General features: G+C 69.6%; 42 protein-coding genes and 3 pseudogenes (2 of these 45 cut by a window edge). 13 read left to right on the top strand and 32 right to left on the bottom strand.

The genetic code is table 11. The features are described from left to right. Nucleotides 1-467, bottom strand: partial view of a M16 family metallopeptidase gene (locus ACIP6N_RS00455; protein ID WP_401812578.1) — the start only. 904 nt of this gene lie to the left of the window's left edge; the window shows 467 of its 1,371 coding nt (coding positions 1-467); it begins with the start codon at nucleotides 465-467; its stop codon lies beyond the left edge, outside the window. Nucleotides 468-657: 190 nt separating this feature from the next. Between ACIP6N_RS00455 and ACIP6N_RS00450 the strand changes: the two genes are divergently transcribed. From ACIP6N_RS00450 to ACIP6N_RS00430, 5 genes are all read left to right on the top strand, one after another. Continuing rightward, entirely contained in the window at nucleotides 658-3,108 is a 2,451-nt protein-coding gene (locus ACIP6N_RS00450; RefSeq protein WP_401811665.1) for a DNA topoisomerase (ATP-hydrolyzing) subunit A, read from the top strand. Between the two features lie 451 nt (nucleotides 3,109-3,559). Further along, a complete protein-coding gene (locus ACIP6N_RS00445) occupies nucleotides 3,560-4,561 on the top strand; it encodes a Gfo/Idh/MocA family protein (protein ID WP_401811664.1) in 1,002 nt (333 codons plus the stop codon). Between the two features lie 10 nt (nucleotides 4,562-4,571). Next, nucleotides 4,572-5,192 (top strand): dTDP-4-dehydrorhamnose 3,5-epimerase family protein, encoded by a 621-nt coding sequence (locus ACIP6N_RS00440; protein ID WP_401811663.1) that lies wholly within the window; start codon nucleotides 4,572-4,574, stop codon nucleotides 5,190-5,192. Nucleotides 5,193-5,274: 82 nt separating this feature from the next. Continuing rightward, nucleotides 5,275-6,459 carry a nucleotide disphospho-sugar-binding domain-containing protein gene (locus ACIP6N_RS00435; protein ID WP_401811662.1) on the top strand — a complete coding sequence of 395 codons (1,185 nt, stop codon included), beginning with the start codon at nucleotides 5,275-5,277 and terminating at the stop codon, nucleotides 6,457-6,459. Beyond that, complete coding sequence (locus ACIP6N_RS00430; protein ID WP_401811660.1) at nucleotides 6,456-7,826, top strand: NDP-hexose 2,3-dehydratase family protein; 1,371 nt, start codon at nucleotides 6,456-6,458, stop codon at nucleotides 7,824-7,826. The genes ACIP6N_RS00435 and ACIP6N_RS00430 overlap by 4 nt, the downstream gene beginning before the upstream one ends. 20 nt (nucleotides 7,827-7,846) lie before the next feature. On the opposite strand, the pseudogene ACIP6N_RS00425 reads toward ACIP6N_RS00430, so the two are convergent. Continuing rightward, nucleotides 7,847-8,191: pseudogene (locus ACIP6N_RS00425) on the bottom strand (citrate/2-methylcitrate synthase); the annotation flags it as partial. Nucleotide 8,192: 1 nt separating this feature from the next. Between ACIP6N_RS00425 and ACIP6N_RS00420 the strand changes: the two are divergent. Continuing rightward, nucleotides 8,193-8,990: pseudogene (locus ACIP6N_RS00420) on the top strand (citrate/2-methylcitrate synthase); the annotation flags it as partial. Nucleotides 8,991-9,024: 34 nt separating this feature from the next. Here the strand turns inward: ACIP6N_RS00420 and ACIP6N_RS00415 are convergent. The 6 genes from ACIP6N_RS00415 to ACIP6N_RS00390 all read right to left on the bottom strand — a co-directional run bounded on the left by ACIP6N_RS00415 (nucleotide 9,025) and on the right by ACIP6N_RS00390 (nucleotide 20,070). Beyond that, a complete protein-coding gene (locus ACIP6N_RS00415; protein ID WP_401811658.1) occupies nucleotides 9,025-10,632 on the bottom strand; it encodes a glycoside hydrolase family 13 protein in 1,608 nt (535 codons plus the stop codon). A gap of 183 nt (nucleotides 10,633-10,815) precedes the next feature. Then, entirely contained in the window at nucleotides 10,816-11,766 is a 951-nt protein-coding gene (locus tag ACIP6N_RS00410; protein WP_401811657.1) for a carbohydrate ABC transporter permease, read from the bottom strand. A 15-nt stretch (nucleotides 11,767-11,781) separates the two neighbouring features. Continuing rightward, complete coding sequence (locus ACIP6N_RS00405) at nucleotides 11,782-12,741, bottom strand: carbohydrate ABC transporter permease (RefSeq protein ID WP_401811656.1); 960 nt, start codon at nucleotides 12,739-12,741, stop codon at nucleotides 11,782-11,784. A 7-nt stretch (nucleotides 12,742-12,748) separates the two neighbouring features. Next, the gene (locus ACIP6N_RS00400) at nucleotides 12,749-14,098 is read right to left on the bottom strand and encodes an ABC transporter substrate-binding protein (protein ID WP_401811655.1); all 1,350 of its coding nucleotides are present in this window, start codon (nucleotides 14,096-14,098) and stop codon (nucleotides 12,749-12,751) included. A 587-nt stretch (nucleotides 14,099-14,685) separates the two neighbouring features. Further along, nucleotides 14,686-15,726, bottom strand: a complete 1,041-nt coding sequence (locus tag ACIP6N_RS00395) for a LacI family DNA-binding transcriptional regulator (protein WP_401811653.1) — start codon at nucleotides 15,724-15,726, stop codon at nucleotides 14,686-14,688. Nucleotides 15,727-15,846: 120 nt separating this feature from the next. Next, the gene (locus tag ACIP6N_RS00390) at nucleotides 15,847-20,070 is read right to left on the bottom strand and encodes a discoidin domain-containing protein (RefSeq protein ID WP_401811652.1); all 4,224 of its coding nucleotides are present in this window, start codon (nucleotides 20,068-20,070) and stop codon (nucleotides 15,847-15,849) included. 388 nt (nucleotides 20,071-20,458) lie between these two features. Between ACIP6N_RS00390 and ACIP6N_RS00385 the strand changes: the two genes are divergently transcribed. Further along, a complete protein-coding gene (locus ACIP6N_RS00385) occupies nucleotides 20,459-22,144 on the top strand; it encodes an ATP-binding protein (RefSeq protein WP_401811650.1) in 1,686 nt (561 codons plus the stop codon). A gap of 81 nt (nucleotides 22,145-22,225) precedes the next feature. Next, a pseudogene (locus tag ACIP6N_RS00380) lies at nucleotides 22,226-22,508 on the top strand (helix-turn-helix domain-containing protein); the annotation flags it as partial. A gap of 60 nt (nucleotides 22,509-22,568) precedes the next feature. Here ACIP6N_RS00380 and ACIP6N_RS00375 read toward each other — a convergent pair. The 6 genes from ACIP6N_RS00375 to ACIP6N_RS00350 form a co-directional block, all read right to left on the bottom strand. Next, nucleotides 22,569-24,161, bottom strand: a complete 1,593-nt coding sequence (locus ACIP6N_RS00375; protein WP_401811649.1) for a cation acetate symporter — start codon at nucleotides 24,159-24,161, stop codon at nucleotides 22,569-22,571. Beyond that, nucleotides 24,158-24,673, bottom strand: coding sequence for a DUF485 domain-containing protein (locus ACIP6N_RS00370; RefSeq protein ID WP_401811647.1), 516 nt, complete (start codon nucleotides 24,671-24,673; stop codon nucleotides 24,158-24,160). The genes ACIP6N_RS00375 and ACIP6N_RS00370 overlap by 4 nt, the downstream gene beginning before the upstream one ends. A gap of 57 nt (nucleotides 24,674-24,730) precedes the next feature. Next, nucleotides 24,731-25,399, bottom strand: coding sequence for a response regulator (locus tag ACIP6N_RS00365; protein WP_401811646.1), 669 nt, complete (start codon nucleotides 25,397-25,399; stop codon nucleotides 24,731-24,733). After that, nucleotides 25,396-26,511: a sensor histidine kinase gene (locus ACIP6N_RS00360; protein ID WP_401811644.1), complete on the bottom strand. Its 1,116-nt coding sequence runs from the start codon at nucleotides 26,509-26,511 to the stop codon at nucleotides 25,396-25,398. Before ACIP6N_RS00360 ends, ACIP6N_RS00365 begins: the two co-directional genes overlap by 4 nt. Nucleotides 26,512-26,591: 80 nt before the next feature. Next, a complete protein-coding gene (locus ACIP6N_RS00355; protein ID WP_401811643.1) occupies nucleotides 26,592-27,125 on the bottom strand; it encodes a DUF1453 domain-containing protein in 534 nt (177 codons plus the stop codon). A gap of 154 nt (nucleotides 27,126-27,279) precedes the next feature. Further along, nucleotides 27,280-29,406 (bottom strand): type IIA DNA topoisomerase subunit B, encoded by a 2,127-nt coding sequence (locus ACIP6N_RS00350; RefSeq protein WP_401811642.1) that lies wholly within the window; start codon nucleotides 29,404-29,406, stop codon nucleotides 27,280-27,282. Nucleotides 29,407-29,874: 468 nt separating this feature from the next. On the opposite strand from ACIP6N_RS00350, the gene ACIP6N_RS00345 reads away from it, so the two are divergent. Further along, nucleotides 29,875-30,105 carry a hypothetical protein gene (locus ACIP6N_RS00345; RefSeq protein WP_040025353.1) on the top strand — a complete coding sequence of 77 codons (231 nt, stop codon included), beginning with the start codon at nucleotides 29,875-29,877 and terminating at the stop codon, nucleotides 30,103-30,105. A gap of 115 nt (nucleotides 30,106-30,220) precedes the next feature. Here the strand turns inward: ACIP6N_RS00345 and ACIP6N_RS00340 are convergent, their stop codons facing one another. The 7 genes from ACIP6N_RS00340 to ACIP6N_RS00310 form a co-directional block, all read right to left on the bottom strand. Then, nucleotides 30,221-31,069, bottom strand: coding sequence for a S1 family peptidase (locus tag ACIP6N_RS00340; RefSeq protein WP_401811641.1), 849 nt, complete (start codon nucleotides 31,067-31,069; stop codon nucleotides 30,221-30,223). A gap of 129 nt (nucleotides 31,070-31,198) precedes the next feature. Then, complete coding sequence (locus ACIP6N_RS00335; RefSeq protein ID WP_401811640.1) at nucleotides 31,199-32,746, bottom strand: RNA polymerase sigma factor; 1,548 nt, start codon at nucleotides 32,744-32,746, stop codon at nucleotides 31,199-31,201. A gap of 351 nt (nucleotides 32,747-33,097) precedes the next feature. Beyond that, nucleotides 33,098-33,985, bottom strand: a complete 888-nt coding sequence (locus ACIP6N_RS00330) for a FadR/GntR family transcriptional regulator (protein ID WP_401811638.1) — start codon at nucleotides 33,983-33,985, stop codon at nucleotides 33,098-33,100. Between the two features lie 169 nt (nucleotides 33,986-34,154). Next, nucleotides 34,155-35,996 (bottom strand): ATP-binding cassette domain-containing protein, encoded by a 1,842-nt coding sequence (locus ACIP6N_RS00325; protein ID WP_401811637.1) that lies wholly within the window; start codon nucleotides 35,994-35,996, stop codon nucleotides 34,155-34,157. Between the two features lie 133 nt (nucleotides 35,997-36,129). Next, entirely contained in the window at nucleotides 36,130-36,894 is a 765-nt protein-coding gene (locus ACIP6N_RS00320; protein WP_401811635.1) for an NUDIX hydrolase, read from the bottom strand. Nucleotides 36,895-36,965: 71 nt separating this feature from the next. Further along, nucleotides 36,966-38,894 (bottom strand): glycogen debranching N-terminal domain-containing protein, encoded by a 1,929-nt coding sequence (locus ACIP6N_RS00315; protein WP_401811634.1) that lies wholly within the window; start codon nucleotides 38,892-38,894, stop codon nucleotides 36,966-36,968. A 230-nt stretch (nucleotides 38,895-39,124) separates the two neighbouring features. Further along, nucleotides 39,125-40,468 carry a DUF4192 domain-containing protein gene (locus tag ACIP6N_RS00310; RefSeq protein ID WP_401811632.1) on the bottom strand — a complete coding sequence of 448 codons (1,344 nt, stop codon included), beginning with the start codon at nucleotides 40,466-40,468 and terminating at the stop codon, nucleotides 39,125-39,127. A 111-nt stretch (nucleotides 40,469-40,579) separates the two neighbouring features. On the opposite strand from ACIP6N_RS00310, the gene ACIP6N_RS00305 reads away from it, so the two are divergent. Together ACIP6N_RS00305 and ACIP6N_RS00300 are read left to right on the top strand one after the other, a co-directional pair. Further along, on the top strand, nucleotides 40,580-42,751 hold the full coding sequence (locus ACIP6N_RS00305; RefSeq protein ID WP_401811631.1) for a RecQ family ATP-dependent DNA helicase: 2,172 nt from the start codon (nucleotides 40,580-40,582) through the stop codon (nucleotides 42,749-42,751). A gap of 211 nt (nucleotides 42,752-42,962) precedes the next feature. Further along, the gene (locus ACIP6N_RS00300) at nucleotides 42,963-43,595 is read left to right on the top strand and encodes a hypothetical protein (RefSeq protein WP_401811629.1); all 633 of its coding nucleotides are present in this window, start codon (nucleotides 42,963-42,965) and stop codon (nucleotides 43,593-43,595) included. A gap of 133 nt (nucleotides 43,596-43,728) precedes the next feature. Here ACIP6N_RS00300 and ACIP6N_RS00295 read toward each other — a convergent pair whose 3' ends face one another. The 7 genes from ACIP6N_RS00295 to ACIP6N_RS00265 all read right to left on the bottom strand — a co-directional run bounded on the left by ACIP6N_RS00295 (nucleotide 43,729) and on the right by ACIP6N_RS00265 (nucleotide 48,934). Continuing rightward, nucleotides 43,729-44,379: a hypothetical protein gene (locus ACIP6N_RS00295; protein WP_401811628.1), complete on the bottom strand. Its 651-nt coding sequence runs from the start codon at nucleotides 44,377-44,379 to the stop codon at nucleotides 43,729-43,731. A gap of 115 nt (nucleotides 44,380-44,494) precedes the next feature. Further along, on the bottom strand, nucleotides 44,495-45,205 hold the full coding sequence (locus tag ACIP6N_RS00290; RefSeq protein WP_401811627.1) for a ribonuclease HII: 711 nt from the start codon (nucleotides 45,203-45,205) through the stop codon (nucleotides 44,495-44,497). A gap of 300 nt (nucleotides 45,206-45,505) precedes the next feature. Beyond that, nucleotides 45,506-45,874: a hypothetical protein gene (locus tag ACIP6N_RS00285; protein WP_401811625.1), complete on the bottom strand. Its 369-nt coding sequence runs from the start codon at nucleotides 45,872-45,874 to the stop codon at nucleotides 45,506-45,508. Between the two features lie 86 nt (nucleotides 45,875-45,960). After that, nucleotides 45,961-46,173: a hypothetical protein gene (locus ACIP6N_RS00280; RefSeq protein ID WP_401811624.1), complete on the bottom strand. Its 213-nt coding sequence runs from the start codon at nucleotides 46,171-46,173 to the stop codon at nucleotides 45,961-45,963. Between the two features lie 318 nt (nucleotides 46,174-46,491). Next, nucleotides 46,492-47,421 (bottom strand): ADP-ribosylglycohydrolase family protein, encoded by a 930-nt coding sequence (locus tag ACIP6N_RS00275; protein WP_401812576.1) that lies wholly within the window; start codon nucleotides 47,419-47,421, stop codon nucleotides 46,492-46,494. Nucleotides 47,422-47,493: 72 nt separating this feature from the next. Beyond that, entirely contained in the window at nucleotides 47,494-48,153 is a 660-nt protein-coding gene (locus tag ACIP6N_RS00270; protein WP_401811622.1) for a histidine phosphatase family protein, read from the bottom strand. 175 nt (nucleotides 48,154-48,328) lie between these two features. Beyond that, nucleotides 48,329-48,934 carry a YdbC family protein gene (locus ACIP6N_RS00265; protein WP_401811621.1) on the bottom strand — a complete coding sequence of 202 codons (606 nt, stop codon included), beginning with the start codon at nucleotides 48,932-48,934 and terminating at the stop codon, nucleotides 48,329-48,331. A 203-nt stretch (nucleotides 48,935-49,137) separates the two neighbouring features. Here ACIP6N_RS00265 and ACIP6N_RS00260 point away from each other — a divergent pair, with 203 nt between their 5' ends. Continuing rightward, nucleotides 49,138-49,662: a TerD family protein gene (locus tag ACIP6N_RS00260; RefSeq protein WP_401811620.1), complete on the top strand. Its 525-nt coding sequence runs from the start codon at nucleotides 49,138-49,140 to the stop codon at nucleotides 49,660-49,662. Between the two features lie 195 nt (nucleotides 49,663-49,857). On the opposite strand, the gene ACIP6N_RS00255 is transcribed toward ACIP6N_RS00260, so the two are convergent. Together ACIP6N_RS00255 and nrdR are read right to left on the bottom strand one after the other, a co-directional pair. Continuing rightward, complete coding sequence (locus ACIP6N_RS00255; RefSeq protein WP_401811619.1) at nucleotides 49,858-52,749, bottom strand: vitamin B12-dependent ribonucleotide reductase; 2,892 nt, start codon at nucleotides 52,747-52,749, stop codon at nucleotides 49,858-49,860. A 144-nt stretch (nucleotides 52,750-52,893) separates the two neighbouring features. After that, nucleotides 52,894-53,406, bottom strand: a complete 513-nt coding sequence (nrdR, locus tag ACIP6N_RS00250) for a transcriptional regulator NrdR (RefSeq protein ID WP_401811617.1) — start codon at nucleotides 53,404-53,406, stop codon at nucleotides 52,894-52,896. Nucleotides 53,407-53,828: 422 nt separating this feature from the next. On the opposite strand from nrdR, the gene lexA reads away from it, so the two are divergent. After that, the gene (lexA, locus tag ACIP6N_RS00245) at nucleotides 53,829-54,614 is read left to right on the top strand and encodes a transcriptional repressor LexA (RefSeq protein WP_401811615.1); all 786 of its coding nucleotides are present in this window, start codon (nucleotides 53,829-53,831) and stop codon (nucleotides 54,612-54,614) included. 141 nt (nucleotides 54,615-54,755) lie between these two features. Here the strand turns inward: lexA and ACIP6N_RS00240 are convergent, their stop codons facing one another. Further along, nucleotides 54,756-56,726, bottom strand: a complete 1,971-nt coding sequence (locus ACIP6N_RS00240) for an ATP-dependent DNA helicase (RefSeq protein ID WP_401811613.1) — start codon at nucleotides 56,724-56,726, stop codon at nucleotides 54,756-54,758. 198 nt (nucleotides 56,727-56,924) lie between these two features. Beyond that, on the bottom strand, nucleotides 56,925-57,671 hold the 3' portion of the coding sequence (locus ACIP6N_RS00235; protein WP_401811612.1) for a GNAT family N-acetyltransferase. It continues 48 nt past the right edge of the window; the window shows 747 of its 795 coding nt (coding positions 49-795); its start codon lies off the right edge, out of view — the gene reads right to left on this strand; it ends in the stop codon at nucleotides 56,925-56,927.

Raw genomic sequence — 57,671 nt, 5'->3', positions numbered from 1 at the left:
GTACCGTATGGCACATTGTCGTACCGCTGACGGCGCTCGTTCTTGACGACGTCCCGCTGGTTCTCCATGGACTCTTCGTCGAGCGCGGCCAGCAGCGAACCCATCCGGTCCGCCTCCAGCCAGAGCGCCAGCTCCAGCTGATGGGCGGGCATCGTCTCGAAGTAGTTGGTCCGCTCGAAGCTGGTGGTGCCGTTCAGGGAACCGCCCGCTCCCTGGACGAACTCGAAGTGCCCGTTCCCGTGCACCTGTGCCGAGCCCTGGAACATCAGGTGCTCGAAAAGGTGGGCAAGGCCCGTACGGCCCTTGACTTCGTGGCGCGAGCCTACGTCGTACCAGAGGCAGACCGCGGCGACCGGAGTCAGGTGGTCCTCGGAGAGCACCAGGCGCAGGCCGTTGGCCAGCCGGTGCTCAGTCGCTGTCAGGCCGCCGGAACCGGCCTGCGCTGTGGCCGTGTGACCCATGGGCATGTACGTCCCTTCGATCGCGATATGGAGAAGTCCTGCCACTGTATGCAAGCGTGCTGACACCTGGCGAAGTTCCCGTGCCGGGCACCCTCAACGACGGGTCGAGGTCGGCGTTGTCAGTGGCGCGGTCCACAATGGTCCGCGTCAGTTCCAGAAGTTGCCGTACAGAACCTGTGAAGGAGCCGCAGCAGCGATGGCCCGCCGCAGCACGAAGACCCCGCCGCCGGAGGACTTCGAGGAGAAGATCCTCGACATCGACGTGGTCGATGAAATGCAGGGCTCCTTCCTCGAGTACGCGTATTCGGTGATCTACTCCCGGGCCCTGCCGGACGCCCGCGACGGTTTGAAGCCGGTACACCGCCGCATCGTGTACCAGATGAATGAGATGGGCCTGCGCCCCGACCGCGGGTACGTCAAGTGCGCCCGCGTCGTGGGCGAGGTCATGGGTAAATTGCACCCGCACGGAGACGCGTCGATCTACGACGCGCTCGTGCGCATGGCGCAGCCGTTCTCCATGCGGCTGCCCCTGGTCGACGGACACGGCAACTTCGGCTCGCTCGGCAACGACGACCCGCCGGCCGCGATGCGTTACACCGAGTGCCGGATGGCCGACGCCACGTCACTGATGACGGAGTCGATCGACGAGGACACGGTCGATTTCCAGCCCAATTACGACGGCCAGGAGCGAGAACCGGTCACGCTCCCCGCCGCGTATCCGAACCTCCTGGTGAACGGTGCCTCCGGGATCGCCGTCGGTATGGCGACGAACATGCCGCCGCACAACCTGGGTGAGGTCGTGGCGGCAGCCCGCCACCTGATCAGGCACCCGGCCGCGGACCTGGAGACGCTGATGCGTTTCGTGCCGGGTCCCGACCTGCCGACCGGCGGCCGGATCGTCGGTCTGACCGGCATCAAGGACGCCTACGAGAAGGGCCGCGGCACCTTCAAGATCAGGGCCACGGTCGCGATCGAGGACGTCACCGCGCGCCGCAAGGGCCTGGTCGTGACCGAACTGCCGTTCTCGGTCGGCCCCGAGAAGGTGATCGCGAAGATCAAGGATCTGGTCTCCGCCAAGAAGCTCATGGGCATCGCCGATGTGAAGGACCTCACGGACCGCGCGCACGGCCTGCGTCTGGTCATCGAGGTCAAGAACGGCTTCGTGCCCGAGGCAGTCCTCGAGCAGCTGTACAAGCTGACACCGATGGAGGAGTCCTTCGGCATCAACAATGTCGCGCTGGTCGACGGCCAGCCGCTGACGCTCGGGCTCAAGGAACTGCTCGAGGTCTATCTGGACCACCGCTTCGACGTGGTCCGCAGGCGCAGCGAGTTCCGGCGCACCAAGCGGCGTGACCGGCTGCACCTGGTCGAGGGGCTGCTCGTCGCGCTCATCGACATCGACGAGGTCATCCGGCTGATCCGGTCCAGCGACAATTCGGCGCAGGCCAAGGAGCGGCTGATCGAGCACTTCTCGCTGAGCGACATCCAGACGCAGTACATCCTGGACACGCCGCTGCGCAGGCTCACCCGCTTCGACCGCATCGAGCTGGAGAGCGAGCGCGACCGGCTCAACGGCGAGATCGACGAGCTGACCGGGATCCTGGACTCCGACGCCGAGCTGCGCAAGCTCGTCTCGGCCGAACTGGCCGCGGTGGCGAAGAAGTTCGGCACCCCCCGGCGTACGGTGCTGCTGGAGTCCGGCGCGTCAGCCGTGGCCGCCGTACCGCTGGAGGTCGCGGACGACCCGTGCCGGGTGCTGTTCTCCTCGACCGGTCTGCTGGCCCGTACGGTCAACGGTGAACCGCTGGAGGGAAGCGACGGCGGCCGTGTCAAGCACGATGTGATCATCTCGGCCGTACCGGCGACGGCGCGCGGCGATGTCGGCGCGGTGACGTCCGCGGGACGGCTGCTGAGGATCTCGGTGATCGATCTGCCGCAGCTGCCCGACACCGCGGCCGCGCCGAATCTCTCGGGCGGAGCGCCGATCGCGGAATTCCTCACGCTGGAGCCGGACGAACAGGTCATCTGTCTCACCACGCTCGACGAGTCCTCCCCCGGACTCGCCCTGGGCACGCTCCAGGGCGTGGTCAAGCGTGTCGTGCCCGATTTCCCCGCCAACAAGGAAGAGCTGGAGGTCATCACCCTCAAGGAGGGTGACCGGATCGTCGGCGGCGCCGAGCTGCGGACCGGCGAGGAGGACCTGGTCTTCATCACCTCGGACGCCCAACTGCTGCGCTACCAGGCCGCGCAGGTGCGGCCCCAGGGCCGGCCGGCCGGAGGCATGGCCGGCATCAAGCTGGGCGAGGGCGCGGAGGTGATCTCCTTCACGGCCGTGGACCCGGCGGCGGACGCTGCGGTCTTCACCGTCACCGGTTCGCAGCACACCCTGGACGATTCGATCCAGACGGTGAAGCTCACACCGTTCGACCAGTACCCCCGCAAGGGCAGGGCGACGGGCGGGGTGCGCTGTCACCGCTTCCTCAGGGGCGAGGACCTGCTGGTGCTCGCCTGGGCGGGTGCGGGTCCCGCCCGCGCCGCGGACAAGAACGGCGCACCGGTGTCCCTCCCGGAGCCCGACCCCCGCAGGGACGGTTCCGGTACGCCGCTGACGACGGCGGTCTCCGCGCTCGCGGGCCCCGCCCACTGACGGCTCGTCCCCGTCTCCCCGTCCGCGTCCGGACCTCCGGGTCCGGGCGCGGACGCGCGCTCGCCACGACGGCGGGTGCCGGTGCGTCCCGGCGCCTCGCGCGCGTCGTCCGCACGCGTTCCCGCGACTCCACCCGACCGCCCGCACGGCGGCGGCTTCAGTGACGGTGACAGGCGAACCGGGCTGTCACACCGTGGTTATGGCACCGCTTGTCACTCCCGGCGGGACCGAAACCGTTCGCAATCACCCTGGCACTGGGTGTCACTGCTCGCCCGGTTCCGAAGATACTCCCCGGTCAGCGGCCCAGGATCGGGCGAAAACTAGGTAATTCCTCAGTGCTGTTCCTGTGAACTGGCACAGGCTGGCGAACCGGGCAGCCCCATGGCCCGAACGGTCCGAGCAGGACCATCGCTCGGGCGGTTTGCATGGCCTCGCACGGAAGGAATTCCTCGTGACCCGAGCCTCACCCACCTCCGCTCCACTTCGTTTCGGAGTGCTCGGCTGCGCCGACATCGCCTGGCGTCGTACGCTTCCGGCGCTCCAGGCCTGTCCGGACGCAAGGCTTGTGGCGACCGCCAGCCGCTCGCCGGACAAGGCACAGCGCTTCTCGGACCGCTTCGGGGGTGCGGCACTGGGCGGCTACGAAGACCTCCTGGACCACCCCGACGTGGACGCCGTCTACATACCGCTGCCCGCGATGCTCCAGGCAGAGTGGATCGAGCGAGCACTCGAAGCCGGCAAGCACGTCTTCGCCGAGAAGCCCGTCTCGGCCCTCCCCTCCGATACGGAACGCCTGTTCCGTATCGCGCGGGAGCGAAAGCTGGTGCTGCGGGAGAACGCCATGTTCCTCCACCACTCCCAGCACAGCGCCGTCTCCCGCCTCGTGGCCGAGGGCGCCATCGGTGAACTGCGCGGATTCGCCGGTGCGTTCACCATTCCGCCCAAGCCCCCCGAGGACATCCGCAACCGGGCGGACCTCGGTGGCGGCGCCCTGCTCGACATGGCGTTCTATCCGGTCCTCGCCGCGCTGCACTTCCTCGGGCACGACCTCGAACTGGTCGGCGCGACGCTCCGCGAGCAGAAGGACGGGGTCGTCAGGTCGGGCAGCATCCTGCTGGTCTCTCCGACCGGCATACCCGCGCAGCTGACCTTCGGCATGGAGCATTCCTACCGGTCCGACTACGCGCTGTCCGGCAGCAGCGGTTCGCTCCGTCTCGACCGGGCCTTCACCCCGCCCCCGGCCTGGCAGCCGGTGGTCCAAGTCGACCGGCAGAACCACCAGGAGCACATCACGCTCCCTCCCGACGACCAGTTCGCGAATGTCGTCGAATCGTTTGTCAGGTCGGTCGGCGTGGATTCCGCGTCCGACAACACGGCCGCAGAGGCGAATTCCATCCGGGTCGCCGGATTGATCGGTGAAGTGGCCGCAGCAGCGGTCCGCACCGATGTGTGAAGGGAAACCCGTGAGTTTCGCGGAACAAGGCAAAGTCACCGAATTGGGAATATCCGGTGCTTTCCGTATTGAACCAGGACACATTCCTGACCGGCGCGGCAAGTTTTACGAGGCATTCAGGGCCGATGTACTGAGCGAGATACTCGGCCGCCCTTTCCGGGTCGGTCAGGCGAATTACTCGGTGTCAAAGAAAGGCACCCTGCGCGGAATTCACACGACCGCTCTTCCACCCGGCCAGGAGAAGCTGGTCACCTGCGTCCGGGGCAGCGCCCTCGACGTGGCGGTGGATCTGCGGGTGGGCTCGCCGACGTTCGGGCAGTACGAGATCACCCAGCAGGACGAGGCCTCGGGTGTCTCCGTCCTGATGTCAGAGGGTATCGGTCACGCCTTTCTCGCACTGAGCGACGAAGTATGCATGAACTACATCTGCTCGACCGAATACGTACACGGCACGATGGTCGACGTGAACGCCCTCGATCCAGTCATCGGCATTCCGTGGGACCTGACTTCCGAGCCCCTGATGTCCGACAAGGACAAGGCCGCGCCGAGTCTCACGGAAGCGGTGGCTGCCGGACTTCTTCCGACGTACACCGATTGCCTGGCGCACTACGAGAAAATACGCCAATCGTGAATACCTGCACACAGGATTCCAAGGAAATAGCAGAACGCCGACGCCTGACCGGCCGTCTTTTCGATAGAAGCCTGGAGCACCCGTGCGCGTCCTGATGATCACCAGCCCCTCCGCCACCCATTTCCTCCCCATGGTGCCGCTCGCCTGGGCCATACGCGCCGCCGGCCACGAGATCCTGGTCGCCGCGCAGCCGGACGCACTGGGCGCGGTGGAGCGGGCCGGCCTGAACGCCGTGAGCGTCGGCGATCCCGCCGGTATCAACGACGCGCTCCAGGCACTGGTGGAGGTGCGTCCCGGACAGCGGCCGCTGGAATGGGTCGGCCGCTGGACCACCGAGACGTTCAGCGTCTTCCCGCCCGTGTGGCTCAAGCACAGCCAGAACGTCCTGCCCGGATACCTGGAGCTGGCCAAGGAGTACCGGCCCGATCTGATTCTCGCGGACGTCATGGAGTGCAACGCCCTGATGGTCGGAGAGGCGCTCGGCATCCCCGTCGCGCATCACCGCTACGGAGTCGACCCGGTGTCCGAGCCGATCAAGGTGGGCGCCCGGACCGCGCTCCGGGAGCAGTTCGAGAGTCTCGGGCTGACCGAACTGCCGGAGCCCACGGTGGTCATCGACCCCTGCCCCGCCGAACTGCAACTCCCCGGCCTGCCCGCGGGCATACGGATGCGCTACGTTCCGTTCAACGGCAGTGGCACGATGCCCGCCTGGCTCAGGGACGAACGGCGCGCGAAAACGGCGAGGCGCCGGGTCGCCGTCTCGCTGGGCTCGCACACGCTGAGCATGAGCGGCGTGCCCCTGCTGAGGAACGTCCTGCGGGCCTTCGAGGCACAGGACGTGGAGATCGTCGCGACCGTGGAGGAGCGATACCGGGAGGAACTGGGCCCGGTCTCCTCCTCCGTCCGGCTGGTGGAGCCTCTCCCGCTGCATCTACTGCTGAGCAGCTGCGACGCGGTCGTGCATCACGGAGGCAACGGCACCGGTATGACCAGCACCAGCTTCGGCCTGCCGCAGATCGCCCTGCCCCAGATCGCCGACTCCTTCGGGTACGGGGACCAGCTCGCGGCCTCCGGAGCCGGTATCACGATCGACAACGCCCCCCAGCAGGACGATCCGGTGCACCTGCGCAAGGCCGCGGAATCGCTGCTGGAGGACCCCTCCTACGCGCAGTCGGCCAGGAAACTGGGGCAGGCCGTCGCCGACCTGCCGTCGCCCGCCGAGACCGTCACGGAACTCGTCCGGGTCGCCGAAGGGGTGTCCGCATGAAGCTCGCCGAGCGCACCGACACGCTGACCGCCCCCCGGATAGTCCGGTCGATCATGGACCGGCGGGGCACCATGCTGTCCACCGAGGATGTCGAGGACTGGCTCGCCGAGCGGCGCGCCGCCCACCGGTTCCGGGTGGACCGGATTCCGTTCGACGAACTGCGCGGCTGGTCCTTCGCGCAGGACACCGGGAATCTGCGACACGAGAGCGGGCGCTTCTTCACGGTCGAGGGACTGCATGTCACGGCCGAGGAAGAACAGATCACGGAGTGGGAACAGCCGATCATCCGGCAGCCCGAGGTCGGCATTCTCGGCATCCTCGTCAAGGAGTTCGACGGTGTCCCGCACTTCCTGATGCAGGCCAAGATGGAGCCGGGCAACCCCAATCTGCTCCAGCTCTCACCCACCGTGCAGGCGACGCGCAGCAATTACACCGGCGCTCACCGGGGTTCGCGCGTCAAGTACATCGACTACTTCACACATCCGGCGCGTGGCAGCGTGCTCGCCGATGTCATCCAGTCGGAGCATGGTTCGTGGTTCTTCCAGAAGGGGAACCGCAACATGATCGTCGAGGCCAAGGGGGATGTCCCGGCGGACGACGACTTCCGCTGGCTGACCCTCGGCCAGCTCGGCGAACTGATGCACCGTGACAACCTTCTCAACATGGACTCCAGGACTGTCCTGTCCTGCGCGCCCTTCGGCGGGAACGAGCCCCAGGCGCTCCACTCCGACTCCGAGGTCGTGTCGTGGATCACCTCGCAGCGGGCCACCCGGCAGCTGCGCGTCGACCGCATTCCGCTGAAGAACGTCCGCAACTGGACCAGGAACAGCATGTCCATCGAACACGAGGCGGACAGGTTCTTCCGGGTCGTGGCCGTCTCCGTGCAGGCGGAAAGCCGTGAGGTCGGCAGCTGGACGCAGCCGTTGTTCGAGCCGGTGGGCCGTGGTGTCACGGCCTTCCTGACGCGGCGGATCGGCGGTGTGACGCACATGCTGGCCCATGCCAAGGCGGAGGGCGGCATCATCCAGTCGATGGAGCTGGGCCCCACCATCCACTGTGTCCCCGCCAACTACGACCACCTGCCCAGGGAGCGGCGGCCGCTCTTCCTCGACCTTGTGCTGGAGGCCGACGCGTCCCGGATCCGCTACGAGACCATCCACAGCGAGGAGGGCGGACGGTTCCTCAACGCGGAGAGCCGCTACATGTTCGTCGAGGCGACCGAGGAGGAGGCGCCGACGAACCCGCCGCCGGGTTACCGCTGGGTCACCGCCGGCCAGCTCACCGCCCTGACACAGCACGGCAACTACGTGAACGTGCAGGCCCGCACGCTGCTGGCCTGCCATCGATTCGCCCTCCAGAACGTATAGCGCATCGTTACGGCGGCGGTTCAGGCGACCGCTCCGGGGACCGGCCGCGGCGCGGCCGGTCCCACATAGCGGGCCGCCGGGCGAATGATCTTGGAATCCTCCGCCTGCTCCAGGATGTTGGCGCTCCAGCCGATCACCCGGGCGGCCGCGAAGGTCGGCGTGAACATTTCACGCGGCAGCCCGCACAGCTCCATGACGACCCCGGCGTAGAACTCGACGTTGGTGTGCAGCTCACGGCCGGGCTTGAGCTCGGCGAGTATCGCCTCGACACGTTCCTCGACCTGAACGGCGAACTCCACCAGGGGACCACCGAACCCCTCGGCGATCGTGCGCAGCATGCGCGAGCGCGGGTCCTCGGTGCGGTACCGGCTGCGGGCCGCCGCGATCGCGGCGGCCGTCGCCGACCCACTGCGCTTCGACCTCTCCCCGGACGCGGTGCTCTCCACGGCCCGCGCCCTGATCCCCACGCTGGTCGACGCGCTCCCGGTGGTGGGACCACCCGGGGACGCCGCCGACAGCCTGGCCCGGCGGTTGTGGGCCCGGCTGACCGCGCGGCCCGCCGAGGAACCGGGGCTGCGGGCCCTGGACATGGCCCTGTCACTGCTGATCGACCACGATCTGGCGGCCTCGACGCTCGCCGTCCGGGTGGCCGCGTCCGCGCGGGCGCATCCGTACGCCGTCGTGTCGGCCGGGCTGGGCGCGCTGGACGGTCCGCTGCACGGCGCCGCGAGCGGCCTGGCCCACCGGATGCTCACCGAGGTCCTGGAGCGCGGCAGCGCGGCGGCCGTGGTCGCCGATCATCTGCGGGCGGGACGGCGGGTCCCCGGGCTCGGCCACCGGCTCTATCAGGGCACCGATCCGCGCGCCGAGGCGCTGTTCGCCGTACTCCGCGAGCTTCCCGGCGCCGGGGCCGCGCTGGCGGCGGCGCGTGAGGTGGAGGCGACCACGGCCCGCCATGTGCCGCTGCACGCCAATGTCGATCTGGCCCTCGCCGTACTCTCCGTGTCCATGGAGATGGCCGCGGAGGCGGGCGAGACGGTCTTCGCGGTGGCCCGAACGGCCGGCTGGATCGCACACGCGCTGGAGGAGTACGGCGAAAGCCCGCTGCGGATGCGCCCGAGCGGCCAGTACGACGGGCCCCGGCCGCCCAGGGAACTGCCCTGAGCGTACGAGGCCCCGGTCCGGACAGGGCGAACCGTCAGATCCGCAGCCAGGCCGCCGTGTCCTGCGGGAGCCGGCCGGCGTCGTCCAGCGGACCGCTGGTGAGCAGGACGCGGGAGTGGCCGGGAAGCGGCGCGGGTTCTCCGGCGAAATTGACGACGCAGACCAGACCGCCGGTGCGGCTGAAGGCCAGCACGCCGGGAGCCGCGTCGAGCCAGCTCAGCCGCCCGTCGCCGAAGCCGGACTCCGTACGGCGCAGCCGCAGCCCCTCGCGGTAGAGGGTGAGCATGGAGTCCGGGTCGCCCGACTGGAGATCGGCGGCGTACGAGGACCAGGAGGCCGGCTGCGGGAGCCAGGGCTCCACGTCGGAGCCGAAACCCGCGTACGGCGCGTCCGAGGTCCAGGGCATCGGCACACGGCAGCCGTCCCTGCCCGGGTCGACACCGCCGGAGCGCAGGTGCATCGGGTCCTGGATGCGGTCGCGGGCGATCTCCACTTCGGGGAGGCCCAGTTCCTCGCCCTGGTAGACGTAGAGGGCGCCGGGCAGGGCGAGCGAGAGCAGCGCGCCGGCCCGCGCGCGGCGGGTGCCGAGTGCCAGGTCGGTGGGGGTGCCGAAGGCTTTGGCCGCGAAGTCGAAGCCGGATTCGGCCCGTCCGTACCGGGTGACCGTCCGGGTCACGTCGTGGTTGCAGAGCACCCAGGTGGCGGGAGCGCCGACCGGCGCGTGCTCGGCGAGCGTCCGGTCGATCGCGGTGCGCAGCAGGTCCGCGTCCCAGGGGCAGGTCAGGAAGTTGAAGTTGAAGGCGGTGTGCAGTTCGTCGGGGCGCAGGTAGCGGACGAAGCGCTCGGTGTCGGGCAGCCACACCTCGCCGACGAAGACGGCGTCGTACTCGTCGGCGATGGAGCGCCAGGAGCGGTAGATGTCGTGCAGGTCGTCCAGGTCGATGTATGGGTGCGGATCCTGTCCCGCGGTGAAGTCCGGCAGGGCCGGGTCCTTGGCGAGCAGCGCGGCGGAGTCGATCCGTACGCCGGCGACCCCGCGTTCGAACCAGAAGCGCAGGACGTCCTCGTGCTCCTGACGGACCGCCGGGTGCTCCCAGTTGAGGTCGGGCTGCTCGGGCGCGAAGAGGTGGAGGTACCACTCGCCGTCGTCGAGCCGGGTCCAGGGGACGCCGCCGAACTCGCCGACCCAGTCGTTCGGCGGGATCTCGCCGTGTGCGCCGCGTCCCGTCCTGAAGTGGAAGAGAGCACGCTCCGGACTGCCCGGACCGGCCGCGAGCGCCGCCCTGAACCAGACGTGCTGGTCCGAGACGTGGTTGGGCACGATGTCGACGATGCTGCGGATGCCCAGCTCACGCGCCTCGGCGATGAGCTTCTCGGCCTCGGCCAGCGAGCCGAACGCCGGGTCGATGGTGCGGTAGTCCGCCACGTCGTAACCGCCGTCGGCGAGGGGCGAGAGGTACCACGGGGTGAACCAGAGGGCGTCGACGCCCAGTTCCACGAGGTACGGCAGCCGGGACCGTACACCCGCGAGATCGCCGGTGCCGTCTCCGTCACCGTCGGCGAAGCTGCGTACGTAGACCTGGTAGATGGCGGCGTTGCGCCACCAGTCCCGGTCGGCGGACTCCAGAGGGCTGCCTTCCATGCGGCGTTCCTTTCGGCCTTGTGCGGTGGCCCTCACGGTGGGGGTGGCTTCCGTGACGAGGCGGGGGTGGTCCATGGGCTGCGCACCGCCGCCCCACAGCGGGACGGAGATGGCCGGCGGCGGTGCGCAGGATGTGCGGCGGGACAGGGAGGCCGGCTCGGCTCGGGCTGTCCGCCCTGCCCGTCAGCCCTTGGTCCCGCCGGCGCTGATACCGGCGATGATGTTGCGCTGGAACACCAGGAACATCAGGACCATCGGAATGCTGGCGATGACCATGGCGGCGATCAGCACCGACAGGGGGATGTTCTGCGACAGCTGGACGAGCGCGACGCTGATGGGCTGTTTGTCGGTGTCGGAGAAGACCATCAGCGGCCAGAGGAAGTCCTGCCAGACGGCGACCAGCGCGAAGATCGACACGACGCCCAGCACCGGCCTGGACATGGGCAGCAGGATCGACCAGAGCGTCCGCAGCTGTCCGGCGCCGTCGATCTCGGCTGCTTCCAGGACGTCGCGCGGTATCTGGTCGAAGAACCGCTTGAGCAGATAGAGGTTGAAGGCGTTGGCCACGGCCGGCAGCCAGATGCCCAGCGGGTCGTTGAGCAGGCTGGTGTGGATCAGCGGCAGGTCGGCGATGGTGAGGTACTTGGGCACGACGAGTGCCTGGGCCGGGACCATCAGGGTGGCGAGGATGCCGCCCAGGATCACCTTCCCGAACGCCGGCCTGAGCTTCGACAGGGCGTAGGCCGCCGCTGTACAGAAGACGAGCTGGAGGATCCAGGCTCCCGCGGCCTGCACCACCGTGTTCCACAGGTGCGTGGGCAGGTCCATCAGGTCCCACGCGTCGGCGTACGCGTCGATGTGCCAGCTCTTGGGAATCAGCGTCGGCGGGGTCTGCACCAGCTCGTCCGGCGTCTTCATGGCCCCCGAGACCATCCAGTACACGGGGAACAGGAAGGCCACGGCGAACGCGAACACGACCAGGGTGAAGACGATCCAGTAGAGGGCCTTCCCCCGGCTGCTCGCGAGCGTGAGCGGAGAGACGAGGGTGCGTACGGCGGCGGAGTCGGGGCGTCGTCCGGTTGCCTCGGCGGACGCCGGGGGTGCCTGCCGGGGAGGCGGCGCGATCTGGGTCATGGCGCTGCGCTCCTCTCAGTCGTCGGTGCGGGTGAACCGCAGATAGAGAGCGGAGAAGAGACTGAGCACGACCAGCAGCATCACGCTCAGGGCGCAGGCCCCGCCGAAGTTGTTGTAGAGGAAGGCGTACTTGTAGATCAGGTAGAGGATCGTGACCGTGGAACTCTCCGGTCCGCCTCCGGTGATCACGAACGGCTCGGTGAACACCTGCATCGTGGCGATGATCTGAAGGAGCATCAGCATCAGCATGATGAAGCGCGTCTGCGGGATCGTCACGTGCCGCACGCGCTGGAGGATGTTCGCGCCGTCCAGCTCCGCGGCCTCGTACAGCTCGCCGGGGATGCCCTGGAGCGCCGCGAGGTAGATCAGGGCGGTGCCGCCCATGTTCGCCCAGGTGGCGACGATGACCAGGGAGATCAGCGCGGTGTCGGCGCCGTTCGACCAGTTCGAGGTGGGCAGGTGCAGGCTGCTCAGCACTTCGTTGGCGAGGCCCGCGCCCGGATCGTAGAACCACTTCCACAGCAGGGCGCTGACCACCGGCGGGATCATCACCGGGAGGTAGACGACCACGCGGAAGAACGACTTGGCGTGGCGCAGTTCGTTGAGGACGAGGGCCATCAGGAACGGCACCGCGAAACCGATGACCAGGGCGATGCCGGTGAAGACGAGAGTGTTGCGCCAGGCCGTACCGAACTCCGGGTCCTGGAAGACCGCGGTGAAGTTGTCGGTCCCCACCCATTCCGGAGCCGAGCCTGGGGTGTACTTCTGGAAGGCGATGATCACCGCGCGGATCGCCGGATACCAGGAGAACAGCGCGAAGCAGAGCAGGCCGCCGATCAGGAAGCCGTAGGCACGGACCTGGTGGGAGAGCCTGCGGCGGAAGGGGCTGTGGGAGCCGCCTCCGCGGCCCGCCGGGCGCTTCCCCGCGGTGGGGGAAGGCACGGCGGGCCGCTGAGGAGCCCGGGCAGTCGTCATCGCTGTGTCAGCCTCGCGCCAGGATTCCGTCGATCTTGGCCTGCGCGTCCTTCAGAAGGCCGTCGATGTCGGCATCCTTCTTGGTGAGGACGGCGGAGACGGCCGCGTCGAGGACCGAGTAGATCTGCTGGGCGTTCGCCGGCTCCAGCTTGAGGGTGAGCTGCTGGCTGCCGCTGAGGAAGGGCTGGTAGTTCTCGACCGGGACGTTGGCGTACTGCTTCTTCAGCGCCAGGTCCTTGGCGTCGGTGGCGCCGGTCCACAGGCGCGGCTCGGGCAGTCCGACCGGGGCCTTGTTCTCCGAGGCGCGCTTCCAGTCGTTGAGACCGTGGCCCGGGGTGTTGGTCTCGTACTCCAGGAACTTCAGGCCGGCCTTGATCTGGGCCGGGGTGTCCTTCTTGTTGAACATGTAGCCGTCGCCGCCGGCGAGCGTGCCCTTGCCGCCCGGCATCGGCGCGAGCGCGAGGTCCTCGTACTTGCCGCCCTTCTCCTTGACCAGGATCGGGATGTTGTCCGGGGCGGAGATGTACATGCCGAGCTTGCCCGAACCCATCATCTGCTGGACGTCGTTGAGGATGAGCAGCTGCTTGGTGCCCATCGAGTCGTCGGTCCAGCGCATGTCCTTCAGGTTCTGCAGGACGGCCTTGCCCTCGGGAGTGTCGACGCTCCCCTTCTTGCCGTCGGGGGTGACGACGTCACCGCCCTGCGAGTACATCTCGGCGGTGAAGTGCCAGCCGCCCTGGTTCTGCGCGCTGTAGTCGGCGTAACCCACGTAGCCCTTGCCGAGCGCCGCGATCTTCTTGGCGGCGGCGCGGACCTCTTCCCAGGTGGCCGGGGGCTTGTCGGGGTCGAGACCGGCCTGCGCGAAGAGCTTCTTGTTGTAGAGAAGCCCCATCGAGTAGTTGGTGCGCGGAACGCCGTAGACCTTGCCGTCCACGGAGTAGACGTCGCGCAGCGACTGCTGGATGTCGCTGTAGCCCTTCATGTCCTTCACGTACGACGTGATGTCCGCGGCCTGGTTGATGTCGACCACGTGCTTGGCGTCGGTGAAGTACGTGTAGAACACGTTCTCCATCTGACCGCCGGCGAGCTTCGCGTCGAAGGTCTTGGGGTCCTGGCAGGGGAAACCGTCACGGGCGACGATGTCGATCTTCGGATTCGCCTTCTCGAAGGCCGTGATGTCGTCCTCGAAGCTCTTGCGGTCGATCTTCGCGCTCTTGGGCGGCTCGCAGTTCACAGTGATCTGCGTCTTGCCGTTCGCGGAACCATCACTGCCCGAGTCGCATGCGGCCAGCCCGGTCAGGGCCAGCGCGGAGGCTATGGCGGCGGTACACGTACGGCGGAACCCGGGACTGGTCATCGGTGGACCCCTCTTAGGGCAGGAGCGTGGGAATCCAACAGCTGCTCGCTGTGTGGCGGCGCTCACTCAACCACTAACTACGGATGTCCGCAATATGTCGCTCCGATTTCGCAAATACTTGACAGACGCGTGCATCCACTGGGGCTGGATCACCCTCCGTGGGCCTATGCTTTCAGTTGTCGGGGGATGCTCGCCACTTATCTCAGCACGCCCTCACCACGCCCTCACCGCTCATCTCGCCCCGCGCCCGACAAGCAGGCCTTCAGGGGGTGTTGGTCTGTCGCGCCACGCGCGCGGAGGATGGGATTCCGTCTCTCGCGCGACACCGCGGACCGTGGTCGGGGGTGCCGCCGGATGCGTCGCGGCGGCTCGGCCGGAATATGTCGCGCGCGGATCACGCACGTATGGGGCCGCAATAATTACGCGCGTCATGCAAGCCACTTGCCCACCGGAGCCGGCCGGGCCACGTACGCGCGGCGGCCGGCGGGCGCTCAACGGCGGCGACGGCGGGTGCCCGGGGCGAAAACCAGGGCACCCGAGGAGAGATTACCGAAATATTTCGTGTGCCTTACGGAAATGTGCGACAGTCAGTCGCGCGCACCGGCCCCGGCCCGCGGCGCGGGCCTGGGCGCCTGCGCCGTGGAGCCGCGTACGACCAGCTCGGGCTCGAACAGCAGCTCGCCTGGCGGTACGGCGCCGCCCTGGATCTGGGCCGTCAGCAGCTCGACGGCGGCCCGCCCCATGGCCTCGATGGGCTGGCGGACGGTGGTCAGCGGCGGCTCGGTGCAATTCATGAACGCGGAGTCGTCGAAGCCCACGACCGACACCTCGCGCGGCACGTCCAGGCCGCGCCTGCGGGCCGCCCGTACGGCCCCCAGGGCCAGCGGGTCGCTCGCGCAGATGATGCCCGTGACACCGCGGTCCAGCAGCCGTGAGGCGGCCGCCTGGCCGCCCTCCAGAGAGAACATCGACCGCTCGACGCATTCCTCGGGGAGCTTCGCCCCGGCCGCCTTCGCGGTCGCCAGCGCCGCCGCGAGCTTCCGTCGCGAGGGCACGTGGTCGGACGGGCCGAGCACCAGACCGATGCGCTCGTGGCCGAGCGATGCCAGGTGACGCCAGGCCTGCTCGACCGCGACGGCGTCGTCGCAGGAGATGCAGGGGAAGTCCAGATTCTCGATCGGCGCGTTGATCAGCACCACCGGGATCTTCCGCTCCGCGAGCTGCCTGTAGTGGTCGTGCGGCGCGTCCGCCTGCGCGAACAGCCCGCCCGCGAAGACCACTCCGGACACCTGCTGCTGGAGCAGCAGCTCCACGTAGTCCGCCTCGGAGACCCCGCCCTTGGTCTGCGTACAGAGCACGGGAGTCAGGCCCTGCTGGGCCAGCGCGCCACCGATCACCTCGGCGAACGCCGGGAAGATGGGATTCTGCAGCTCCGGCAGCACCAGGCCCACGAGCCGGGCACGCTCCCCGCGGAGCTGGGTGGGCCGCTCGTAGCCGAGTACGTCCAGCGCGGTCAGCACGGACTGCCTGGTGGCCTGCGAGACCCCTGGCTTGCCGTTGAGCACCCGGCTGACCGTGGCCTCGCTGACCCCAACCTTCTTAGCCACTTGAGCAAGTCGTCGCGTCATACACGCAAGACTATCGCAAGCGATGCAAGCTACTTGCTCAGCCGCGTAACAACCGCGACGGGTGCGGTACCGGCCGGATCCCTCCGGTCGGTACCGCACCCCGGCGCCGCCGGGCGGCTGCTACGGGTTGATGTTGATCTTCATGGTGGAGGTGGTGTTCTTCACGTCCTGAGCGTTGTTGCTGAGCTTCAGACCGTTGAAGGTGACCTCACCGACCGCGGGACCCTGCCCCGCCTCCGGCAGTTCGTTCGCCCAGAGCCCGAAGCCGGACTTGGCGTCGTACGCGTCGCCGCTCTTCTTGGCGCCGGAGATCGAGATGTTGGTCAGGATCGTGTCCTTGATCGGGAACTGCGGCTGGCCTCCTACGTAGTTGGTCTGGAACATGATCCCGCTGTAGGTCGGATCGACGATGTCGACGTTGTTGATCCGGATCCCCTGGAACACCTTGGAGGCGGAGAACAGCCAGATGCCCGGGAAGGTCTGCGAGCCCCAGAAGTGGCCGCCGGCTCTGACGACCGACGCGTTCTCGATCGTCGTCGGATCCGTGCCGAAGCCGTTCATCGCGTATCCGAAGTCCAGCGAGCTGACCGTGATGCCCGCGTAGACCAGGGTGTCCGCGACCAGGAGGTTGCGGAAGGTGTTCTTGTAACCGCCGTATACGGCGATGCCCGCGGCACGCCAGGTCAGCGTCGCCGTCAGGTTCTCGTAGACGTTGTTGTACATGTCCGCGCCGCCGGCGTCGATCGCCGAGAACAGCGCGAAGCTGTCGTCACCGGTGGCCCGCGCGTCGTTGTTGACGACGTGGTTGTCCGTGGAGCCGTTGGTCATGTTGATGCCGTCGGCGAACGTGTCACGGATCCGCGAGTTGCTGATCGTGATGCGGTCGGCGTTGGCGCCCCAGTAGAGGCAGACCGTGTGCTCGTTCCAGATGTTGTCGATCGTGATGTCGGTGACGTTCGACAGGTCGAAGACCTTGCCGGGGCCGTCGATGCGCGACGTGTAGTTGCCGAAGTACGAGAAGTTCGTGAAGGACGAACCCGCCGCCGCGGCTTCCACCCGGAAGCCCACATCGGTGTTCTCCTGCGTGTCCGGTGCGTGGAACCTGGTGAACCAGGGGCCCGCGCCGACGACCTTCACAGCCTTTCCGTACACCTGGAACTTGCTGGACGTCTGGTAGTCGCCGGCCGGCAGGTAGACACCGACCAGCTTGCCCGTCGTGTCCATCCGGACCTTGTCGATGGCGTTCTGCACGTCCTGCTGCGCGAATCCGGCCGGCACCGCGTAGGTGGCCGCGTCCGGGTTGGGCACCTGCGTGGCCAGCTCCGTGTTGATGAAGTCGATCGCGTACGTGGAGGTGTTGGCCGCGTCCTTCTGGAGCCTGATCTTGCTGCCCGCCGGGACGGTCTTGCCCAGCATGACGTTGGCCTCGTCGTAGATGTGACGGGGACCGCCGGAGCCGGGTGAGTTGCCGGGCCCTGTCTCGTCGCCGTACAGCCACGCGTACTTCGACGTGAGGTCGATCGCCTTGAGGAAGGTGCCGTCGACGTAGATGTTCAGGTTCGAGGTCGTGCCGCCGCCGCCCGCGGAGTCCGGGATGGAGAACCGGGTCACCAGCGTGTTGGTGCTGGCGCGGGTGGTGAACTCGACATAGTTGCCCGTGTCGTTGAGCGTGACGGCCTTGCGGCCCGACGCCTCGCCCGCGAGGTCGCCCACGGTCCTGTTCGGACCGATCACCTTCGCGCCGCCGCCCGTCACGCCGTCCTCGGCCTCGTACATGTCGTACGGCATGTTGGCGCCACGGCCGACGAAGAGGGGCTGCGTGGAGGTGTTGTTCGCGCGCTTGACCGGTACCTCGTTGGCGTCGTCAGCGAGGACCACCTTGACGGTGTACGAGCCGTTGACGGCGGTCCAGGTGCCGAGCCCCACGGTCCCCGAGGTGGCACCCGCGGCGATGGCGCCGTTGTAGGTACCCGTGAGGGTCTTGACCGTGGCGCCGTTGCCGTCCAGCAGCGTCAGCGTGATGCCGTGGGCTCCGGAGGCCGAGGCGACCGTGCCCTGGTTCTTGATCGCCACCGAGAAGGTGACGGTGTTACCGGCCGAGGGAGAGGACGGCGATGTGGCGACACTGGCCGCGACCAGGTCCGAGCTGGAGACCGGCTTCACCACCAGGGCGGTGGAGCTGACGAAGGTGTTGTTGGTCTCGTTCTGCTCGATGACCGTGTTGGCCGGGTCGGCGACTGCGCTGAGTTCGTACGTACCGGCGTCGTGCGCGCCGATATTGGCGGTGACGGTCGTGGAGGCTCCGGCGGCCAGGGCGCCCACGTTCGCGGTGCCCACCTTGGTGCCCGCGAGACGGAATTCGACCGTGCTGGCGGGGGCGGCTGCCGAACCGCCGTTGCGTACGGTCGCCGACAGGGTGATCGAGTCGGACTCGACGGGCGCGGCCGGGGACGCGCTCACGGCGGTGACCTGGAGGTCCGGGTTGGGAGCCGCGTTCCCGAGTACCTGGAACTCCGCGACCTGGCCCGCGCCGGAACCGGTGTTGGAGTTGAACTTCAGCTGGACGTCGGCGACGCGCGCGCTGACCGGAATGGTCACCGAGTTGCCGGTGGCCGGGCTGAAGGCGTAGTCCTTGGCCGCGACGAGGGACGTGAAACCGGTGGCACTCTGCTCGCGGCCGAGCACCTGGATGTTCTGGGTGCGGGCCCCCCAGCTGCTGTCCGGGTTGAGCTTGACCACCACGCTGTCGGTGTCGGCGTTGGCGCCGAGCTTCACCGTGAGGGTGTTGGGGTAGCTGCCGCCCGCGCCCTCCCAGTAGGTGGCCGTGTTGTTGTCGACGGCGTTCTCCGCGACGAAGGTGAAGACCGAGGAGGACGCGGTGACCGGCTTGCCGACGGCCAGATTGGACGACGATCCCGAACTGCCGTTTCTGGTCACCGTGTTGCTGTTGCCCGAGACGTTGCCCGCCGCGTCCTTGGCCCGTACGTAGTACGAGACGGTGGTGCCCGCGGACTGGGTGTCCGTGTACGTCAGTACGGTGCCCGCGACGCTGCCGCGCAGCACGTTGTTGGCGTAGATGTCGTAGCCCGTGACGCCCTTGTTGTCCGTGGACGCGCTCCAGGTCAGCTTGATCTGACCGGAGGTGGGCTCGGTGTAGGCGAGGTTCCCGGGGACGGTGGGCGCGGTGGTGTCACCGGTGTCGCCGGTGCGCGTGACGCTGTTGCTGTTGCCCGAGACGTTGCCCGCCGCGTCCTTGGCCCGTACGTAGTACGTGACGGTGGCGCTGGTCGGCTGGGTGTCGGTGAAGCTGGTGACATTGCCGGCGACGCTGCTGCGCAGCACGTTGTTGGCGTAGATGTCGTAGCCCGTGACGCCTGTGTCGTCGGTCGAGGGCCGCCAGGCCAGCGCTATCTGACCGGTGACGGGTTCCGTGTAGGTCAGCTGGGTCGGAGCGGTCGGTGCCTGGGTGTCACCGGTCGTGGGTCCGTAGATCTCGAACTCGGAGAGCTGCGCGCCCGGCTGGCCGGTGTTGGCCGTGACCAGCGCGCGTACGTACCGCGTGGTGGTGTTGTTGAAGGTGATGGTCACCGTGTTGCCCGAGGCGGGGTCGAAGGTGTACGCCTTCGACGCCGTCACATCGGTGAAGGTGGAGTTGTTCGTGGACCCCTGGATCTTCAGGGTCTGGTCCCTGGCGCCCCAGCCGTCGGGGAGCTTCAGCACGACGCTGTTGACGGCCACGGACGAGCCGAGGTCGGCCTGGATCCACTGCGGGAAGGCGTTGTTGTTGCTCTCCCAGTAGGTGGCCTTGTTGCCGTCGTTGGCCTTGGAGGCCGGGTACACGTCGGTGAAGCTGCTCGACGTGAGCGTCCTGCCGAGCGCGAGGTTGACCGAGGCCGCGGCGGCGGTGCGCACCTCCAGCTCGGACAGCTGGGCCTTCTTGCCCGCCGAGTTGGCCGTGAAGTCGGCCCGCACGTAGCGCGCCTTGGTGGCCGGGAAGGCGATGGTGACCTTGTTGCCCGCGCCTTCGCTGAAGGTGTACGTGGCGGAGGACTTCAGCGTCTCGAAACTCGTGCCGTCGGCGCTGCCCTGCAGGGACAGGGTCTGCTTCCTGCTCTTCCATCCCGCGGGGAGCTTCAGCGTCACCTGGTCGACGCGCTTGCTCGCGCCGAGGTCCGACTGGACCCACTGCCCCGACTTCTTGCCGTTGCCCTCCCAGTAGGTCGACTGGTTCCCGTCAGTGACCTTCCTGGCGTCGGCTGCGTGGGCGTTCGTCGCCGCGGTCCGCCCCGCTGCGACGTTGGGACCGCCGGCCGCGGCCGCGGTGAGCGACGGCACGCCGATCATCAAAAGACTGGTGGTAGTGACGGCCGCGAGGGCCCGCCATCTCCAGCGTAGCGATCTCATGGATCCCCGATCTTCGGCCTCGGCGCTGAGGCGGCGAGGGCGCGGCTCTGAGTGCATGCCGGTGCGGCATACGTTTGTGCACTGAGGAGCGGAGTCTTTTGCGTTTTGCGGTCAGAGAGTTGCAGAGAAATGCGAAGCCGTCCACAACTCTGACAGAAACGGATCGACCGGATCATCGTCGACCCGTCAGCAGCCCACGCTCAACAGGTCTGTGTCAGAAGGTTTCTGGTCGACACGTCGAAGCCGCAAGCAGTTCGCATATCCCGCAAAATATTTGCGCGATTTTGAAAATTCCGGAAACCCGACCCAGCCTCTACCGTTCGTACGCATGAGTGCTGGAGCTCCCTCCGACGCGGCTGTACGCAGACGGTTCGGCCGGCCACGGCGTGTGTTCTCGCAGGTGTTGCTGACGCAGCTGGCCGTCGCGACCGGCGTCACGGTGCTCGCCACCGGCCTTTTCCTGGCGCCTCTCAGCGCACAGCTCGACAACGAGGCGATGCACCGCGCGCTGGCGATCGCCGAGACCGCCGCCTCCCCCGAGGTGGCCGGCGCCCTCGTCGGCTCGCGGCCGGTGCGCGAAGGCCCGGTGCAGGCCGAGGCCGAACGCATCCGACGGGCCACCGGGGCCGAATATGTGGTGGTCATGGACAGACGCGGGGTCCGCTGGTCCCACACCGACACCGCGGAGATCGGCCGGATCGTCTCGACCGACCCCAGAGAGGCCCTCGCGGGCGAGCACGTCATGGAAATAGACAGCGGCACGCTCGGCCGCTCGGCCCGCGGCAAAGTCCCGCTGCGGGACCGTACGGGCGCCGTCGTCGGCGCCGTATCGGTGGGCATCGCGTACGACAGCGTGCACGAACGGCTGCTCGCGGCGATCCCCGGGCTGCTCGCCTACGCGGGCGGCGCGCTGGCCGCCGGGGCACTCGCCGCGTATCTGATCTCCAGACGGCTCCAGCGGCAGACCCACGACCTGGCGTTCTCCGACATCTCCGCGCTGCTCGCGGAGCGTGAGGCCATGCTGCACAGCCTGCGTGAAGGCGTCGTCGCCCTGGACGCGGACGGCCGGATACGGCTGATGAACGACGAGGCCCAACGGCTGCTCGGGCTCGGCCCCGAAGCCTCCGGGCTGCCGCTCGACCGGGTCCTCGGCGCCGGACGTACGACCGATGTGCTCGCGGGCCGGGTGGCCGGCGAGGACCTGCTGACCGTACGGGGCAGCCGGGTGCTGGTCGCCAACCGGATGCCGACCGAGGACGGCGGCGCCGTCGCCACCCTCCGCGACCGCACGGAGCTGGAGCGGCTGGGACGGGAGCTGGACGCCACCCGCGGGCTGATCGACGCGCTGCGCGCCCAGGACCACGAACACGCCAACCGGCTGCACACGTTGCTGGGACTGCTGGAGCTGGAGATGCACGAGGAGGCGGTGGAGTTCGTCACCGAGGTCGTCGGGGTGCACCGGGCCACCGCCGAGCAGATCACCGACCGTGTCCACGATCCGCTGCCCGCCGCGCTGCTGGTCGGCAAGGCCACGGTCGCGGCGGAGCGCGGCGTCGCCCTGCGGCTCTCGCCCGACAGCCTGCTGCCCGACAGGCTGGCGGATCCGCAGGGCCTGGTCACCATCGTCGGCAATCTCGTCGACAACGCGCTGGACGCTGCGGCGGGTTCGGCGGATCCGCGCATCGAGGTGGAGCTGCGCGCCGAGGGACGCACGGTCGTCCTGCGGATCTCCGACAGCGGGCCCGGCGTTCCGGTGGACCGGCGTGAACTGGTCTTCTCGGAGGGCTGGTCGACCAAGAAGCCGCCCGCACACGGCCGACGCGGGCTCGGACTCGCTCTGGTCCGCAGACTCGCGGAGCGGCAGGGTGGCAGCGTACGGGTCGGCGCGTCGGCGGAGGGCGGCGCGGAATTCACCGTCGTGCTGCCGGAGGCGCTGTCAGAGGCGGCGCCGGGAGAACTCGCTCAGGCAGGCCCTTCTGCGGCAGGTCACGCCGCGGCAGGAGAGGCACGATGATCGACGTACTGGTCGTGGACGACGACGTCAGGGGCGCCCGGATCAATACGGCCCATGTGCCGAAAGCAGCGGGCTTCCGGGTACCTGGTCGACCCGTTCGGCCTCGCCGGTCCGCAGACCAGGCTGGCGGCGTACGCGACACTGCGCCGCACCCTGGAGGACGGTGGTGAGGCAGGTGCTGCTCAGTGCCGAAGGACCGCTGTCCGCACGGGAGATCGCGGAGCCGGCGGGGATGAGCAGGCAGACCGCGAGGCGCTGTACCAAACCGCTCGAACGCACCGGGCGGGTACGGCTCAGCCTCCGGTACAGCGGGACGATACGCCCGGAACACCGCTACGCGTGGACGGCGAGCGGGCGCCCCTGAACCGGCCGAACCTGACCGGCAGCCGGTCGAACCGGCCACCGGTTGCCCGCTCCCGGCCGCTCAGGCCGCCCCCGCGCCGGTCAGCGAGCGGACTTCGATCTCCGCGTGCTTGGCCGCGTCCGGTGGCTCGGGCGAGAGGACCGTACCGATCCAGCCGGCCAGGAAGCCCAGGGGGATCGAGACGACTCCCGGGTTCTGGAGCGGGAAGACCTGGAAGTCGGCCCCGGGGAACATCGCGTCGGGGGCACCGGAGACGACGGGCGAGAGCGCGACCAGCACGATGGCCGGAACCAGCCCCCCGTACACGGACCAGACCGCGCCTCGGGTGGTGAAGTTCCGCCAGAAGAGCGAGTACAGGAGCACCGGCAGATTCGCGGACGCGGCGACCGCGAACGCGAGGCCGACCAGGAACGCGACATTCAGCTCCTGGGCCAGCAGGCTGAGCCCGATGGCGACCACGCCGATCCCGGCCGCCGCCACCCTGGCCACGGCGACCTCGCCGCGCTGTTTGACGCGGTAACGGGCGAACGAGGCCCAGAGATCGTGGGCGACGGACGCCGAGGAGGCGAGCGTGATGCCGGCGACGACGGCGAGGATCGTCGCGAAGGCGATCGCCGCGACGACCGCCAGGAGCACGGTCCCGCCGGTCGAGCCCGCGCCGCCGCCGAGGTCGAGGGCGAGCAGCGGAACGGCCGTGTTCCCCGCCGCGTTCGAGGTGCGTACGGTGTCGGATCCGACCAGCGCCGCCGCTCCGAAGCCGAGCACGATGGTCATCAGGTAGAAGCCGCCGATGAGTCCGATGGCCCAGACGACCGAGCGGCGGGCGGCCCGCGCGGTCGGCACCGTGTAGAAGCGGGACAGGATGTGCGGCAGCCCGGCGGTGCCCAGCACCAGGGCGAGACCGAGGCTGATGAAGTCGAAGCGCGCCGTCCAGTCACCGCCGTACGCGAGCCCCGGCGACAGGAATTCCTTGCCGTGACCGCTGTGCGCGACCGCGCTGTTCAGCAGATCGTTGACATCGCCGTGGAACCGCACGAGGACGAGAACGGTGAGCGCGACCGCGCCCGCCAGCAGCAGGACCGCTTTGACGATCTGGATCCAGGTGGTGGCCCGCATCCCGCCCAGCGAGACGTAGACGACCATCAGCGCGCCCACACCGATGACGGTCCAGGTGCGGGCCGCCGCGCCCGTACCGCCGAGCAGCAGCGCGACCAGACTGCCCGCCCCGACCATCTGCGCCACCAGGTAGAGCACGGAGACGGTGACGGACGAGATACCGGCCGCGACCCTGACGGGACGTTCGCCCATCCTCGCCGCGACCACGTCGGCGAGAGTGAACCGGCCGCAGTTGCGGACCAGTTCGGCCACGAGGAAGAGCACGACCAGCCAGGCGACGAGAAAGCCGACGGAGTAGAGCACGCCGTCGTACCCGAAGAGGGCGATGAGCCCCGAGATGCCGAGGAACGAGGCCGCGGACATGTAGTCGCCCGCGATGGCGAATCCGTTCTCCACCGGTGAGAAAAGACGGCTGCCCGTGTAGAACTCCTCGGCGGAGCCCTGCCTGCCCCGGCCCACCCAGGTGGTGATGCCGAGCGTGACCGCGACGAACGCGCTGAACAGCAGCAGCGCCAGGGTCTGGTGGTCACCGTTCACCGTTCGGTCCCTCGCGTCATCTCCTGTGTGTCCCAGCGCAGTTCGAGGGCCGCGCGGTCCCTGCGCAGCCGGGCGTGACGGACGTACGCCCAGGTCAGCAGGAAAGTCGAGAGGAACTGGCCGAGACCCGCCACCATCGCCACGTTCACCGCGCCCGCCACCGGCCTCGCCATCAGCCCGGGTGCCGCGGTGGCCGCCACGACGTACGCGAAGTACCAGACGAAGAAGGCCAGAGAAGCCGGGACGACGAACCGCCGGTAGCGGCTGCGGACTCGTCGGAAAGCGGCGCTGCGCTGTACTTCCAGGTAGATGTCGGCGGTGCTGGGGCTCGTGCCCGGAGCCCCGGTCCTGTCCGGAGCCGGCACCATGGGCGCGCCCGCGCCGTCCAGCTCGCCCCAGCCGTCGGCCAGCGCGTCGTACCACGGGTCGTCGAGCCGCACCGCTGCGGTCTCGCGCCCTTCCTGCTTCTCCACCGGTGAACTCTCCTTGTCAGCGGGCCATTTCGGCCGCATCCCAAGGATGTGCGGAGCGGGAAGCTCGCCGACTCCTCTCTCCGTGACTTCACCCCATCAGGTGACACCAGCCCCAGGTGGTGGGGTAAGGCCCTGCTGGTACGCGTATCGCACGGCCTGTGCGCGGTCACGCACGCCGGTCTTGGCGAAAAGGTTGTTGATGTGGGTCTTCACCGTGGCCGCCCCGATGTGCAGCCGCGCCGCGATCTCCTTGTTGGAGAGCCCTTCGGCGACCAGCGTCAGCACCTCGGCCTCGCGGGCGGTGAGCCCGTCGGGCAGCTCGGCGGGGACGGCGCGCTCCGGCGGCGCGGTGACCCGCTCCAGCAGGCGGCGCTGCACGGAGGGCGCGAGCCCGGCCTGTCCCGCCAGCACGTCCTTGACGGCCCGGACGATCTCGTCGCCTCCCGCGTCCTTGGTCAGATAGCCGCGGGCGCCGGCCTGGAGTGCGGCGAACAGCGAGTCGTCGTCCGCGTACGTCGTGAGCACCACGACCTGGGTCGCCGGGTGTGCGGCGCGGATCCGGCGGGTCGCCTCGACACCGTCGACGCGCGGCATCCGCAGATCCATCAGGACGACGTCGGGGGCGAGTTCACCGACGAGCGCGACCGCCTCCTCGCCGTCCCTCGCCGCTCCGACGACCTCGATGCCGGACAGCAGCCCGAGCAGCATCACGATGCCCTCGCGCACCACGGCCTGGTCGTCGGCGACGATCACTCTGGCCGTCACGCGGGTACTCGCAGGCGCACGGTGAAACCTCTTTCGTCGGGTCCCGCGGGGCCGGCTTCCAGCGTGCCGCCGAGCAGCTCGGCCCGCTCCCGCATTCCGAGCAGACCGTACCCGGAACCCGATCCGCCGAGCCCGGCCGAGACCGCGTCCTCACCGCCCGAATCCCGCACCTCCAGCGTCACCTGGTCCGGCCCGTACATGAGCCGGATCCGCACCCCGGCCCCCCGGGCGTGCTTGCGCACGTTGGTCAGAGCCTCCTGGCCCACGCGGCGCACCGCCTGTGAGGCCTCGGCCGGCAGGGCGCGCGGCTGCCCCACGACCTCGACCTCCGCGCCGTCGGCCGCGGCCAGCTCGCGGAGGTAGTCCCCGAGGGGTGCCATCTCCCCGCGCAGCGCGGAGAGCGCCTGACGGGTCTCCGCTAGTCCCTCGCGTGCCATGGAGCGGGCCGCCACCACCCGTTCGAGTACCTGGTCGCGGAACTCTCCCTGCGGCTCCCGCTCGATCCGCAACCGCGCCGCCTCCAGATGGACGAGCTGCGCGGAGAGGCTGTGGGCCAGCACGTCGTGTATGTCACGGGCGATCCTGGCGCGCTCCGCGAGCGCCGCCGACTCTGCCTCCGCCGCGTGCGCGGCCCGTTCCTGGGCCAGCAGCCGGTGCGCGCTGCCCCGCGACTCGGCATCCAGCCGCAGGACATATCCGATGAGCGCGAGGCCCGCGACCGAGATCGTGGTGATCAGCCATGCGGCTTGATTGGCCAGCGCGTACGCGCCGAGGGCGACGGCGGCGCTGGGCAATGCCGCGGCCAGCGGCAGCCGTTGGAGACCGACGATCGCGCAGCCGCACCAGAGGAAACCCGCCAGGGTCGCGAACCCGGCCAGGTGGGCGCCGAGGGCTCCGGCTGTCAGCAGGCCCAGCAGCCCGAGCGAGGGCCACAGGTCGTGCCGCAGGGTGTTGCGGTAGAAGGCCCGCGCGCAGTAGGCACCCGCCAACGCACCCGCGGCGAACGCGAGCGCACCCCAGGGGGACACCGGGTGGTCCTGGAAGCTGGCCCAGAGCACCGCGCCCAGAGCCGCGAACCTGCTGAACCGGGCCAGCCGGCGCCGCGCGCTCACGCGGCCGGCGCGGGAAAGAGCCTCCCGCGAGGGCCATCGCGTCAGAACGTCCGGAATCGCCTTGTCAGAACCTCGCGGGATCACACACGGTCCTTCCCCTGCGCGGCTGCCACGCTCCCACCGTACGGCCGCTCGCCGGCGAACGGCCTGACGCCTCCCGATCCCGCCCGACGCCGGAGCAGGCCCCTGCGAACCAGCAGGAAGACCGCGAGCGTGAGCAGCAGGACTCCGCTCCCCTGGTGGACGCCCATCAGCGAGCCGAGGCCCATCAGCCCGAGCCGCACCACGAAGCCGCCGAGCCAGAACAGCACGCTCAACTTCGTGGCGCCGGCCCAGGTCGAGCCGTCTGGCTCGGTCCATATGCGGCTGCTCCAGGCCCAGCCCATCGCCATGAGGAGACCGGTCACCAGCCCCGCGCCGAGCAACAGGAGCGACAGCGCACGGGCGTCCGCGTCGAGGAAACCGCCCGGCTGGCTGAAGGCGACGGCAACGAGAACCGCGGGCATGACCAGCCACTTGTGTCCCCCGCCGGTGAGCCGCTGGGGCCTGAACTGCCGTACCAGCACGAGCACCACGACGGCGAGGATCAGGAGAGTACTGAGAATCGAGGACAAGGCGTGCCTCCGAGGGGCGAAGAAGTTCAACGCCTGTGACAGTACGGAGAAACGCCAGGTCAGCGGATCGGAGCAGAGGTTGATCGGAGGTGGAGATCTGCCCTCCACCCGTGGGTGGAGGGCAGAGTGGCCGGCGCCCGGCCCTACCTGTCGATCACGCGTCGATGCGCGAGCGGTCCAGGGTCGCCGCCGAGCTGGTGATGAACTCCTTACGCGGTGCCACCTCGTTGCCCATCAGCAGGTCGAAGATCTGCTCGGACGATTCCAGGTCCCCGATGTTGATCCTCCGCAGCGTGCGGTGGCGCGGGTCCATCGTGGTCTCGGCCAGCTGGTCGGCATCCATCTCACCGAGGCCCTTGTAGCGCTGGATGGAGTCCTTGATCCGGATGTTCTTGCGCCCGAACTCCAGCAGGGTCTTCCGCAGCTCGTTGTCCGAGTACGTGTAGACGTACTTGTCCTGGCCCTTCTTGGGCTGCACCAGCTCGATCCTGTGCAGCGGAGGCACCGCGGCGAAGACCCGCCCCGCCTCCACCATCGGCCGCATGTAGCGCTGGAAGAGCGTGAGCAGCAGGATGCGGATGTGCGCGCCGTCGACATCGGCGTCGACGAGCAGCACGATCTTGCCGTAACGGGCCGCGTCGATGTCGAACGTCCGGCCCGAGCCCGCCCCTATGACCTGGATGATCGCGCCGCACTCGGCGTTCTTCAGCATGTCCGAGACGGAGGCCTTCTGAACGTTGAGGATCTTCCCCCGGATCGGCAGCAGCGCCTGGAACTCACTGTTCCTGGCGAGCTTGGCCGTGCCGAGCGCGGAGTCGCCCTCCACGATGAACAGCTCGCTGCGCTCCACGTCGTCGCTGCGGCAGTCGGCGAGCTTGGCCGGCAGCGAGGACGACTCCAGCGCGGTCTTCCTGCGCTGCGCCTCCTTGTGCTGCCGGGCCGCGATGCGGGTACGGGCGGCGGCGACGGCCTTCTCCAGGACCGATCGTGCCTGCGCCTTGGCATCGCGCTTCGTCGACGTGAGGAACTCCTTGAGCTCCTTGGCGACGACGTTCGACACGATGCGGCTGGCCGCCGACGTGCCGAGGATCTCCTTCGTCTGCCCCTCGAACTGCGGCTCGGCGAGCCGCACGGTCACCACGGCGGTGAGACCTTCCAGGGCGTCGTCCTTGACGATGTCGTCCTCGGCGACGCGCAGCATCTTGGCCGAGCGCAGCACTTCGTTGACCGTCTTGGTCAGCGACCGCTCGAAGCCGCTCACATGCGTGCCGCCCTTGGGGGTGGCGATGATGTTCACGTACGACCTGATGGTCGAGTCGTAGCCGGTCCCCCAGCGCAGAGCGATGTCGACACCCAGCTCGCGGGTGACTTCGGTGGCCGTCATGTGCCCCCGGTCGTCCAGCACCGGCACGGTCTCCTTGAAGGAACCCTGCCCGGTCAGCCGCAGCACGTCGGAGACGGCCTTGTCCTGTGCCAGGTACTCGCAGAACTCGCTGATGCCGCCGTCGAAGTGAAATGTCTCCTCGATCGTGCCGTTGCCCTCGTTCTCCCCCTCGGCACGCTCGTCCCTGACGACGATCGTGAGCCCGGGGACGAGGAAGGCCGTCTGACGGGCACGCTGGTGGAGGTGCTCCAGGGAAAGCTTGGCGTCCTTGAGGAAGATCTGCCGGTCGGCCCAGTAGCGCACGCGCGTACCGGTACGGGTCTTGGGCACACGCTTGCCCTTGAGCAGCCCGTTCGCCGGGTCGAAGGGGCTGTCGGGGCCCTGCTCCGTGAACATGCCGGGGACCCCGCGCCGGAAGCTGATCGCGTGCGTGGCGCTGTTGCGGTCCACCTCGACGTCCAGCCGGGCGGAGAGGGCGTTGACCACGGAGGCACCCACACCGTGCAGACCGCCCGAAGCGGCGTACGAGCCGCCGCCGAACTTTCCGCCCGCGTGCAGCTTGGTCATCACGACCTCGACGCCGGAGAGCCCGGTCTTCGGCTCGACGTCGACCGGGATGCCCCGGCCGTTGTCCTTGACCTCGACGGAGCCGTCCTCGTGGAGAATCACGTCGATGTGGTCGCAGTAGCCTCCCAGGGCCTCGTCGACCGAGTTGTCGATGATTTCCCAGAGGCAGTGCATCAGGCCGCGGCTGTCCGTGGACCCGATGTACATACCGGGGCGCTTGCGGACCGCTTCGAGCCCCTCAAGGACGAGCAGGTGCCGCGCGGTGTAGTTGGAGTCGTCACGGTCTGCGGTCAGCAGCGCAGTGGACGGCACGGACGTCTCGGCGGTCACGCGGTTCGCTCCTCGCTGAATTTGAGATGTGGCCTTTTGGGGTAAGGCCCCGGCGTCTGTCACCGGTCAGAGGGTACAGAGGCCTGGTAGAGCCGTTGTCACGCCACCCTCACCCAAACTCATGCTAGTCCAACCTCGCATAGGTGTTCGATCGCTCGATGGAGTGAAGCACACGTCACGTTCCCTTCCAGGCATGAACCATTTAGGCTCCGGGCACGTCCTCATCAACAAACCGGCAAGCCGGCCGGGAGGGCACCCCCGAGCGAACGACTGCCAAAACGACTGACCAGCGACTGCCAAGCAACGCGAAATCCGTAAAGCTAAGCAATACGGCTCATTCGCCGCCAATCGTCCGCAGCCAGCCGGATCGGAAAGAAGTTTCGACGAAATGCCGAGAGCGGGAACGTTTTCGGCCTGGTTGGATGTTGACCCTGGTACGACAGCTCGTCGAGCTAGAGAAGAGGCGACGTGACTACTGTTCTGACCCCCGCAAGCCCGCTGACGGCGGCTGACCGCTGCGACCGCTGCGGCGCACAGGCTTACCTGCGCGTCGTCCTGTCCAGCGGTGGTGAACTGCTCTTCTGCGCCCACCACGGACGCAAGTTCGAGCCGGAACTCAAGAAGATCGCCGCGGAAATACAGGATGAGACCGACCGACTGACGGCCGTACCGGCCGGCGGCGGTGAAGAGGAACACTGACACCTCGCATCCACGACGAGCCAAGGGCCGGTCCTGGACCTGCCGACGGGCGACCCCCCTGCAACCCAGGGTGGCCGCCCGTTCTCACGTCGTGGCAGGCGCGGGGTGACCGGCGTCAGCGCCCGGCGGCCGAGCCGACCGCCTCGGCGACCAGCGCCTGTCCCGCGGTGACGCGGGTGTAGACCCCGGGACTCTGGGCCTGTCCGCAGCCGCTGCCCCAGGACACCAGCCCGATGAGCCGTCCACGGGCCACCAGCGGCCCGCCGCTGTCTCCCTGGCACGCATCGTGCCCACCGCGCGGATCGCCCGCACAGAGCATCGTGGAGGCGTCGTAGCGGCCCCCTGGCCCACCGGGATACGCCCGTGCGCACTCCGAGTCGGCCAGGACCGTCACAGGCGCGGAGCGGAGCGCGTACGCGTAGGAGGCGTTACCCGTCGTGTCACCCCAGCCGAAGACCTCGGCCGGGGTGCCGGGAGCGGAGGCGTCATCACCCGACTGCGCCGGCTCGAGCGCGTAATTCGCGGGAAGCGCCTCGGACAGGGTCAGTACGGCCAGGTCCGACGCGTTGGTGCGGGGGTCGTACGCCGGGTCCACCTTGTAGGACCGTACGGCGACCTCTTTCCCGTCCGTCCCGCGCAGCCCGTCGCGGCCCGCGATCACCTTGAGGTCGCCCACATGGTTCTCCGAGCCGCCGAGAACGTCCTTGCTCACGCAGTGAGCGGCGGTCAGCACCTTGGTCGGCGCCACGACCGCGCCGCCGCAGAACTGGCCCGCGCGGGCGGTGCCGAACCGGTCACGGCTGGACAGCGCCACGACCCACGGACTGTCCGCGATGTGAGCGGGGCCGCCCCCGATGACGACGCTGTCGGCCGCCGCGGGCACGGACGAGGCAAGTGGCAGCGCGACCCCCGTGCCGATCAGGGCCAGCCCTCCTGTGAGTACGCGGGCAAGGGAGTGGCGCATACGGTCTCCTGACTCTCCGGTGCGAACTGATCCACTCAGCGTTACCCAACAGGACGTGAGCCGCATCGCGAAAACGCGTGAGGGCCCGGATTCCTCAACGGAATCCGGGCCCTCACGCGTACAGAGGACTTAGTCCAGATAGTCGCGCAGAACCTGCGAACGCGACGGGTGGCGCAGCTTCGACATGGTCTTCGACTCGATCTGACGGATGCGCTCACGCGTCACGCCGTAGACCTTGCCGATCTCGTCCAGCGTCTTGGGCTGGCCGTCGGTGAGACCGAAGCGCATGGAGACCACGCCCGCCTCACGCTCGGAGAGGGTGTCGAGCACCGAGTGCAACTGCTCCTGGAGGAGCGTGAAGCTCACGGCGTCGGCCGGAACGACGGCCTCGGAGTCCTCGATGAGGTCACCGAACTCGCTGTCACCGTCCTCGCCCAGCGGGGTGTGCAGCGAGATCGGCTCACGGCCGTACTTCTGGACCTCGATGACCTTCTCGGGGGTCATGTCGAGTTCCTTGGCCAGCTCCTCCGGGGTGGGCTCACGGCCTAGGTCCTGGAGCATCTGGCGCTGCACGCGCGCGAGCTTGTTGATGACCTCGACCATGTGCACCGGGATACGGATGGTGCGGGCCTGGTCGGCCATGGCGCGGGTGATCGCCTGACGGATCCACCAGGTGGCGTACGTGGAGAACTTGTAGCCCTTGGTGTAGTCGAACTTCTCGACCGCGCGGATGAGGCCGAGGTTGCCCTCCTGGATCAGGTCCAGGAAGAGCATGCCGCGACCGGTGTAGCGCTTGGCCAGCGAGACCACGAGCCTGAGGTTCGCCTCAAGCAGGTGGTTCTTGGCGCGGCGCCCGTCCTCGGCGATGATCTCCAGCTCGCGCTTGAGCTTCGGCGCGAGCTTGTCGGCGTTGGCCAGCTTGTCCTCGGCGAAGAGGCCGGCCTCGATGCGCTTGGCCAGCTCGACCTCCTGCTCGGCGTTGAGGAGCGGGACCTTGCCGATCTGCTTCAGGTAGTCCTTGACCGGGTCGGCCGTGGCGCCGGCGACGGCGACCTGCTGGGCAGGCGCGTCGTCCTCGTCGTCGTCGGAGAGGACGAAGCCCTTGTTCTCGCCTTCGCCTTCCTCCTCCTCGACCTTGCCGGCCTGGACTTCCTCGGTCGCCTCTTCGCCATCGGCGAGCTCGTCGGCGTCCTTCTTGGCGGCGGTCTTCTTGGCGGTCGTTTTCTTGACCGCGGTCTTCTTGACAGTCGCCTTCTTGGCCACGGTCTTCTTCGCCGCGGCCTTCCTGGCGGGGGCGTAGGCCTCGTCGGCCGACGCGTCACCGGCTTCCGCCGGAGTCGCTGTGGCGGCCGCGACAGTCTTCGTCGTGGTCGTCTTGGCTGCGACAGTCTTGGTGGCGGTGCGCTTGACCGGGCTCTTCGCTGCGACGCTCTTGCGGGTGCGCTTCGGCGACTCCGCTGCACTGACCATCAGCGTCACACCCTCTTCCTCGAGGATCTGGTTGAGGCTGCGCAGAACATTCTTCCACTGGGTTGGCGGAATCTGGTCAGCGTCGAAGGCCCGACGCACGTCATCGCCGGCGATCTGCCCATCAGCCTTTCCCCGCTCGATGAGCGCCATCACAGACTCGGACTCGGCGATCTCCGGCGGGAGCGTACGGGATGTGCTGGCCGACACGAACAACCTCTCGGAACGATGGAAACGGCTTCCGGCCCCGCCCAGGATCGGGCCGGAGCCGACGTCCGCCGGCTGGGGATGTCACCGACGGCGCGGGCTGGTACCTCGGAGGTGGAATACAGCGCCGCCCTCAGCGGTCGTATTCCCGTTCCCTCCTCGGGTATCACCTCTTAAGTCATCGCACTGCCTCGAGGAGTGTTACGCCCAATCCACGTGGCCCGAGTCACACCCCATTTGCGACAAGCGAGCCATAGGGGGACTCAACCCCCACAATCATGCCGCCGGACCCCAGGTCCGGCGACACGATGCGCACATCCCCGTACGCCCCGGCCCACGGGCAGTGCTCCGCACTCAGTGCTCGCGCGGCGCGGGCACGACCCGCTCCACTTCCGGGTGAACCGTCAGCAGCTGGCGCATGGCCGATTCCGCGGCGTTCCCGTCGCCCGAAGCGAGGGCGGTGACGATCCGCCCGTGATGGCCGAGCGAGGCGTCGGTCGGCCGGTCGCAGCCGGTGATGGGGGCACCGGAAACCTGGAGAGCCGAGGAGACGATGCCCGAGAGGTGTTCGAGCATGCGGTTGCCCGCGAGCTGGATCAGCAGGCTGTGGAATTCGGCGTCCGCCCGCGCGAAGGTGATCGAATCACTCTGTGTGAGGGCATGGCCCATAATCTCCACCATGTCGGAAAGCCGCTGCTGGACGTCCTCCCGGCCGTGGCCGGCCGCCAGCCGCGCGGCGAGCGGCTCGATCGTCCAGCGCAGCTCGCTCAGCTCGCGGCGCTGATCGTCACGCAGCGGTCCGAACGCCCGCCATTCAATGATGTCCGGGTCCAGGAGGTTCCAGTCACTGACCGGACGGACTCGGGTACCGACATTGGGGCGGGCGCTCACGAGGCCCTTGGCCTCAAGAACGCGCAGGGACTCCCGCACCACCGTGCGGGAGACCTCGAAACGCTGGCCGATCTCCTCAGGTACGAGCGGCCGGTCGGCACCCAGGTCACCGGAGACGATCATCTGGCCGAGCTGCTGAACGAGCTGGCCGTGCAGCCCGCGGCCGCGGCTGCCCGCGGAACGCCGGCCCATCCGGCCCAGATCGGCGTCAGGGCTGTCCCACACGGGGGCAGACCCGCGGTCGGCGCCGGGCGCCTCCGCGAAGGGGTAGCGGTCGATTTCACCCGGGCCGGCGAGGCCGGACTCGGCGGAACGGGCGGCGGTCATCATGGTGTGCGCAAGGGTACTCACGCATCATTTGTCGGCGTTGCTTCCATCACCCTTGAGGTCTTTGGTGAAAAGCACACGAAAGGGTGATCGGCGCCTGCCCTTCGATTGACGCCTTTGACTCCTTATCGGAAAGAAGCGGGCTTTATCAGGGGAGTTACGGACAGCAGGACCTGCTTCGGTCGTTCCTCGGTCACCAACGGGCCCTCCGCCGAAGGCCGGTGACCAGATATGCGCAGAGCAAGGCCGAGAGTGACAACGTCAGCGCTGCCGCGACCGGTTGGGCGGCCAGCCGGGCCGTGGCGATCAGCCAGTGGTCGGCCCGGTGCGGCCATTCCAGCCACGCGAGCTCGCGCAGCCTGGCCGGAAGTCCGACGATCGAACGCGCGGACGGCCCCGCGAGCACCCGCTGGACGAGCGGAACGACCAGGACGGGCACCGCGATGACCGCGGCCACTCCGGCGGCCGTGACCCGGAAGACTCCGGCGCCCAGCAGTCCCGCCCAGGCGCATCCCACCGCGAACCCGGCCCAACCGGCACCGAGCGCGGACCAGTTGTCCGGCACGGGAACGGCCGCGGCGCCGTACACGAGCCGCAGCACTCCGGCGTCGGCCGCCGGCACAAGGAGCGCCAGCAGCAGCGCCGTACCCGCCGTGACGGCGAGCTTGGCAAGAAGCAGACCGAGACGGCGCGGGACGGTGCCGCGCGCACCGGCGAGGGCCGGATGCCTGAACTCGTCACCGAACGAGAGCGCGCCGATCAGCCCCGCTCCGAGGGCGGCGGGCGGCAGGGGCAGAAAGTCCGGCCAGGCCGCGAGCAGATCGGGCAGCGGGGTGTGCCCGGTGCGGGCAAGCGGCACGGCGAGGGCCACAGAGGCGATGAGGACGGCAAGCACGATCAGGAGCGCGGTCCTGACGCCCAGCATGCGGCGGAGTTCGTAACGCACCGGCCTGAGCGGACTGCGGGCCGGGCGCGCCGGGCGCGGCGGCGGGATCGGCCCGGGACTGCCGGCGCCCGGAGCCACGGCGCGAGCCGGCGCGGGCACGAGCACGGCGGTGGAGCCGGAACCGGAGGCAGGGGCTGAGCCAACGGAAGACATGGAAGCAACGGAAGCGACGGCAGGTACGGCAGGGACAGGGGCGGTCACAGGTACGGGGACGGGGCCCGCGTCGCCGGTCTCGTCGGCGAGCTGATGGACGAGGACGCCGTGCCGGAAGGCGGTCTCGCCGATCTCCGCGCAGTTGCTGCCGTACACGGAGATGCGGCTGCCCCCCTCCGCGACCACTTCGACCGAGCGGCGCTCCGCCCTGGCCTCCCGCTGCAACGCGTCGGCGAGGCGGGCCGCGTGGGGGGTCCTGACCGCGACGCGGGGACGCAGTCTGGTGCGGGCGAAGGAGGCGACGTCCTGGTCGGCGATCAGGCGCCCCCTGTCGATGGTGACGACCCGGTCGGCGGTGCGGGCGGCCTCCTTGGGGTCGCTGGTCGTGTACAGGACGGCTCCGCCGTGCTCGGCGTGGGTCCGCAGCAGCCCGTGCATCCAGGCGCTCTCGCGGGGCGAGAGGCCCCGGGAAGGCGCGTCGAGCACCAGCGTGTGCGGGTCGCCCAGCAGTGCGGAGGCGAGCCCGAGCCTGCGGTCCATGCCGACGGAGAGTGTTCCCAGACGTTCACCGCGGAGCGCGCCGAGACCGACGATGTCGAGCAGTTCGCCGGCGCGCGCGGCGGGCACGCCGGCAGCGGCGCAGAGCATCCGGAGCTGTCCCCCGGCCGTCCGGCCGGGGTGTCCTGGCACATCACCGAGCAGGACCCCGATCTCATGGGCCGGGTGGGCGATGCGGTGGAGCGGGCGGCCGCGGAAGTAGGTGATTCCACGGCCTCGTTCGAGTTCGAGCATCAGCCTGAGCGCGGTCGTCTTGCCCGCTCCGGGGGCGCCGAGAAGCGCCGTGACGCAGCCGGTCCTGGCCTCGAAGGTCAGATCGTCCACGGCGGGCGGGAGGTCTCGGCGGGGGTTGCTGGTCAGTCCGATGGCCTGGAGCATCGCTTCTCTCGCGGAAAGGTGAGACCGCTGCGGCAGAGTGATTACTCCAGCAAGATAACGCGATATGTCCGACTTGCGGCGCAGGACGAACTGTGCGGGTGTCAGACGGTCCGCTCGCTCCGCACCCCGGGCGTCAGATCTCCGGGCGCAGCATCGGCGGATTGAGCACGGTCGCGCCACCGGCCCGGAACAGCTGGGCGGGCCTGCCGCCCTGCCGTGTGGTGGTACCTCCGGCCGGGACCAGGAACCCCGGAGTGCCCGTCACCTTGCGGTGGAAATTACGGGGATCGAGGGCGACCCCCCACACCGCCTCGTACACCCTGCGCAGCTCGCCGACGGTGAATTCCGACGGGCAGAAGGCCGTGGCGAGTGAGGAGTATTCGATCTTGGAGCGGGCGCGCTCCACCCCGTCCGCGAGGATCCGCGCGTGGTCGAAGGCGAGCTGAGCGGGCTGCTCCTCCTCACGGGCGAAACCACTCTCCTGGCTGAGCAGCGCTTCGACAGTCGCCCAGCGGGCGCTGTTGGCGTCACCACCCGCGCGGGGCGCGGGCAGGTCGGGCGAGAGCGCGAGATGGGCCACACTGACCACCCGCATCCGCGGATCGCGCCCGGGATCCCCGTACGTCGCCAGCTGTTCGAGATGCGCGGCGTTCCCGGGCGCGGGGGACAGCGGGTCGTGCGCGCAGAGTCCGGTCTCCTCGGAAAGCTCACGCGCCGCCGCGGTGGCAAGGTCCTCGTCGGCCCTGACGAAACCGCCGGGCAGTGCCCAGCGGCCCTGGAACGGCGTCTCCCCGCGCCGGACGACGAGCGCGCAGAGTGCGTGGCGGCGCACGGTGAGCACGACCAGGTCGACCGAGACAGCGAAGGGCGGAAAGGCTGACGGGTCGTAGGGCGACATGCCGTGATCATAGTCGTCTGCCTGACGATAATCACTCGTTCCGGCAACTGCCGTGTCTGCTTCTTCCTGTCTCATGTCCCCAGCCGCAGCCCTGCGGCCGCTTCCTCCACCATGCCGAGACCCATCCTGCTGACGCGTACGGCGAAGGGCTGTTCCGCGACACGGAGCCCGGAGAGCCGTACGGCTCCGAGTGGGGCGGCCCGGAACGGGCGCAGGGCGACCGTTCCCCCGGGTGCGTCCGGGCGGACGCCGGCGAGCACCGCGAGCAGGTGGACGCCCGCGGCGGCGGCCACGGCCGCCGGACGGCACGCGGCCGGGTGCGGCACGGGGACACCGCCCGCGGTGCGCTGCTTCCCCGCGTACATCTCGGGCAGCCGGTGGCCGAAGGACTCCGCCGCGTCCAGCACACCGCCGAGCAGGGACGCGGCCTCCTTCTCGTATCCGGCGACCGCCAGACCCGTGACGGCCACCGCCGTCTCATGGACCCGTACGGCGCCGGCCCGGTGGCCGAACGGGTTGTGGCCCGGTTCCCTCGCGCCCAGGCCGCGCAGCCCCCAGCCCGAATCGAGATCCGGGGCCCCGAGCAGTCTGGCCAGCTGCTCGGTCCGCACGCCGTCCAGCAGCCCCTGGGCATACGCCCCCTCGCCCAGCAGACCGGTGTCCAGGAGATGAGCCGCGCCGCCGCTCAGGTAGGGCAGCAGCCTGCCGTCGGAGGTACGGGCGGCGGCGGGACGACCGCCGGTACGGTCGTCGGCCCAGAAGGCCTCCCGGAACCGCAGGCGCAGGCCGTGCGCCCACTCGCGCCAGCTGTCCGCGCCGGGACGGCCGCACGCCTCCAGCAGATCGGCGCCGAGCAGCGCCGCGCGGTGTGCGTGTGCCTGGGTCTCCGCGCGCTGCGGTCCCCCTGGCCCCGGCTCCCCCAACAGTCCCCCGTCGCCGGCATTGGTACGCAGCCACCGCAGGCAGCGCTCGGCCGCGGGCAGCAGCTCGGCGAGATCCCGCTCGGGAAGACCCCAGCGGCGTGCCTCCGCGAGAACCGCCGGAAAGGCGAGGGTCGCCTCGATGCCTGTGCAACTCGGTGGCAGATGCGGGCCCGCGTCCCGCAGGGGCCCGGGGATGAGCCCTAAGTCGGCTCCGGAACCGGCGACTTGCGTGCGGGCGAGCGCGCGGAGTGTACCCGCCGCGAGCCGGGTACCGAGCGGCAGAACCATCCGTGCCGCCCAGAGCCCTTCCGCGGTGGGCGGCCCGCAGCGCCAGGGGACACCGGCCGCGAGGTAGACGTCCGCAGGCCCGCCCGGTCCGCGTCGCAGAAGCGCCCTGAGGTCTCCGGCGCTCGCGGCGAACAAGGGCCGCACCCTGGAGTCGTCACCTTCGGCCGCCGCCTCGGGCAGCGGATCGCCGCCCGTCCTCCCCGTCGGCCTGACCGGGCGGTCGGAACGGATCCGCAGCTCGATCGTGTGGCTCGCGCCCGGTCCCAACTCGACGTCCCAGCGCAGAAGTCCCGCCGAGGCCAGCGCGGTGGTGGGCGCCGGGTCCGCGGTGACGGTCGCGTACCTGCCGTCGGGGGCCGACCAGCGCAGTCCTGCGGCATGGACGACCGCCGGCAGGGCGGGCCCGGGACGGCCCGCCGAGATGGCGGCCAGTTCCGCGAGATCGGTACCGAGGGTGATCTCCAACGGAAACCTGCGGGGCCCGGGGGCGCTGCTGCGCAGAGTGATCCGTTCGGTTCCTTGCGCGTCCCGGATCCGCTCCACGCTGAGCTCCGGGTCGGGTCCGCGGTCTGCCGGGGTGCGGACCACGGCGACGAAGCGGGCCCGGTCCGAAGCGACCAGCCTGCCCTGCAAGGCGACGGGCTCGCGTCCCGCGACGCGCAGCCGGCAGCGCGCCAGCAGCCGGCGGCCCGACTGGTAGAAGCCGTCGAGCCCCTCACCGATGAGCTGGCCGTCGCCGGAGGAGAAGGTGAGACACGGGAGAGCGACGCAGACGATCGCCCCGTGCACCGACGGCAGTTCACCGGGTGACGCGGGCCTGGGCCGCTCGTCTCGCGATGACGCGGTGCGTGCGGCGGGGATACGCCCGGCGCCGGTTCCTGAGGGAGGGACAGTGAGGGCCATGGGTGGTCTGTTGTGCCTTCCGTGCGCTCCGAGGAGCCACCGCTCTCGACGGCGGCGCGGCTCGTACGACTCCGCCACACAGGTGAACTGCCGCACGGGCGGCCGGGTCACGGCCGTCATCGCCTCGTCCTGCTTCCACGCTGTCCGCCGCGCCTCGTCCCATGGACCCGTGCGACCCCGGAACCGGGGCGCCGGGTGCCTGAGGGGGTGGTCTTCCTCGCCACCGGCCCACCCGCCCGACGGAATTCGGCCCGGCACTGTTCGGCCCGGCGCTGTTCGGCCTGGCGGGGTGCGGTCCGCCTGCCCGGTCCCCGTGTCCCGGCCCCGGTGCGCGAGACGCGCTCCCGGCGCAGACACGCACGCAGCGTCTCCGGGTCCATCCCCTCGTTGCACGCCTGGTGCAGCAGCCGCGCGAAGACATAATCCGGATCGAGACGCAGGGCGAGACCGAGGGCGACCCGCGCGCCGGGCTCGTCACCCGTGGACCACGCCACCCAGCCGGCCAGAGTCAGCGGAGCCGTCGCATGCTCCGCGTACGAACCGACGCAGCGGCGGGCCAGCGCACGCCACAGCCGCAGCGCGGGCTGCGCGGACGGTCCTTCCATCCACTCCGCCGCGCGGTCCCTGGTCTCCCGGTCCTGGAGGCCGAGGATGACGACAGCCGCCTCCTTGTCACCGATGAGCTTGTCGTCCTCGGCGTCGGCGTCGGTCCCCGCGCGGCCGGAGCCCGGCAGCTCCCCGAGCCGCTTCATGAGCCTGCGGGCCATCGCCAGCGTCTCCGAGCCGACCTGTTCACGGTTTCCGCCGAGGAGAATCCTGGGCACGAGGTCGGCTCCCGCCTCGTCGAGCACCCGCTCCTGTTCCAGAGCGGCCGGAGTACGCGAGGGCTCCAGACGCGCCTCCATCTCCCGCAGTGATCCACGCACTTGAATGCCCGCGTAGGTGGCGGCGGCGGCCATGACCGTGGTGCCGGGCAGGGCGAGTCCCGTGCCCTCCGGCGGACAGCACCGGGTGTCGGGGCAGCAGTAGGACCAGTAGCGGCCGCCGGAAATGCACAGCGCCTCGTGCACCGGCACGTCAAGGCTTCCGCAGGCAGTGCGCAGCCGCTGCGCGAGCGGACGCAGGCGCTCCATCACCTGGCCGCCGGTCTCACCGTCCGCCGGGTCCTGGCAGACGAAGACGACGATCCCGTCGGGGCGGGCGCCGCGGCGCTCGCTGCCTTCGACGAGGCACTGCGCCAATTGTTCGGCCACCGGCTGCCACTCCTGCGGCGAGCGGGGAATACCGAGCCTGAGCCGTCCGCCGAAGCGTCCGCTGACGCCGTGCAGCGCGACCAGGACGATCGAGTCCGTCGGATGGAAACCCATCAAATAGGGCAAAGCGTCTGCGAGTTCCGCAGGACCCCGCAGGGTGATCTGCTGCTCGTCGGTGGATCCGGTCGATTCGTGGCGCTTGTTCATGCCACGACCGTCCCGCGGACGTCCAGATCCCGCGACCCCTGTGGATAACTTTATCCACAGGCCGGCGGCCGCATTCGCGGTTTGTCCGGACCATCGGGTTGCATGGGGGCCATGACCAACGCAGAACGCACAGCCCTCCGGGAATCGGCCGACTCCGTACTCGCCCGCCTGGTCGGTGACACGACGGGCACCGCCCAGCTGCGTGAGGACCAGTGGCGGGCCATCGAGGCGCTTGTCGCCGACCGGCGCAGGGCGCTCGTCGTCCAGCGGACAGGCTGGGGCAAGTCCGCGGTGTACTTCGTCGCGACCGCCCTGCTGCGCGAGCGCGGCGCGGGCCCGACCGTGATCGTCTCCCCGCTGCTCGCGCTGATGCGCAACCAGGTGGAGGCGGCGGCGCGGGCCGGAATCCGGGCCCGCACGATCAACTCGTCCAATCCCGAGGAATGGGACACGATCCAGGACGAGGTCGCCGGCGGCGAGGTCGATGTCCTGCTGGTGAGTCCGGAGCGCCTCAACAATCCGGATTTCCGCGATCAGGTTCTGCCCAGGCTCGCCGCCGCCACCGGTCTGCTGGTGGTGGACGAGGCACACTGCATCTCCGACTGGGGCCACGACTTCCGCCCCGACTACCGGCGACTGCGCACGATGCTCGCGGAGCTGCCGTCCGGCGTCCCCGTTCTCGCCACGACCGCCACGGCGAACGCGCGGGTGACCGCCGATGTCGCGGAGCAGCTGGGGACCGGGGCGGGGACCGACGCGCTCGTACTGCGCGGGCCGCTGGACCGGGAAAGCCTCAGCCTCCACGTGCTGCGGCTGCCCGACGCCGCGCACCGGCTGGCGTGGCTGGCCGACCATCTGACCGAGCTGCCCGGGTCCGGGATCATCTACACCCTGACGGTCGCCGCGGCCGAGGAGGTCACGGCGTATCTGCGGCAGTGCGGGCACACGGTCGCCTCGTACACCGGCAGGACGGAGAACGCGGAGCGGCAGCAGGCGGAGGACGACCTGCTGGCGAACCGCGTCAAGGCGCTGGTGGCCACCTCCGCGCTCGGCATGGGCTTCGACAAGCCCGACCTCGGCTTCGTGGTGCATCTCGGCTCACCCTCCTCCCCCATCGCCTACTACCAGCAGGTGGGCCGCGCCGGGCGCGGTGTGGAGCATGCCGAGGTACTGCTCCTTCCCGGCAAGGAGGACGAAGCGATCTGGCAGTACTTCGCCTCGGTCGCCTTTCCGCCCGAGGAGATGGTCCGGCGCACGCTCGATGTCCTGGCGCAGGCGGGCAAACCGCTCTCGCTGCCCGCTCTGGAGCCGCTGGTCGAGCTGAGGCGCACCCGGCTGGAGACCATGCTCAAGGTGCTCGACGTGGACGGAGCGGTGCGCCGGGTGAAGGGCGGCTGGACCACCACGGGCCGCCCGTGGGTGTACGACACAGAGCGGTACGCCTGGGTGGCGCGCCAGCGGGAGACAGAGCAGCGGTCGATGCGCGACTACGCGGCGTCGGCGGGGTGCCGGATGGAATTTCTGCGGCGGCAGCTGGACGACGAGCTGGCCGCCCCCTGCGGCCGCTGCGACAACTGCGCGGGGGCACGGTTCACCGACAAGGTGTCCGGGGCGGCCCTGGACGCGGCGCGCGGGGAACTGGGCAGGCCGGGCGTCGAGGTGGAGCCAAGGAAGATGTGGCCGACCGGGCTCTCCGCCGTCGGTGTCGACCTGAAGGGACGTATCGCCCCGGCGGAGCAGTCCCTTCCCGGCCGGGCGCTCGGGCGGCTGTCCGACATCGGCTGGGGCAACCGGCTCCGGCCGCTGCTCGCCCCGCACGCTCCGGACGCTCCGGTGTCCGCTGATGTGGTGGACGCGGTGGTGAGTGTGCTCGCGGACTGGGCGAAGGGGCCGGGCGGTTGGGCCTCCGGCGCCCCCGACGCGCCGCCGAGGCCGGTCGGGGTCGTCACCGTCGCCTCCCGGAGCAGGCCGCGGCTCGTCGGTTCGCTCGGCAGCCGTATCTCCGAGGTCGGCCGGATGCCGCTGCTCGGCTCGGTCGCGTACGCCCCGGAGGCCGCCGACAGCCACATGTCCCGCACCAACAGCGCCCAGCGCGTGCGGGCGTTGCACGAAACGCTGACCGTGCCGCCCGAGCTGGCCGCGGCTCTCGCGTCGGCCGGCGGGCCCGTCCTGCTCGTCGACGATCTCTCGGAGAGCGGCTGGACACTCGCGGTGGCCACGCGGCTGCTCCGCAGGGCGGGTGCGGAAGGCGTATTTCCCCTGGTCCTCGCCGTCCAGACCTGACAGCAAGCATCACTCATGGCTTTCTGGGCAGGGATATCAGGGTCATACCCACCCTTTCCCGTCAGCCGCGTCAATTGCTCGTTGCCGCACGCCCGCAGGGCAGCGAGAATTGGACACGCCCCGCACGGTCCGGCCCCTGTCCGCCGGGCTGCGCCACGGCGCCCCCACTCGACCTTGCCCGCACTGTGGGCGCGTATGCGAAGGGAGGAACGTGACCTTCGGATTCGCCCCGTCCGCAGCCACTTCGATCACCGCACCGGCCGACTCCGTCAGCCGCCTCGCCAGGATCCTCGAACCCGCCGAGTGGGCGGCAGCGGGAATACCGCTGCTGCGCAACCCCCGTGAGGTGGTCAGCGGTCTGCACAGCCGCCACCGGCCGGCTCCCGCGACCGCCGTCGTCGCCGTCCTCGACCATGAGGAACGGCTCGCCGCCAGCGCCTCGTTCGTACCACGCGTGGCGCAGGTGGACGGCTGGGAGTTCCGTAACGCGCTGCTGGCGCAGCTGCGCCGCGTCATCCCGCACGACCTGCGCCGCAGAACGCCGATACGCACCGCCGTCCTGCTCTACTCCCGGGACGGCGACGAGCGCTGGACGCAGGAGGACGGGGCCTGGATGTGGGGGCTGCGTGACGCCTGCACACTGCACGGACTGCGCTGCGGCGCGTACATCACACTGACGCGCGGTGGCTGGCAGGTGCTGGGCGACGGCCGCGGCGGCCGCCGGCCCGACTCGGAGTCCCCGCCCGTCGCTCTGTCCGAGACCACCGCCGATCCCGAGACCGCGGTGGTGCGCAGCGGCGGCAGTGGTTCGGTCGAAGTGTCACGGCGGACAGCCGCCCGCTGAGCGAGCGGGCGTACACGTCAGCCCGGCCGCCGTGCTGTACGGCAGCGGCCCGGCAGCCCTGCGAGAGGGCGGCCGGGCCGGAGAGAAGCGGCGCCGCACGAGGCGGCGACCGGACTCCGAGGAGTCGTACGGTTCAGACGCCCGTGCCGAGCACGGCGTTGGTCTTCTCGGGGTCGCCGCACACGATGAGCAGCGCCCCGGCCAGCTTCTGGGCCGACGGCAGCACGGGGGCGAGGTCGCCCTCGCCCCCGTTGACGGCCACGACCACGACGGAACGGGACTTCGCACGGGCGACAGCGGAGGCGTCGGCGAAGAAGACATCTTCGCGGGCATCCTGCTGAGCCCAGTACGCGGCCTCGCCGAAGGACAACTCGTGCGTCGCCCAAGGGTGTTGCTCACCCGTGGTCAGTACGAGGATGTCGCCGGGAGCCCGGCCCGAGTCGAGCAGTGTGTCGACCGCCGCCTCCGCGGCGTCGATCGCCCCCTCCGCCGGAGCCGGGATCAGCTGGAGCTGCGGGGCTGAGGACCGGGGGGCCGCTGAGGCGTCAGGACGAACCGCCTCCTGCTGCCCCGCGGAGCCGGCGGCGCGCTGCTGCGGCGGCGCGGACCTTGCGGGACCGGGGCCGGGACGCCCGGGCCTCGGTGTGGCCGCGGAACGCGGGCCCGGAACGGGACGCGGACCGGGGACGGGACGGGGGGTCGCTGCGGTACGGCCGGTGGCCGGAGTGGCGCGGGGACCCTGGGCGCTCGCTTGAATCTGAGGCTCCTCGGGGGTGAGAGGCATAACAGGATGTCTATCAAACACCGGTGCGAAACGCACCGGCAGGTGGCCACATTGGTGGCACATTCGTTCCCATGTCCGCGCGAGGGGCGCGCGGCCGGCGGGATCACCGGAAGATTCAGAAGTCGAAGCCGAGTTGGCCCCCGCTTTCCATCGCGGCCGTCTCCACGGGGACCCGGACCTTCTTGAGATGCCGCCACTGGGGCAGCGCGTCAAGATAGGACCATGAGAGCCGGTGGTGCGCTGTCGGCCCCCGCTCCTCCAGCGCCGCCCGGTGCACCGGCGAGGGATAACCGGCGTTGTCGTGGAAAGCGAAGGGGGCGTACTCCGGTGCTGCCAGGCCCAGTTCAGCCATCATGGCATCCCTGTGCACCTTGGCGAGCACGGAGGCGGCCGCCACGGCGATACAGGACTGGTCGCCCTTGATGACCGTACGCACCTGCCAGGACCCTCCGAGATAGTCGTGCTTGCCGTCGAGGATCACCGCGTCCGGCCGTACCGGCAGCGCCTCCAGGGCGCGTTCGGCGGCGAGCCGGAGCGCCGCGGTCATCCCGAGTGCGTCGATCTCCTCCGGAGAGGCGTGCCCGAGTGCGTGGGAGGTCACCCATTCCTTGAGCTGACCGGCCATCTCCGTACGGCGCTTGGGACTGATCAGCTTCGAGTCGGTGAGACCGGCGGGAGGCCTGCGCAGTCCGGTGACGGCCGCGCACACCGTGACAGGACCGGCCCACGCTCCGCGTCCGACCTCATCTACTCCAGCGATGATCCTGGCGCCGGTGGTGGCGCGGAGCGAGCGCTCGACGGTGTGCGTGGGTGGTTCGTACGGCATGGCGCGTGCAAGGTTACGCCGCCGGAAAGCCACGCGACAGCCGGGGTGGCTCTCCACCTGCCGGGCCCTGCGGCGGACGGCCGCGGCGGGCCTGCGCGCCCGGCACCTCCGCAGCCCCGGCCGGTCGGCGCCCCCCGGGTGGATCCGTCAGGACAGGTCGGGACAGGTCCGTTCCCGATCGCCCCTCCGCGTGGGTGAGAGCTCCCTGGCCCGGTCAGCCCAGCCCGGTCAGCCCAGCCCGGTCAGCCGGGCGTGATCAGCCCGGCGTGATCAGCCGTCCGTGCCGTGCACGATCCGTGGTCAGCCTCCGGCCCGTGTGCGCAGGGCCAGTGCGCCGGCCAGTACGAGGCCGCCCGAGGCAAGCACCGCGAGCGTGCCGAGCGCACCGCGCGTGCCCAGCGCGTTGTGCCGGCCGGCGGACATCACGGACGACCGCGCCCGGACCGAGAACACGGATCCGGCGCTCTGCAGGGACCCCAGCGACACCAGCGACATGGCGGACCCGATCGAACCGGCGGACAGCGCGGAACCGATCGAGCCGATCGACAGCGCGCTGCCCACGGAACCGATGGACAGCACCGAACCCACCGAGCCGATCGACAGGACGGAATCCTTCGACCACAAAGAGAGCGAGGAACCCCCGGCAGCGCGAGGAGGCGAGCACGTCATGGACGTCATTGTGCCGCGTCTCGGAGATATCGCCCCCCGGGGCGCGAAAAGCGTGCTCGACGTCCGCGTGACGGCCGCTCGCGAGGTCAGTCCGGCAAGGGCACGCGGATGACGGGGTCGAAGGGACGCTGATTGAAGCCGGTACGCACATTGCGGCAGCCCTGGGCCGTGCACATGAAGAACGCTTCGACGTTCTTCTGGCCGGTGCGCCCCTTGAGCCAGACCTTCTCCGCGGCAGTGAGGGGGCGGTGACCTTCGTGGGATTCGCAGGTGTAGCAGTACATCGTCTGAGGTTGCATGACACATCCCGAAATAGGCAGACAGGCCGACAAGGAGCCTACGAGAGCGAGCCGCGCGGTGACAGTACGCAATCGGCCGTCTCCGCGCGTCCCGGAGAGTCCCGGGGCCAGGACGCGCGAAGACGGGGCTCCTCGCTGCCTTTTTCATGGAGCCGCCGGTCCGACGGCCGGGCTCCGGTCCGCCTGGTTCACCGCCGCTGTGACAGGGGATCTCGAAACCCGCCGGCGACCTGCCGTTCAGACCTTCCGACCGGGTCCCCGCGCCGCGCCTGATTCACCAGCCGAAGGGCCGTGATCACGACGGGCCGTGACACGACCTCAGCAGGCCACGGCCGCGGGCAGCCAGCCGGGCAGTTCCTCCGTCCGCGCCAGCCAGGCCTCCGGCGGCTGCCCCGCCCGGCCCGCGGCCACCACGCCACCGAAAATCGCGCAGGTGGTGTCGATGTCGCCGCCCGCCTGCGCGGTGGTCCAGAAACCGTCCTCAAAGTCGGCGAGAGAGCGCGCCGCCGACCAGAGTGCGAAGGGGACGGTGTCGTGCGCGCTGGTCCGCCGCCCGTTGCCCAGGACGCCGGCGACGGTGCGCGGATCGGTGTGATCGAGCAGGTCCAGCGCACGGACCAGTCCCACCCGGACAGCGCTGCGGGGTATCAGCGCGATGACACCGCCGAGCAGGTCCCCGGGGGCGGGCGGCCCGTCCGGGGCTCCCGCGAGCGCCGCCGCTGCCGCGACCGCCATGGCACCCACCACCGCTTCGTGGTGCTGGTGCGTCGTGAAGGCGGAGAGCGCCGCCTGCTTCACGGCCCGCTCGGCATCCGGCGCGTACCAGGCGCCGAGCGGCGCGATCCGCATGGCGGCTCCGTTGCCCCACGAGCCCTGCCCGTCGAAGAGACCGGCAGCCAGCTCGCGCCAGTCGCCGCCCTCCCTGACCAGCCGGAGCACGCGGTTCACCGCGGGGCCGTAGCCGCGGTCGAAGTCGTGGTGGCGGGCGAATGCCTGAGCGAGCGCGTCCTGGTCGATCCGGCCTTCCGCGGCCAGCACCGCGACCACGGAGGCGGCCATCTCGGTGTCGTCGGTCCACTGCCAGGCACCGGCGGGCAGTTCTCGGCGCTTCAGCAGAGGGAGGTTCGACGGTACGAAGAACTGGGATCCGAGGGCGTCTCCCACGGCCAGCCCGCGCAGGCTGTTCAGGGCGCGTTCAAAGCGGGCACCGGAGGTGGAGCCGCCGGAATTGGCGCCGGCGGAGCCAATGGGGTGTGTGGAGTCAGTCGAATCAGTGCGTTCCGTGGGATCAGTGGAGTCAGGAGTCATCAGCCCGGGACCCTATCCGGTGATCCCGTACGACTCAGGGGTACGCCAGTGTTCGAACGGCCGGTCCATGACGTACCTGCCGTCCGCGCCGAGCAACAGCGTCCTGGTCTCGGCGTTCCCGGGGTTCGACAGCGACTCGAACTCCGCCACCGACCAGTGGAACCAGCGCATACAGAACAGCCGCATGGTCAGTCCATGGGTCACCAGCAGTACATTCTGCGGGTGATCGGGCGCCTCGAAGCTGCGGTAAAGGCTCTCCAGGAAGGCACCGACCCGGTCATACACATCGGCGCCCGACTCGCCCTGGGCGAACCGGTAGAAGAAGTGTCCGTACGCGTCGCGGTAGGCCTTCTGCAGCCGTACGTCCTCCCGGTCCTGCCAGTTTCCCCAGTCCTGCTCGCGCAGCCGGGGCTCCTCCCGCGCGCGGACCAGATCCGGGTCGAGGCCGAAGGCGCGGAACGTCTCGTGAGCCCGCCGGTAGGGCGAGACATACGCGCTGACACGCTCGTGACCGAACAGCGCCCGCAGCCGCTCCCCGGTCTCCTCGGCCTGCCGCCGGCCCCGTTTGGTGAGCCTCAGGGCATGATCGGGCTCACGTTCGTACACCGTGTCGTCGGCGTTCCCCACCGACTCGCCGTGCCGAACAAGAACGATGCGCCGCGGACGTGCCATATTCCGACCCTAGGCCCTGCCCGGCAGATCTTCGCGGGCCACGAAGATCCGCCGGACAGGAGCTGGGCCCTCCTGCCCGGGTCTCACCGGGGCCTCACGTCCATCCGGCGCAGCGGGCGAAACAGGCGGGGTGGGGTGGGCAGGAGAGCGGCAGGCGTGGCTCGCGCCCGGCAGCTCATACCGTCCAGGACGGTTCCAGCTCGATGATGTCCCCCGTCAGCGCCGCCACGTCCGCCGCCGTCTGCGCGCGGAGCGTCAGCCGCTCCACCCGTTCGACGCGGTACTTGCCGTGCTCGGCGGCCGACTGCCACATCGAGAGCACCAGGAACTCGTTCCCCGGCGCCTCACCGAACAGCCCGCGCAGCATCCCGGGTGACCCCGCCATGGCGGGGTTCCACACCTTCTCCTGCATCAGGGCGAAATGTTCGACCCGGCCCTCATGGATCTTGCTGTGCGCGACACGGACCACGTCCGCGTCGGTGAACTGCGGCTCGAAGCCCATCTTCACATCGAAGCGGTGGTCGAACAGTTTGACCTGGATATCCCGGTACGTCCCGGACTGCGCGGCGGCCAGGCGGTCGTGCGAGCGCGCCATGAACGAGTCGTAGAACGCCCGGCTCTCCCAGAACGTGAAGATGTGGGCCACGCCGGGCCGCGTTCTGCTCCATCCCCCGCCCTGCCCGCGGAAACCCGGCTCGCCGAGCAACCCTGCCCATTTCCGCTGCCCGCGCTCGAAGCCTCGACGGTCGACCACAGTGCAGCAAATCCACTTGACCAGCACCGAGCCATCGTACGGGCCAGGAGGCGGCCACGACCCCGTACCGGCGGAGTCCGGCCCACGGCGAATATCAGCCAGCATGGCGTCAACCGCACGGATCCCGCCCTGCGTTGTCAGTCCCTCGGTCTAGCCTGGATGCAGAGCATGGGCTCCGGCGCGGTTAACATACGCGGTCCACGCAGCGGTTCACACAAGGGGGAAGACCGGTGAGCAGTCTCAACAAAGGCGTGTCCAAGGCCGAGGTGTCGCTCAAGTGGGATCCCAGCCCTTTCGGCGAACCCGACCATGACCTCGACGTCGTCGCCGCGACGTACACCTCCGACGACCCGACCGGCGAACCCGCTTATCTGGTCCACTTCGGCAGCCGCTCGCCCGACGGCACCATCACCCTGAACCGCGACAGCAAGACCGGCCAGGGTTTCGGCACCGACGAGGACATGACGCTGGAGCTGGACCGGCTGGGGTCCCAGTACGTCCGGGTGGTCGTGGGCGTGGTCATCCAGCAGCGCGACGGCGAGCGCAGGTTCGGCGACATCGCGAGCCCCGAGATCCGCGTGCTGGAGGGCTACAACGAACTGGCGGAGTACGACTTCGCCGATGTAGCCGCTGCGACGGCGGCGACCGTCGCCGAATTCGTACGGGCCGACTCCGGCGCCTGGTCGTTCCGCACCGCCGTCCGCGGCTTCGACACCGACCCCCAGTCCTTCGGCAGGGTGATGGGCTCCGCCTGACGGGGACGGCTGGCCGCCGGGCCGGGAGTGGTGAGGCGAGCCCCACGTCTCGCGTTGCGGCCCCAAAGGCCGTAACGGGCTTTCCGCGCGGACGCGTCGCGCCGCACGTGACAGCCGGGCATCACGCGCGCAGGGGCGGCGGAGCCGAGCTCCACCGCCCCCACCAGGTCACTCACGACCCGGCCGCGCCCAGAATCAGCTGCAGCCGCTGGTCGAGCCGCAGCCCTCGCAGATGTAGCAGGAGCCGGCCCGCTGCATCTTCGTACCGCAGGAGAAGCAGAGCGGCGCGTCTGCGCTGATGCCGAGCTGCATCTCGACCAGCTCGGCCGAGGTGTGCGCCTCCTTGGGTGCGGGAACCGCGCCCGTGGCGGTCGTCACGGTCGGCGGCACCGCCTTCAGCGTCTCCGTCCGGCGGGGCGCCGACTGGGCCAGCGCCTCGATGTCCAGGCCCTCGTCCGCGGACGGCTCGTACGAACCGGTGTCCAGGTGACGCTGACGCTCTTCGGCCGAGTGGATCCCGAGGGCCGAGCGCGTCTCGAAGGGCAGGAAGTCCAGCGCGAGACGGCGGAAGATGTAGTCGACGATCGACTGCGCCATCCGTACGTCCGGGTCGTCCGTCATCCCGGCGGGCTCGAAGCGCATGTTGGTGAACTTCGATACGTACGTCTCCAGCGGAACGCCGTACTGGAGACCGACCGAGACGGCGATGGAGAAGGCGTCCATCATGCCCGCGAGCGTCGAGCCCTGCTTGGACATCTTGAGGAAGACCTCGCCGAGACCGTCGTCCGGGTACGAATTGGCCGTCATGTAGCCCTCGGCGCCACCCACCGTGAAGGAAGTGGTGAGGCCGGGACGGCCCTTGGGCAGACGCTTGCGGACCGGGCGGTACTCGATGACCTTCTCCACCGCCTGGCGGATCGTGTCCTCGGCCTTCTCCGTGACGGCCTCTTCCTTCTTCTTCGCGGAGAGCGGCTGTCCGACCTTGCAGTTGTCGCGGTAGATCGCGAGCGCCTTGACGCCCATCTTCCACGCCTCGAAGTAGACCTCTTCGACGTCCTCGACGCTGGCGGTCTCCGGGAGGTTCACCGTCTTGGAGAGCGCGCCGGAGATCCACGGCTGGATCGCCGCCATCATCCGCACGTGTCCCATCGCGGAGATGGAACGCTCACCCATCGCGCAGTCGAAGACCTCGTAGTGCTCGGTCTTCAGGCCGGGCGCGTCGATCACATTGCCGTGCTCGGCGATGTGGGCGACGACCGCCTCGATCTGCTCCTCCTGGTAGCCCAGGCGGCGCAGGGCCTGCGGGACGGTGCCGTTGACGATCTGCATCGAGCCGCCGCCGACGAGCTTCTTGAACTTGACCAGTGCGAGGTCGGGCTCAAGGCCGGTCGTGTCGCAGGACATCGCGAGACCGATGGTGCCGGTGGGGGCGATGACCGAGGCCTGCGCGTTGCGGAAGCCGTTCTTCTCACCGAGGCGGAGCACGTCCTGCCAGGCTTCGGTGGCGGCGGCCCAGACGGGGCTGTCCAGGTCGTCGACGCGCGGAGCGGTGGCGTTGGCGTCGGAGTGCTGCTTCATGACGCGCTTGTGCGGCTCGGCGTTACGGGCGTAGCCGTCGTACGGGCCGACGACCGCGGCCAGTTCGGCGGAGCGCCGGTACGAGGTGCCGGTCATCAGCGACGTGATGGCGCCGGCCAGCGAGCGGCCGCCGTCCGAGTCGTAGGCGTGACCGGTGGCCATCAGCAGGGCGCCGAGGTTGGCGTAGCCGATGCCGAGCTGACGGAAGGCGCGGGTGTTCTCGCCGATCTTCTGCGTCGGGAAGTCCGCGAAGCAGATGGAGATGTCCATCGCGGTGATGACCAGCTCGACGACCTTGGCGAAGCGCTCGGACTCGAAGGACTGGTTGCCCTTCCCGTCGTCCTTGAGGAACTTCATCAGGTTCAGCGAGGCCAGGTTGCACGAGGTGTTGTCCAGGTGCATGTACTCACTGCACGGGTTCGAGCCGTTGATCCGGCCGGACTCCGGGCAGGTGTGCCAGTGGTTGATCGTGTCGTCGTACTGGATGCCCGGGTCGGCGCAGGCCCACGCGGCTTCCGCCATCTTGCGGAAGAGGGACTTGGCCTCGACCTCTTCGATGACCTCGCCGGTCATGCGCGCCCGCAGCCCGAACTTCCCGCCCGCCTCGACGGCCTTCATGAAGTCGTCGTTCACGCGGACCGAGTTGTTGGCGTTCTGGTACTGGACGGACGTGATGTCGTCGCCGCCCAGGTCCATGTCGAAGCCCGCGTCACGCAGCGCGCGGATCTTCTCCTCTTCCTTCACCTTGGTCTCGATGAAGTCCTCGATGTCGGGGTGGTCGACGTCGAGGATGACCATCTTGGCCGCACGGCGCGTCGCGCCACCGGACTTGATGGTTCCCGCGGAGGCGTCGGCACCGCGCATGAAGGAGACAGGGCCGGAGGCGTTGCCACCGGAGGAGAGCAGTTCCTTGGAGGAACGGATCCGGGAGAGGTTCAGGCCGGCGCCCGAACCGCCCTTGAAGATCATCCCCTCTTCTTTGTACCAGTCCAGGATCGAGTCCATGGAGTCGTCCACGGAGAGGATGAAGCACGCGGAGACCTGCTGCGGCTGGGGCGTGCCGACGTTGAACCAGACCGGCGAGTTGAAGCTGAAGACCTGGTGCAGGAGGGCGTACGCCAGCTCGTGCTCGAAGATCTCGGCGTCCTCGGGCGAGGAGAAGTAGTTGTAGTCCTCTCCTGCCTTGCGGTACGTCTTCACGATCCGGTCGATCAGCTGCTTGAGACCGGTCTCGCGCTGCGGGGTGCCGACGGCCCCGCGGAAGTACTTGCTGGTGACGATGTTGACCGCGTTCAGCGACCAGAAGTCGGGGAACTCGACGCCACGCTGCTCGAAGTTGACCGAGCCGTCACGCCAATTGGTCATGACGACGTCACGGCGTTCCCAGACCACCTCGTCGTACGGATGCACGCCGGGCGTGGTGTGGATTCGCTCGATACGCAGACCCTTGGTGACCTTGGTTCCCTTGGTGCGGGACCCTCGTGCCGGGCCGCTCGTCGTCTCTGTCATGCCGCCTCCCATATACGTGCAAAAACGCCCTGAAGTGCCATGTTCTTCCCTGGCACGGGTGCATGTCTGAGCCTCGGGTGCCGCACAGGGCACACCCGTGGCAGGTGTTTCGTCGCCGCGAGAGCGGTCGGCCCGAGTCGGCCGTCAGTCGGCGGCGGGAGCGGACACGGGGGCCTCGTGGGCCTCGCCCGTCCCGTTTTCCCCTTCCGAGGGAGGCCGCTCGCGCAATTCCACGATGGCGACCTCGAAGTCTTCGAGTGAGTTGAACGCCCGGTACACGGACGCGAAGCGCAGGTACGCGACGAGGTCGAGCTCCCGCAGCGGGCCGAGTATGGCCAGCCCCACGTCGTGGGTGGTCAGCTCGGCACTTCCGGTGGCGCGTACCGCTTCCTCGACCCGCTGGCCGAGCTTGGCGAGCGCGTCCTCGGTGACCGGACGTCCCTGGCATGCCTTGCGGACGCCGGAGATGACCTTCGTACGGCTGAAGGGCTCGGTCACACCGCTGCGCTTGATCACCATCAGCGACGCGGTCTCCACCGTCGTGAAACGGCGGGTGCAGTCGGGGCACTGGCGACGGCGCCTGATCGACGTCCCGTCGTCCGTGGTGCGACTGTCGACGACACGGCTGTCGGGATGCCTGCAGAAGGGACAGTGCATGTGATCCGACCCTCCTTACGCAGCATGACTGAATGGCCCCGCCAGGGGCCGGAAAGGCCCCCCGAAGCAGTCCCCAGCATAGGTGATGCCCGTGACCGCGATGGACCCGGACCACAACTTCTGGGTGGTGGGAATGATCCAACCACTAGATCTGGGGGTTTAGCGGCACTCTACGCCTGCGCGCGTGTCGCGCTTCCCGAGGGGTCACCGGCGATGCCGCCGGGCAGCGCAGAGCGTACGGGAAGCGGCCGGCGGCGCGAACGGGCGGCTGCGCCGCCGGCCGTCAGGAGCCTGGCCATACACCCAGCCGAAGCGTCTCGCCCGACCCTCTTCGATTTTTCACTCGAACGTGTGTTTGGCGCAACCTTTCGAAAGCTACTACCGTTGTGCAGCTAGGGAGAACCCATTCGAGAGGGGCCGACGTGACCACGACCGCAGACAGTGCCACCATCACTGCTCAGGACCGCTCCCAGAGCCGTCTCGAGCCGGTGCATGACATCAATGACGCTGTCACGAATCCGGAGGGGCCCAAGCCCCCCCGTTCGCTGCCCGGCAGGCCTCCAGGGATCAGGGCGGACAGCACCGGTCTCACGGACCGGCAGCGGAGGGTCATCGAAGTCATCCGCGACTCCGTGCAGAGGCGTGGATATCCGCCTTCCATGCGGGAGATCGGCCAGGCCGTCGGCCTCTCCAGCACATCGTCCGTCGCACACCAGCTGATGGCTCTGGAGCGGAAAGGCTTCCTGCGCAGGGACCCGCACCGGCCGAGGGCGTACGAGGTCCGTGGGTCCGACCAGCCGAGTACGCAGCAGACGGACACCACGGGCAAGCCCGCCGCTTCCTATGTGCCGCTGATCGGCAGGATCGCGGCCGGTGGGCCGATCCTCGCCGAGGAGTCCGTCGAGGACGTCTTCCCGCTGCCCCGTCAACTGGTCGGTGACGGAGAGCTGTTCGTCCTCAAGGTCGTCGGCGACTCGATGATCGAGGCCGCGATCTGTGACGGCGACTGGGTGACGGTCCGCCGCCAGCCGGTCGCGGAGAACGGCGACATCGTGGCCGCGATGCTGGACGGAGAGGCGACGGTCAAGCGCTTCCGGCGGGAGGACGGCCATGTCTGGCTGCTCCCGCACAATGCGGCGTACCAGCCGATCCCCGGCGACGAGGCGACGATCCTCGGCAAGGTGGTGGCGGTCCTGCGCCGCGTCTGACGCGTACGGTGCTCTCCCGGGAGGCTTCCACCCCGGAGAGCGGACGGGCCCTGCTGGGTCTGCTGACAGGCGTACGTCCGAGCCTGTCGGCAGTGACCGCACCAGGGCCCTTTCTTCTGCCCTCTGCGCTCTCGCGGCCCTCTACTGCGCGTTCGCCTTCGCCACCCCGTCGATGGCCGTGAGCGAGCGCCGCACCTGGTCACCGTCCGTCGTGTACCAGAAGTCAGGCAGTGAAGCGCGCAGAAAACTGCCGTACCGGGCCTTGGCCAGCCTCGGGTCGAGGATCGCCACCACGCCCCGGTCGCCACTCGCCCGTACGAGCCGCCCGGCGCCCTGGGCCATCAGCAGCGCCGCGTGCGTCGCGGCGACGGCCATGAATCCATTGCCGCCGGCCTCCTCCACCGCCTTCTGGCGCGCGCTCATCAGCGGGTCGTCGGGACGGGGGAACGGGATGCGGTCCATCACCACGAGCTGCGAACTGGGCCCCGGCACATCGACGCCCTGCCACAGCGACAACGTGCCGAACAGGCAGGTCTCCGGATCGGCGGCGAAGGCCTTGATCAGCTCGCCCAGCGTCTCCTCGCCCTGGAGGAGAATCGGCACGTCCAGCCGGACGCGCAGCTCCTCGGCCGCCGCCCGCGCGCCCCGCATCGAGGAGAAGAGGCCGAGCGTGCGGCCGCCGGCCGCCTCCACCAGCGCGGCCAGCTCATCCATCATGTCGTCGCGAGAGCCCTCGCGTCCCGGTGTGTTGAGATGGCGGGCGACATACAGGATGCCCTGCTTCGGGTAGTCGAACGGCGAGCCCACATCGAGGCCCTTCCACGGCGGGACGTCCTCGGTGACCGCGCCTTCCGGAGCCAGCCCCAGCGAGGCGCCCACACCGTTGAAGTCGCCGCCGAGCTTGAGCGTGGCGGACGTGATCACGACGGAGCGCTCCGCGAACAGCTTCTCCCGCAGCAGGCCGGACACGGAGAGCGGGGCGACCCGCAGCGACGCGCCGAACCGGTCGTGCCGCTCGTACCAGACGACGTCGTACTCCGAGCCGTTGGCGATCCGCTCGGCGACACCGTGGACGGACTCCACGGCCGCGAGCGCCTGCTTGCGCACGACGTCCTCGTCCTGCACGGACTTGTCGCGGGTCGAGCCGAGCGCGGAAACGACCGTACGGGCCGCGTCGCGCAGTGCCATCAGGGCGTAGCCGAGGTCCTCGGGGATCTCCTCCAGCCGCCCGGGAAGGGCCAGCTCCATCAACCGCTCGAAGGTCTCGGCCGCCGTCTGCAGTGAGTCCGCGGCCTTTTCGTCGACCAGCTTGGCCGCTCGGCGCACCGCGCGGTTGACCTGGCCCGGTGTCAGCTCGCCGGTGGCGACGCCGGTGACCCGGGAGACCAGCTCATGGCCTTCGTCGACGATCAGCACCTCGTGCTGCGGGAGCACCGGCGCGCCCTCGATCGCGTCGATCGCGAGCAGCGCGTGGTTGGTGACGACCACGTCGGCGAGCTTGGCGCGCTCGCGTGCCAGCTCCGCGAAGCACTCCGCTCCGTAGGCGCACTTCGTCGCACCCAGGCACTCCCGGGACGAGACGGAGACCTGGGACCAGGCGCGGTCGGAGACACCCGGCGTGAGCGCGTCGCGGTCGCCCGTCTCTGTCTCGTCCGCCCAGTCCCGCATCCGCAGCAGGTCCTGGCCCAGCTTGCTGGTCGGTACGGCCGCCTCGAACTGGTCGAAGAGGCCGTCCTCCTCGTCCTGCGGCATGCCTTCGTGGAGCCGGTGGAGGCAGAGGTAGTTGGAGCGGCCCTTGAGCATGGCGAACTCGGGACGCCTGCGCAGCAGGGGATGCAGGGCGTCGACCGTACGCGGGAGGTCGCGCTCCACCAGCTGGCGCTGCAGGGCGAGAGTGGCCGTGGCCACCACCACCCGCTCTCCGTGTGCCAGGGCAGGCACCAGATAGCCGAGCGACTTGCCGGTGCCCGTGCCGGCCTGCACGAGCAGATGGGATGAGGAGTCGATGGCCTCGGCGACGGCCTCGGCCATGGAGACCTGGCCGGGCCGCTCCACACCGCCGACAGCGGTGACGGCGGCGTGGAGGAGTTCGGAGAGTGATGGCTTCGTCATAGCGCGACTACCCTACGGGGCCGCACTGACAGTGGAGGTCGCTCCGCGGAAGACGGGGAGGCGGGCGGATGCGTGGATCCCCGGCCGAGTTGGGGAGAGCGCCCCGGGCACTCCAGGTTTTCTGCCCGTACGGGGGACCGGAAACGGAGGGCCGGTGGCCGGGGAGGCCGGGAAGCGGACCGTTCCCCCACGCGTCGTTCAGAGCAGGTCGCGGAACGCGCGTTCGCGGACCATCAGCGCGGCTCGTTTCTGATCGAGGTCGACCTCCGCCGAGAAACGGAACCCGGCGCTGAGGAACGCGGACACGGACGGGGTGTTGCGCAGATCGGGCTCGGCGAGGACCCGTCCGCAGCGCGGCCGGCTGTCGAGGATGAGCGCGGAGACGGCCCGCAGGAGCGTGGTGCCCATCCGTCGGCCGCGGTCGGCGACGCCCCCGACGAGGAAGTGGATGCCCGTGTCGTGCGGGCGGGACGGGTAGTGGCGCGCCAGTGGGTCGAGGTCGGCGCGGTAGATCTCCCAGTAGCTCATGGGCGCCCCGCCCAGCACGCCCAGACAGGGCACGCTGCGCCCGTCGCCGTCGAGCTGGGCACGCAGATGGGCGGCCGTGACGGCCTCGGGCCCCGCCAGTTCCCAGAAGGCGGCGACAGCGGGATCGTTCATCCAGCGGCTGATCAGCGCCAGATCGCGCTCGACGCGCACGGGGACGAGCTGGAAGACACCGACCGGGGTGGTCACGGGCCCCCACCCGGCGGGGAAATCGAGGAGCCCACCGCCGGGCACGTCGTCGGGCACCGGCGGGGGCACCGTCGGGCCGCCTTCTGCGAGCAGCGCGACAAGCTGCTCGGAGAGCCGCAGGTCAAGGGTGTCCTCGGCATCCCCGCCCGGCGGGGCGGGGACGGCTCCGGCACGTGCGTTCGCGCCGGTGGTTCCGTAGACGCTCCCGTC

Source organism: Streptomyces sp. NPDC088725 (assembly GCF_044751305.1).
Classification (GTDB): Bacteria; Actinomycetota; Actinomycetes; order Streptomycetales; family Streptomycetaceae; genus Streptomyces.
The sequence above is the reverse complement of the archived record's forward strand: the minus strand, read 5'-3'. Positions and strand labels throughout refer to the sequence as shown.

Coding starts and splice junctions, on each gene's coding strand:
- ACIP6N_RS00450 (WP_401811665.1), top strand. CDS start 658: ATGGCCCGCCGCAGCACGAAGACCCCGCCGCCGGAGGACTTCGAGGAG.
- ACIP6N_RS00430 (WP_401811660.1), top strand. CDS start 6,456: ATGAAGCTCGCCGAGCGCACCGACACGCTGACCGCCCCCCGGATAGTC.
- ACIP6N_RS00415 (WP_401811658.1), bottom strand. CDS start 10,632: ATGGAAGGCAGCCCTCTGGAGTCCGCCGACCGGGACTGGTGGCGCAAC.
- ACIP6N_RS00410 (WP_401811657.1), bottom strand. CDS start 11,766: ATGACCCAGATCGCGCCGCCTCCCCGGCAGGCACCCCCGGCGTCCGCC.
- ACIP6N_RS00405 (WP_401811656.1), bottom strand. CDS start 12,741: ATGACGACTGCCCGGGCTCCTCAGCGGCCCGCCGTGCCTTCCCCCACC.
- ACIP6N_RS00400 (WP_401811655.1), bottom strand. CDS start 14,098: ATGACCAGTCCCGGGTTCCGCCGTACGTGTACCGCCGCCATAGCCTCC.
- ACIP6N_RS00395 (WP_401811653.1), bottom strand. CDS start 15,726: ATGACGCGACGACTTGCTCAAGTGGCTAAGAAGGTTGGGGTCAGCGAG.
- ACIP6N_RS00390 (WP_401811652.1), bottom strand. CDS start 20,070: ATGATCGGCGTGCCGTCGCTCACCGCGGCCGCGGCCGGCGGTCCCAAC.
- ACIP6N_RS00385 (WP_401811650.1), top strand. CDS start 20,459: ATGAGTGCTGGAGCTCCCTCCGACGCGGCTGTACGCAGACGGTTCGGC.
- ACIP6N_RS00370 (WP_401811647.1), bottom strand. CDS start 24,673: ATGCGGCCGAAATGGCCCGCTGACAAGGAGAGTTCACCGGTGGAGAAG.
- ACIP6N_RS00340 (WP_401811641.1), bottom strand. CDS start 31,069: ATGCGCCACTCCCTTGCCCGCGTACTCACAGGAGGGCTGGCCCTGATC.
- ACIP6N_RS00325 (WP_401811637.1), bottom strand. CDS start 35,996: ATGCTCCAGGCCATCGGACTGACCAGCAACCCCCGCCGAGACCTCCCG.
- ACIP6N_RS00320 (WP_401811635.1), bottom strand. CDS start 36,894: ATGTCGCCCTACGACCCGTCAGCCTTTCCGCCCTTCGCTGTCTCGGTC.
- ACIP6N_RS00310 (WP_401811632.1), bottom strand. CDS start 40,468: ATGAACAAGCGCCACGAATCGACCGGATCCACCGACGAGCAGCAGATC.
- ACIP6N_RS00305 (WP_401811631.1), top strand. CDS start 40,580: ATGACCAACGCAGAACGCACAGCCCTCCGGGAATCGGCCGACTCCGTA.
- ACIP6N_RS00295 (WP_401811628.1), bottom strand. CDS start 44,379: ATGCCTCTCACCCCCGAGGAGCCTCAGATTCAAGCGAGCGCCCAGGGT.
- ACIP6N_RS00290 (WP_401811627.1), bottom strand. CDS start 45,205: ATGCCGTACGAACCACCCACGCACACCGTCGAGCGCTCGCTCCGCGCC.
- ACIP6N_RS00285 (WP_401811625.1), bottom strand. CDS start 45,874: ATGACGTGCTCGCCTCCTCGCGCTGCCGGGGGTTCCTCGCTCTCTTTG.
- ACIP6N_RS00280 (WP_401811624.1), bottom strand. CDS start 46,173: ATGCAACCTCAGACGATGTACTGCTACACCTGCGAATCCCACGAAGGT.
- ACIP6N_RS00270 (WP_401811622.1), bottom strand. CDS start 48,153: ATGGCACGTCCGCGGCGCATCGTTCTTGTTCGGCACGGCGAGTCGGTG.
- ACIP6N_RS00255 (WP_401811619.1), bottom strand. CDS start 52,749: ATGACAGAGACGACGAGCGGCCCGGCACGAGGGTCCCGCACCAAGGGA.
- nrdR (WP_401811617.1), bottom strand. CDS start 53,406: ATGCACTGTCCCTTCTGCAGGCATCCCGACAGCCGTGTCGTCGACAGT.
- ACIP6N_RS00240 (WP_401811613.1), bottom strand. CDS start 56,726: ATGACGAAGCCATCACTCTCCGAACTCCTCCACGCCGCCGTCACCGCT.